The 45,962-nt window shown below is 56.0% G+C and carries 41 protein-coding genes, 5 tRNA genes and 3 pseudogenes; 28 read left to right on the top strand and 21 right to left on the bottom strand.

From position 1 onward, the window contains the following. The 6 genes and pseudogenes from AB3U87_RS20800 to AB3U87_RS20775 all read right to left on the bottom strand — a co-directional run. On the bottom strand, positions 1-2,345 hold a 2,345-nt coding region (locus AB3U87_RS20800), incomplete at its 3' end, for a type VI secretion system Vgr family protein (protein WP_394150349.1). Then, a pseudogene (locus AB3U87_RS20795) lies at positions 2,342-2,543 on the bottom strand (hypothetical protein); the annotation flags it as partial. The pseudogene AB3U87_RS20795 and the gene AB3U87_RS20800, both read right to left, overlap by 4 nt. A gap of 525 nt (positions 2,544-3,068) precedes the next feature. Continuing rightward, positions 3,069-3,560: a type VI secretion system effector Hcp gene (gene hcp / locus AB3U87_RS20790; protein ID WP_301253299.1), complete on the bottom strand. Its 492-nt coding sequence runs from the start codon at positions 3,558-3,560 to the stop codon at positions 3,069-3,071. Positions 3,561-3,564: 4 nt separating this feature from the next. Then, a pseudogene (locus tag AB3U87_RS20785) lies at positions 3,565-3,792 on the bottom strand (OmpA family protein); the annotation flags it as partial. A gap of 59 nt (positions 3,793-3,851) precedes the next feature. Beyond that, positions 3,852-4,130 (bottom strand): annotated as a pseudogene (locus AB3U87_RS20780) (type VI secretion system contractile sheath small subunit); the annotation flags it as partial. Positions 4,131-4,974: 844 nt separating this feature from the next. After that, positions 4,975-5,202: a putative hemolysin gene (locus AB3U87_RS20775; RefSeq protein WP_394150347.1), complete on the bottom strand. Its 228-nt coding sequence runs from the start codon at positions 5,200-5,202 to the stop codon at positions 4,975-4,977. Between the two features lie 183 nt (positions 5,203-5,385). On the opposite strand from AB3U87_RS20775, the gene AB3U87_RS20770 reads away from it, so the two are divergent. The 3 genes from AB3U87_RS20770 (at position 5,386) to AB3U87_RS20760 (ending at position 7,795) form a co-directional block, all read left to right on the top strand. After that, entirely contained in the window at positions 5,386-5,709 is a 324-nt protein-coding gene (locus AB3U87_RS20770; RefSeq protein WP_301730761.1) for a hypothetical protein, read from the top strand. Between the two features lie 117 nt (positions 5,710-5,826). Beyond that, positions 5,827-6,039, top strand: a complete 213-nt coding sequence (locus AB3U87_RS20765; protein WP_125290841.1) for a hypothetical protein — start codon at positions 5,827-5,829, stop codon at positions 6,037-6,039. 142 nt (positions 6,040-6,181) lie between these two features. Then, positions 6,182-7,795 carry an NAD-dependent malic enzyme gene (locus tag AB3U87_RS20760; RefSeq protein ID WP_301253301.1) on the top strand — a complete coding sequence of 538 codons (1,614 nt, stop codon included), beginning with the start codon at positions 6,182-6,184 and terminating at the stop codon, positions 7,793-7,795. A 106-nt stretch (positions 7,796-7,901) separates the two neighbouring features. Here the strand turns inward: AB3U87_RS20760 and AB3U87_RS20755 are convergent, their stop codons facing one another. Beyond that, complete coding sequence (locus AB3U87_RS20755; protein WP_253459572.1) at positions 7,902-9,821, bottom strand: methyl-accepting chemotaxis protein; 1,920 nt, start codon at positions 9,819-9,821, stop codon at positions 7,902-7,904. 283 nt (positions 9,822-10,104) lie between these two features. Here AB3U87_RS20755 and AB3U87_RS20750 point away from each other — a divergent pair, with 283 nt between their 5' ends. Further along, entirely contained in the window at positions 10,105-11,349 is a 1,245-nt protein-coding gene (locus tag AB3U87_RS20750; RefSeq protein WP_253459568.1) for a mechanosensitive ion channel family protein, read from the top strand. A gap of 421 nt (positions 11,350-11,770) precedes the next feature. Beyond that, a complete protein-coding gene (locus AB3U87_RS20745) occupies positions 11,771-12,994 on the top strand; it encodes an L-lactate MFS transporter (RefSeq protein ID WP_301730762.1) in 1,224 nt (407 codons plus the stop codon). Positions 12,995-13,013: 19 nt separating this feature from the next. Here the strand turns inward: AB3U87_RS20745 and AB3U87_RS20740 are convergent, their stop codons facing one another. Then, on the bottom strand, positions 13,014-13,895 hold the full coding sequence (locus AB3U87_RS20740) for an SMP-30/gluconolactonase/LRE family protein (protein WP_253459563.1): 882 nt from the start codon (positions 13,893-13,895) through the stop codon (positions 13,014-13,016). Between the two features lie 290 nt (positions 13,896-14,185). Here AB3U87_RS20740 and AB3U87_RS20735 point away from each other — a divergent pair, with 290 nt between their 5' ends. Further along, positions 14,186-14,329, top strand: a complete 144-nt coding sequence (locus tag AB3U87_RS20735; protein WP_253461313.1) for a hypothetical protein — start codon at positions 14,186-14,188, stop codon at positions 14,327-14,329. 111 nt (positions 14,330-14,440) lie between these two features. Here the strand turns inward: AB3U87_RS20735 and AB3U87_RS20730 are convergent, their stop codons facing one another. From AB3U87_RS20730 to AB3U87_RS20720, 3 genes are all read right to left on the bottom strand, one after another. After that, positions 14,441-14,725, bottom strand: coding sequence for a hypothetical protein (locus AB3U87_RS20730; RefSeq protein ID WP_253459560.1), 285 nt, complete (start codon positions 14,723-14,725; stop codon positions 14,441-14,443). 333 nt (positions 14,726-15,058) lie between these two features. Then, the gene (locus AB3U87_RS20725; protein WP_301253307.1) at positions 15,059-15,511 is read right to left on the bottom strand and encodes a universal stress protein; all 453 of its coding nucleotides are present in this window, start codon (positions 15,509-15,511) and stop codon (positions 15,059-15,061) included. 12 nt (positions 15,512-15,523) lie between these two features. Continuing rightward, positions 15,524-16,306 (bottom strand): IclR family transcriptional regulator, encoded by a 783-nt coding sequence (locus AB3U87_RS20720; protein ID WP_253459558.1) that lies wholly within the window; start codon positions 16,304-16,306, stop codon positions 15,524-15,526. A 162-nt stretch (positions 16,307-16,468) separates the two neighbouring features. Between AB3U87_RS20720 and AB3U87_RS20715 the strand changes: the two genes are divergently transcribed. The 3 genes from AB3U87_RS20715 (at position 16,469) to ypdK (ending at position 19,363) form a co-directional block, all read left to right on the top strand. After that, positions 16,469-18,067 (top strand): MFS transporter, encoded by a 1,599-nt coding sequence (locus AB3U87_RS20715; RefSeq protein ID WP_394150342.1) that lies wholly within the window; start codon positions 16,469-16,471, stop codon positions 18,065-18,067. A gap of 5 nt (positions 18,068-18,072) precedes the next feature. Next, complete coding sequence (locus AB3U87_RS20710; RefSeq protein WP_301253310.1) at positions 18,073-19,095, top strand: HlyD family secretion protein; 1,023 nt, start codon at positions 18,073-18,075, stop codon at positions 19,093-19,095. Between the two features lie 196 nt (positions 19,096-19,291). Further along, a complete protein-coding gene (ypdK, locus tag AB3U87_RS20705) occupies positions 19,292-19,363 on the top strand; it encodes a membrane protein YpdK (RefSeq protein WP_125290871.1) in 72 nt (23 codons plus the stop codon). A 313-nt stretch (positions 19,364-19,676) separates the two neighbouring features. Here ypdK and AB3U87_RS20700 read toward each other — a convergent pair whose 3' ends face one another. From AB3U87_RS20700 to AB3U87_RS20685, 4 genes are all read right to left on the bottom strand, one after another. Beyond that, a complete protein-coding gene (locus AB3U87_RS20700) occupies positions 19,677-19,925 on the bottom strand; it encodes a hypothetical protein (protein ID WP_394150340.1) in 249 nt (82 codons plus the stop codon). Between the two features lie 23 nt (positions 19,926-19,948). After that, the gene (gene mchS3, locus AB3U87_RS20695; RefSeq protein WP_394150338.1) at positions 19,949-20,362 is read right to left on the bottom strand and encodes an MchS3 family protein; all 414 of its coding nucleotides are present in this window, start codon (positions 20,360-20,362) and stop codon (positions 19,949-19,951) included. An 807-nt stretch (positions 20,363-21,169) separates the two neighbouring features. Then, the gene (gene alaC / locus AB3U87_RS20690; RefSeq protein ID WP_394150336.1) at positions 21,170-22,426 is read right to left on the bottom strand and encodes an alanine transaminase; all 1,257 of its coding nucleotides are present in this window, start codon (positions 22,424-22,426) and stop codon (positions 21,170-21,172) included. Between the two features lie 105 nt (positions 22,427-22,531). Continuing rightward, on the bottom strand, positions 22,532-23,056 hold the full coding sequence (locus tag AB3U87_RS20685; RefSeq protein ID WP_253459546.1) for a GNAT family N-acetyltransferase: 525 nt from the start codon (positions 23,054-23,056) through the stop codon (positions 22,532-22,534). Between the two features lie 218 nt (positions 23,057-23,274). Between AB3U87_RS20685 and AB3U87_RS20680 the strand changes: the two genes are divergently transcribed. Together AB3U87_RS20680 and AB3U87_RS20675 are read left to right on the top strand one after the other, a co-directional pair. Then, positions 23,275-24,954 (top strand): sensor histidine kinase, encoded by a 1,680-nt coding sequence (locus tag AB3U87_RS20680; RefSeq protein WP_301289833.1) that lies wholly within the window; start codon positions 23,275-23,277, stop codon positions 24,952-24,954. Positions 24,955-24,978: 24 nt separating this feature from the next. Beyond that, on the top strand, positions 24,979-25,707 hold the full coding sequence (locus AB3U87_RS20675) for a LytR/AlgR family response regulator transcription factor (RefSeq protein WP_253459540.1): 729 nt from the start codon (positions 24,979-24,981) through the stop codon (positions 25,705-25,707). 28 nt (positions 25,708-25,735) lie between these two features. Here AB3U87_RS20675 and glk read toward each other — a convergent pair whose 3' ends face one another. Continuing rightward, the gene (glk, locus tag AB3U87_RS20670; RefSeq protein WP_125290855.1) at positions 25,736-26,701 is read right to left on the bottom strand and encodes a glucokinase; all 966 of its coding nucleotides are present in this window, start codon (positions 26,699-26,701) and stop codon (positions 25,736-25,738) included. A 181-nt stretch (positions 26,702-26,882) separates the two neighbouring features. Then, positions 26,883-28,529 carry an alpha-keto acid decarboxylase family protein gene (locus AB3U87_RS20665; RefSeq protein ID WP_253459537.1) on the bottom strand — a complete coding sequence of 549 codons (1,647 nt, stop codon included), beginning with the start codon at positions 28,527-28,529 and terminating at the stop codon, positions 26,883-26,885. Positions 28,530-28,729: 200 nt separating this feature from the next. Here AB3U87_RS20665 and mgrA point away from each other — a divergent pair, with 200 nt between their 5' ends. Both mgrA and AB3U87_RS20655 read left to right on the top strand, forming a co-directional pair. Beyond that, positions 28,730-29,719, top strand: a complete 990-nt coding sequence (gene mgrA, locus AB3U87_RS20660; protein WP_301730768.1) for an L-glyceraldehyde 3-phosphate reductase — start codon at positions 28,730-28,732, stop codon at positions 29,717-29,719. 155 nt (positions 29,720-29,874) lie between these two features. Beyond that, entirely contained in the window at positions 29,875-30,207 is a 333-nt protein-coding gene (locus tag AB3U87_RS20655; protein WP_394150332.1) for a DUF2502 domain-containing protein, read from the top strand. 62 nt (positions 30,208-30,269) lie between these two features. Here the strand turns inward: AB3U87_RS20655 and AB3U87_RS20650 are convergent, their stop codons facing one another. Next, the gene (locus tag AB3U87_RS20650; protein WP_301253319.1) at positions 30,270-31,508 is read right to left on the bottom strand and encodes an Nramp family divalent metal transporter; all 1,239 of its coding nucleotides are present in this window, start codon (positions 31,506-31,508) and stop codon (positions 30,270-30,272) included. Positions 31,509-31,871: 363 nt separating this feature from the next. Between AB3U87_RS20650 and AB3U87_RS20645 the strand changes: the two genes are divergently transcribed. The 10 genes from AB3U87_RS20645 (at position 31,872) to AB3U87_RS20600 (ending at position 41,648) form a co-directional block, all read left to right on the top strand. Further along, a complete protein-coding gene (locus AB3U87_RS20645) occupies positions 31,872-33,059 on the top strand; it encodes a NupC/NupG family nucleoside CNT transporter (RefSeq protein ID WP_253459524.1) in 1,188 nt (395 codons plus the stop codon). 270 nt (positions 33,060-33,329) lie between these two features. Continuing rightward, entirely contained in the window at positions 33,330-33,716 is a 387-nt protein-coding gene (locus AB3U87_RS20640) for a hypothetical protein (protein ID WP_394150330.1), read from the top strand. Continuing rightward, the gene (locus tag AB3U87_RS20635) at positions 33,694-33,852 is read left to right on the top strand and encodes a hypothetical protein (protein ID WP_253459520.1); all 159 of its coding nucleotides are present in this window, start codon (positions 33,694-33,696) and stop codon (positions 33,850-33,852) included. The genes AB3U87_RS20640 and AB3U87_RS20635 overlap by 23 nt, the downstream gene beginning before the upstream one ends. Positions 33,853-34,344: 492 nt before the next feature. Next, positions 34,345-35,427 (top strand): LLM class flavin-dependent oxidoreductase, encoded by a 1,083-nt coding sequence (locus AB3U87_RS20630; RefSeq protein ID WP_370734350.1) that lies wholly within the window; start codon positions 34,345-34,347, stop codon positions 35,425-35,427. Beyond that, positions 35,427-36,413 (top strand): ABC transporter substrate-binding protein, encoded by a 987-nt coding sequence (locus AB3U87_RS20625; RefSeq protein WP_394150327.1) that lies wholly within the window; start codon positions 35,427-35,429, stop codon positions 36,411-36,413. The genes AB3U87_RS20630 and AB3U87_RS20625 overlap by 1 nt, the downstream gene beginning before the upstream one ends. After that, positions 36,406-36,999 carry a cysteine dioxygenase family protein gene (locus tag AB3U87_RS20620; protein ID WP_301730772.1) on the top strand — a complete coding sequence of 198 codons (594 nt, stop codon included), beginning with the start codon at positions 36,406-36,408 and terminating at the stop codon, positions 36,997-36,999. The genes AB3U87_RS20625 and AB3U87_RS20620 overlap by 8 nt, the downstream gene beginning before the upstream one ends. After that, positions 36,992-38,596 carry a rhodanese homology domain-containing protein gene (locus AB3U87_RS20615; RefSeq protein ID WP_369895773.1) on the top strand — a complete coding sequence of 535 codons (1,605 nt, stop codon included), beginning with the start codon at positions 36,992-36,994 and terminating at the stop codon, positions 38,594-38,596. Before AB3U87_RS20620 ends, AB3U87_RS20615 begins: the two co-directional genes overlap by 8 nt. A 236-nt stretch (positions 38,597-38,832) precedes the next feature. After that, positions 38,833-39,696 carry a glucose 1-dehydrogenase gene (locus AB3U87_RS20610; RefSeq protein ID WP_125290865.1) on the top strand — a complete coding sequence of 288 codons (864 nt, stop codon included), beginning with the start codon at positions 38,833-38,835 and terminating at the stop codon, positions 39,694-39,696. 119 nt (positions 39,697-39,815) lie between these two features. Continuing rightward, the gene (locus AB3U87_RS20605) at positions 39,816-40,883 is read left to right on the top strand and encodes a class I mannose-6-phosphate isomerase (RefSeq protein WP_394150324.1); all 1,068 of its coding nucleotides are present in this window, start codon (positions 39,816-39,818) and stop codon (positions 40,881-40,883) included. Positions 40,884-40,892: 9 nt separating this feature from the next. Further along, the gene (locus AB3U87_RS20600; protein ID WP_394150323.1) at positions 40,893-41,648 is read left to right on the top strand and encodes an alpha/beta fold hydrolase; all 756 of its coding nucleotides are present in this window, start codon (positions 40,893-40,895) and stop codon (positions 41,646-41,648) included. Between the two features lie 344 nt (positions 41,649-41,992). Here AB3U87_RS20600 and AB3U87_RS20595 read toward each other — a convergent pair. Together AB3U87_RS20595 and AB3U87_RS20590 are read right to left on the bottom strand one after the other, a co-directional pair. Further along, a tRNA-Ala gene (locus tag AB3U87_RS20595) sits at positions 41,993-42,068 on the bottom strand. Between the two features lie 45 nt (positions 42,069-42,113). Continuing rightward, positions 42,114-42,189, bottom strand: a tRNA-Ala gene (locus tag AB3U87_RS20590). Positions 42,190-42,603: 414 nt separating this feature from the next. Between AB3U87_RS20590 and AB3U87_RS20585 the strand changes: the two genes are divergently transcribed. Both AB3U87_RS20585 and AB3U87_RS20580 read left to right on the top strand, forming a co-directional pair. After that, complete coding sequence (locus AB3U87_RS20585; protein WP_125290868.1) at positions 42,604-43,392, top strand: formate/nitrite transporter family protein; 789 nt, start codon at positions 42,604-42,606, stop codon at positions 43,390-43,392. Positions 43,393-43,544: 152 nt separating this feature from the next. Next, positions 43,545-43,904 carry a YfeC-like transcriptional regulator gene (locus AB3U87_RS20580; RefSeq protein WP_253459506.1) on the top strand — a complete coding sequence of 120 codons (360 nt, stop codon included), beginning with the start codon at positions 43,545-43,547 and terminating at the stop codon, positions 43,902-43,904. Positions 43,905-43,976: 72 nt separating this feature from the next. Here the strand turns inward: AB3U87_RS20580 and gltX are convergent, their stop codons facing one another. Continuing rightward, positions 43,977-45,392 carry a glutamate--tRNA ligase gene (gene gltX, locus AB3U87_RS20575; protein WP_253459503.1) on the bottom strand — a complete coding sequence of 472 codons (1,416 nt, stop codon included), beginning with the start codon at positions 45,390-45,392 and terminating at the stop codon, positions 43,977-43,979. A 262-nt stretch (positions 45,393-45,654) separates the two neighbouring features. Between gltX and AB3U87_RS20570 the strand changes: the two genes are divergently transcribed. The 3 genes from AB3U87_RS20570 (at position 45,655) to AB3U87_RS20560 (ending at position 45,962) form a co-directional block, all read left to right on the top strand. Further along, positions 45,655-45,730 (top strand) — tRNA-Val (locus AB3U87_RS20570). Positions 45,731-45,778: 48 nt separating this feature from the next. Then, positions 45,779-45,854 (top strand) — tRNA-Val (locus tag AB3U87_RS20565). 32 nt (positions 45,855-45,886) lie between these two features. Beyond that, positions 45,887-45,962 (top strand) — tRNA-Val (locus tag AB3U87_RS20560).

Raw genomic sequence — 45,962 nt, 5'->3', positions numbered from 1 at the left:
AAGCTGAATTTGCGGGAAGGCCCGGTGGTTTCCAGGGCAATGCTCGGGAATTGTTCGGGGTTATTAGCCTTTTCTTTTCGTCCGTAGAACCCGGCTTTTGTCCGGTACTCACCCAACGTGGCAGATTCGATGCCGTTGGCATCCAGGTTGATATAACTTCCGCCGCCATTGATCACCACACGCTTATTTGCCGTAATGTGGATCTCATCCTCAGTGCTGGTAATACTGAGTTCCCCACGCGCCACCAGTTCCATCAAATCATTCTGCGCCTGTATTTTTACCGGCCCCTGGTTCGCGATGAGCTTGATCCCCAGCTTCCGAACAAACACGCTCAGGGCATTACCCACGCCGATGAACAGATTTTTCACCGCGCTGACGTCTGCATTTTTACCGGCAGTGGCTATCAGGTTCTGGCCAGCAGACACCTGCAGATGTTGTCCGCTGGTCAGCGCCATACCCTCCGGCGCGCTGAGCAGCAGCACCGATTTTTTGAGGTCCGTCAACTGCTGTTCCAGCAGCGTGACCTGCGCCTGGAGATCGGCCGGGTTCGCGGTCGCCTTCTGCGCGTCATCGGAGATGGATGTCATCTGCTCCCGGGCGTTACCCAGATTGCTGACCGCCGGCTGCATCTCCAGCACCTGGCCCTGCGCTTTCGTCTGGCCATCAGCGCTGATGAACATCCCTTTCTGTGCCCGGATGGCTCCCCAGCTGTCGGTTCTGAGCTCAAAACCCTCACCGCGCTTCTGCTTCTCAGCATCCACTAAATGTCCCAGATTCAGCTGACTCTTGCCGCCGTACTCGGTGGAGACCTTGATATGCTCCTGATCACGGCTGTCATCGAGGCGGATTTTGTTGTTCGCCGGGGTGCGCAGGACGTTACGTTTGTAGTTTCGGATAGTGACATGGTCGCCGTGGGCCGAGTCGTGCAGCACGCCGGAGATGTACGGCCGGTCCGGGTTACCGTCTTCAAAGCCAATCGCCACTTCGGTGCCCGCCAGCAGTGGCAGGTGCAGGCCGTAAGTATCGCCGGCATAGGGACGTGACTGCCGGACCCACAGGCTCTCGAACCCGGTCTCCCGGTTATCACGGTCAAACAGCATGTTGACGCGATAGCGGCCGTCTTTATCGATATGGCCGTAGGTGTCATTTTCGATGGTGCTGGTGACGCGGGCCGGTAATGTGCCGGCCATCACCGGGCGTGAACCGGGCTCAGGACGATAACAAAAGTCGGTGCTGTCCGGGATACCGTCAAACCTGACGCCGAAGTCCTCATCACGCCGCGCATGGCTGTGCATCGCCGTGATGACCACGCCATGAGCAAACACGTCGGCCACTTCGTACCCGCCGGTGACTTTCAGAACCTGACCCGGAGAGAGCGTCGGGCAGCTGGTGATGGCATGGGTCTGCGTCTGGCCATTCAGGTAGCGCTCATGACGAATGCGGGCATAAAACACCCCGGACTCCGGTGCCGGATGGTGGTCATGGGTATCACCCGCCGTCAGATAGTTATCCGCATAGTGATAGGCCTCACCGTAGGTGGTGGCATCCCCGCGGGTGGCATCGACCCGGGTGTCCATGTCATCCGTGGCCTGACGGTAGTTGTAATCACGGGTGCAGACCTGCTTCTGTACCACGTTATGGTGGCTCTCCATGCCCCAGACCGGGTCCACGCCCTCCGAATGCTGTCCTGATGGCGGAACCGATGGCAGCGTCAGGCCTTTTTCATACCCCTGCTGACCGTCGTAAAACTCCACGACGTCGATGTTCAGACGCGTATCAGTGGTAAAGCGGAACCAGATACCCACCTCACCCAACAGGCGGGTGATGAAGTGCAGGTCGTCTTCACCGTACTGCATCACCTGTTCACGCTGCGGGTATTCACGACTTAGCGAGAACAGAAAATCCTGACCGCGCATGTTGTGACGCTCGCGCAGGACTTTTTCCACGATTTGTGGCACCGACATGTCCTGGTAAATGGCGTTCTGGTGTGAACGGTCAAGCAGGGCCAGGCGTGGCCGGAGCGTCAGGGCATAATGCGTCTCATCTTTTGAGGTACTGAGACGTTCAAAGCCCGTAACCACGCCCTGAATTACCCGCACTGGCTGCTGCACTTTAATACCGTAACCCCGGTCAACCGGGGCCTGCAGCGTCAGGGAGGAGGCTTTCATCAGCATCATTTCTTTGCTGATGGCATGGTTACCGCTGGTAAATTCAATACGGTAGCTGAACGGCGTGCTCAGGGCTTCATCACCTTCAAACGCCAGCACATCAAGCTCCGAACTGCACTCTTTTACCGCCAGCTGATGGTGGTTATGGCTGAATCTTATCGGCAAGTTGATGCTCATACGTTCACTCCTTGTGTACGGCCAAACTCCAGTCCGATACCCTCTTTCTCACTCGAGCTAAGGCGTACGACCGGGTTTCTGTTTTGCAGCCATGTGGGTCAGCAACTGCTGACTCAGCACCGGCAGAATTTGTTGATTGAGCAGACTGTTGACGTTGCGTGCGCCGGTATCCGGCAGCAGGCAGGCGGCGGTCAGCGCGGTTTTACCCACGCCAGGCTCGCCAACCAGGTTCGGGTTGTTCTTACGACGAAGGGAAAGAATGTCCACCCTCTGATGGTCTTCCCCCTGTTCGGGCAGCGTCAGCAGCCAGTGCTCAGGCAGGATTTCTGCATGGGTGCGGGTCTGACACAGGGAGGCAGCCCCTTCCATCGCACGGGCGCAGTAGGGATTAAGACGTCGAAGAAGGCTTGCCGGATTCTCCATGAGATTCTCTCTTTATCGGTTCCTGGTCACGCTACCGCCCCTCGCTGTTTCCCTTTGTTCAGGGGACCAAAGCGCACAAGGTCAGGCTGGCAGACAGTTTGTCGGTTTCTTTGCTGAAAGCCCGCGTACTGCAGACGTTCAGCAAAACAGCAGAAAGGTTATCCCCTCCGCTTAAAAACGAGGATTACGCTAAAGAGTTCGTGTCGCAGGAAGGCGGCAAGTTCGTAAGTCTCCGGGAACATAGATAACTGTATGACCGGAGCGAGCCAACGCACCTGCGGCGCGAAATATGACGCGTAATCAGGCGGTGGCGCGTTCGTTCCAGGAGTCGGAATGAATGATGTTGCCGTCTTTGTAGGTCCAGGTGATTTTTTCGTAACGCAGCTCGATCTGCTCAAGGTGGTTATGCTTCTCGTAAGCAGGATCCTTGATGTCGTGCATCACCGGGTTTACTTTCACCACTTTCACGTTTTCCAGTTTGGTGTTGAAGTACTCCACTTCCTGGCCCGAGTTGTTGATTTTGTACCACTTGAATTCCGCAGATTTCAGGGTCTGACCAGTGGTCACCGCCTTATACAGATACGGGCTGGACGAGTCGATTTCCTTGGTGAACAGGAACGGGGTGTGGATACGGGTACCGGTCAGCTTGCCGGTGTTATTGTTGGTCGGGATGTACAGGTTATGCTCCTGCGCCACCACTTCGATGCTGCCGCCACGCTCCTGAACGTCCACAGCCCCTTTGATGTCCGCGCCGCCGTCGTCTTTCAGCCAAAGATAAACAGGAATTGCCATGTAATTACTCTCCATTGTGTTGTGATGCGTCATCATCCTGCGATGACGCCAGGGTTTTGCCCGATATCTGACAGGCGTTGGCCTGCGGTACCAGACTGATTTCGACACGGCGGTTGAGTGCACGGCCCTTCGGGGCGTCATTGGTTGCGATCGGACGGCTTGCGCTATAGCCCTGCACCGCAAAACAGCTTTCCGGCACATCGCCGGTGTCATGCATCCAGTCGCGTACCGCTGCGGGATTTGTCGGGAAACCTGCTCCGGGGAGAATTCATTTATGCTCCGGAATGTCAGACTGACGTTGTCTTCGCAACCGTCACCGGCAAGCATATTTTTAACGGTCAGATTTATTTTTGAGGAATATTCAGAAAGAACTGAGTCAAAGTTATTTTTTTTCAGATTAACTTTTTTGCGCTCAGATAGTGGTGCAGACTCCCGGCCGTTGCTGAAATCGCCCGCAACCAGTAATTTCAGGGGAAGCTCGGTTTTCTTGCTCGCTCCACCCGTATGCAAATCAATTTTTAAATTAATACGTGCCTTGGGTATTTCGCACTGAGAGGAAGAGTCAGACATGGCTGTCCCTGTTCTATGAAATTATAGAAACGGTCAATACCAGTGAGAAATTAACAAAAAAGGCAAACCCTGCCAGAACAACATCCCGGTTCTCGTCATCCGACAAGAATCAACACCCCGGAATTAAAAGCGAGCGCATTCCATTCACCAGCATATCGACACTATATTTTTTGGGCTTTTATCTGAAATCGAAGATTTTCGGACAAGACCTTATAGCCGGAGTGTAAGAATGTTTGCGCATGACTAAAAACAAAATAATGTAACTAAATATTACATCGAAAAGGTTTAACAAAATTAGATCATCTTTATGATTTGTATGAACTTTATTGCATAACCCCTTCAGACCCTATGGAATAAGGGTGTGCAACAAAAGATCAATTTAACTTAGGGATAAAACCGTATAAAACCTCCTTCAATCACGTGAATTTTTGATTTTGTATTTTTATCAAAAATGAGAGCCAGGACGTGACTGAGCATGTACAAAACTGATGAAATATACAGAATTTCATACCTTTTTATTATTCACTTGAACGAGGCTTATTTATTTTCATCAAAACAATAACGTCAGCCAGCCGGTACAAATCCAACTGTGTAGACCCACGGCCAGCATAAGATTGTCGGTGGCGAAGGATGACGAGCCTGCAGGCGTTGACGCGAATACTCACTCATACGCAACCAGACTTCAAAAATACATTGCAGCTTTGCCTTAAAATACTCAATCAGCTACGGCATAGCAAAAAATGTACCTTTATAAGTTTACAAGACAGATAAACCGCGTTGTACAGCAATGCCGGCACATAAAGTTATTCCCTTTACTACCGGCATTTCTTTGTTGAGCACGCCTTTATTTATGATCCCGCCGATAAAGCTGCCACTCGTCGATGCGCTCGCCGCCAGGCAGCGTGCAGTAGCCTCTCTGGCCCTGCGCCGTTTTCACGATCTCTGATGTACCGCCCTGCTCAATGCACCAGGCCGCCGCCGGGTTTTTCATGTTCAACGAGGTTGGTTTACTGGCATTCTGCGCACAGCCGGTTGCCAATAAGGCACAGATAAACAATAAATTCTTTCTCATTATCACCTCTGTTCAGATGGATCCCATTGCGTCTCATTATCAGTCAGATAACAATAGTAAGCGCTATAGTTTAAGGTGTTGTACGTCAATCACCGCTCACTGAGTTAACGATTAACGCCAAAGGATTGGGATTGATACTCGCCTCAGCGCCTGCAACGGCCGACTAACGACAAGGAATGCTCTATGCGAACCGCCACTTTTACCCTGCGTCTTACCCGGGACGTCAGCCAGTTTCTGCTGCCGGATCTGCGCGCGCTGCTGCCGCCGGAAAGCGTACAGTTTTTTTCCAACGAGCTGGATGAGGAGTGGCATTACACGCTGCTCTGTCTGCAAAGCGACCATACCTGCTCGCTGACGGTTTCCGCTATCCTGGTCTGGCATCAGCTGAAGAAAATCCATGTGATGCTCTACCGTTCACCGCAGCTACAGCAGGAGCTTGCTAACCCTTCCTCTGCGGAGCTTTACACCCTGCTACAGGTGCCGGGCGCGGTGCTTTATCTTTCCTGACGCCTGCACCGCCGGGATTTGACGCCGTTATTCTGCGGTATTCCACTGATTGGTTTTTACGCGCCCGCCGTAAAATCACCATAAAGTCACTGGAAAACCGTACCGGAGTCCCCCCTGATGCCAGATAAAGATCCTGTTGTTGAACGTCTTACCGTCGAGCTGCTTGCGCTCAGGCAGATCGTGCAGATGCTGATTGCCTATGGCAACGTGCCGACCGGCGGCAAGCTGAATAAATACCTGCAAAAAGTGGCCGATGATACGGAACAGCGCGAGGATCACCGCGGTCCGAACAAAGCCATTGCTGAGGCTATCCGCAGCTATATTAAGTAGGTTCCTGACCTCGCCAAGGCGAGGTTTTTTTTTGCCCTTACCGTTTATCCTCTTTGATTTTGTTACATTTTCCCTCCAGCAACGTTAAGCGCTTTCAGCCAGGCTTACCGAATTGATGTATTGCGACCAGTAAGGGAATGTGATGACCAGACCAGACTACCGCCTGTTGGCTTCCGCCACGCAGAATAAAGATACCGCTTTCAGCCAGCAGGAAAGAGCGGACGCGCATCTTGAAGGGCTGCTGCCGCCTGCGGTGGATTCGCTGGCAACGCAAATGCAGCGTGTGCTGGAACATCTGGACAACAAACCCGACGATATTGAGAAGTATATCTATTTGCAGGAGCTGGCTGACCGCAACGAAACGCTGTTTTACGCCACGCTGATGTCCGATCCGGTTACTTTTATCCCGCTGGTTTACGATCCGACTATCGCCGACGCCTGCCGAAAATATGGCCATATCTATCGACGTCCCAAAGGCATGTATCTGACCCGGCAAATGAAAGGCCGACTGAAAGAAGTTTTGCGTAACTGGCCGCAAAAAGAGGTGCGCTTTATCTGCGTGACCTCTGGTGGCCGCATCTTAGGGCTGGGCGATATTGGCGCCAACGGCGCGCCCATTCCGGTGGGCAAGCTGCAGCTTTATACCGCCTGCGCCGCCGTGCCGCCTCAGGGGCTGCTGCCGGTGCATCTGGATATCGGCACCGGCAACGAACAGCTTCGGGACGATCCGCTTTATACCGGCCTGCGGGAAGCAAAGCTTGACCAGCAGGCGCTGGACGAGCTGCTGGATGAATTTGTCGCCGCCGTCAACGACGTATTTCCCGGCTGCTGCATCCATTTTGAGGACTGGCAGGGCGACGACGCCATCCGCTATCTCCAGCGCTACCAGCAGCAGGCGCTGGTGTATAACGATGATATTCAGGGCACTGCCAGCGTGGTGCTTGCGGGCCTGCTGACCGCGCTGGAGACAACCGGCGGCAGGCTGGCGGAACAGCGCGTGCTGTTTGCCGGTGCAGGTTCGGCAGGCACCGGTATCGCCAATATGCTGGTTGACGCTATGGTGCAGGAAGGTGCCGATCGGAAACAAGCGCAACAGGCAATTACGCTGTTTGATAAACAAGGACTGATTACCGCTGAGCGCGACGACCTGAATACATCGCAAAAAGCCTATGCGCACGACATGCCCGCAGAAAGCGATCTGCAAAAAGTGGTTGAGCGCGTTAAGCCCACCATGCTGATTGGCGTCAGCACTCAGGGCGGGCTGTTCAGCGAAGGCGTGGTAAAAGCGATGAGTAAGCTGAACGACCGGCCAATCATTTTTGCACTCTCCAATCCCACCGAAAATGCGGAATGTACCGCAAAACAGGCCTATGAATGGAGCGACGGCAAGGCGCTGTTTGCGGCGGGCGTGCAGTTCGGAGAAGAAAAAATTAACGGTGAAACGCGCTATCCCGGCCAGGCGAATAATTTTTATATTTTCCCGGCGGTCAGCCTGGCGATTTACGCCGCCAGACCGGCGCGCGTGGACGACAAGCTGTTTATCGAAGCGGCCCGCCTGTGCGCACAGCAGGTCAGCAAGGCGGAGCGGGAAAAAGGCAAGCTCTATCCTTCCCAGGCCGATATCGTTAAAACGGAAATCGCCATAGCCAGCGGCCTGATACGCTACCTGTTTAAGCACGGTTTGGCCGGTGTGGAAGAGCCGCAGGAGATTGACAACTGGCTGCAAACGCTGATCTACAGGCCGGATTACGCCTGATAAAGATCGCGTAACCCTTTATCCTGAAGCCATCGCCCTTCTCCATAAAGCGATGCAGGAACGAAAATAAAAACCCGGCACGATGCCGGGTTTTTATTAGTTAGCGTCAGGCCACTCTGAACGCGGAGATATCCTGCGCCAGCTGGGCGGCTTCCGTGCGCAGCGCTTCGGTGTTTTCCGCCGTCTGCGTCACCAGCAGCAGGTTCTGCTGAATGCCGCGCTCCATCTGCGACACCGCCAGGGTGACCTCGCTGATGCCTTTGCTCTGTTCGTCGCCCGCTACGCGGATTTCACCCACTACCTCTTTGACTTTCAGCACGTCGTTCACCAGGCCCGCCAGCTTTTCGCCCGCGCCTTCCACCAGCCGACTGCCGGCCAGCACCGTGGTGTCGGACTCGCTAATCAATGCTTTGATCTCCTGCGCCGCAGCGGCGCTGCGCTGCGCCAGAGCACGCACTTCCGCCGCGACCACGGCGAAGCCACGCCCCTGTTCGCCCGCCCTGGCCGCTTCCACCGCCGCGTTCAGCGCCAGTATATTGGTCTGGAAGGCGATCCCATCAATCACGCTGAGGATTTCGCCCACGCGGCTGGAGGACGTTTTGATCGAAGCCATAGTAGCAATCACCTGATTCATTACCTCGCTGCTGCTGCGGGCGATCTGCGCCGTCTGCTCCGTAAAGGAGTCCGCCAGACGGGTATTTTCCGCATTCAGCTGTACCGTGGCGTTGAGCTGCTCCATTGCCGCCGCGCTCTGCTCCAGCGCCGCCGCCTGATCGCTGATTTTCGCCGAGAACGCCTGGTTGCCTTCCGCCAGCGAACTGGCGCTGGCGGCCACGTTGACGCCGCTGGCCTGTACGCTGGTGATCACGCCTGCGATTTTATCGACGAACTGGTTAAACGACACCGCGATTTCGGCGATCTCATCTTTACCGACCGTGGCCAGACGACGGGTCAGGTCGCCGTCGCCGTTGGCGATTTCATCCAGCGCCGCGCGGGTTGACTCCAGCCTTGCCGCCAGACGACGGGCAAACAGCCAGACCAGCACCAGCAGAACCACCAGCGCCGGGATCAGCACGATAAAGATATCCTGCAGGATATTATCCGCCAGCGCGGTGACTTTCGCCTGCGGCGTTACCAGGCCGATAATCCAGCCTGTGTCGGGCATCCTGAACAGCGTAACCTGCGCCTGCTTATTCAGTACGCCATCCTGAATGTGATTCAGGGTAGTCATGGTTTTATTTTCCGCGATGCCCTTCAGCACCGGCGCCAGCCAGGGTTTTTCCGCCGCCAGCGCGCTGAACTTCTTCAGCGCCTTATCTTTGCCGCCGGGGAAATAGAGCACGTTGCCCGCGCCATCCAGCGCAAAGGCGTAGCCGCCGGTCAGATTGCCGTGGCTCTGCATAAAACCGGAAAGGTTATCCAGCAGCACGTCAAAAGTCGCCACGCCGGCAAACTTTTCGCCCTGCACGTAAGGCACGCTACAGGTGACCATATTCACCTGGGAAATCGGATCCTGATAAACTTCCGACCAGCTGCATTTGCTGCGCGACGCTTCCCGGGCAGAGGTATACCAGCTCTCGTTATGGTAGCCCGCGCTGCCCGGCTCGTTGTAGCCGTCTGACCAGACCAGCGCGCCGCCTGCGCCACGAGACCAGAAGAAGCTACGGCGAGCAACGCCTTCGGTAAAGGCGTTGGGTTCCGGCCAGATACCGCCGCCCGCAATGCTTTTATCGCCCTTGCTGTCGATAATCTGCGGCAGCACGCTTTTCACCAGCGTCTCCTGGTGCGGCAGCACTTCCGCCAGGCGCGCCATGCTCACCACTTCACCTTCAATGCGCAGCAGTTGCTGATTCAGCTGGCCCACGATGTTTTCACCGGTTTGCTGGATCAGGCTGTTGCTGGCCTCGACCACGCGCGGCTGTCCGCGCAGGGTAATAGCGAACCAAACCAGCAGCATGGTTAACAGCAGCATCGAAATGCCGCCAAAGATCAATTTCCCTGACAGACGAACTGGTATCCCCGGCATAATGTATTCCTCAAAACAGAACAGTGGCAAAACGGCGCCTGAATAGTTGAATTGCGCGATATTTCGTCAGCGCTTACGCGGATTATCGGCAAAGCTGGCTAAAACCTGAACGCGCCTGCCGGGTGATAACGCCCGTAGCGCAGCATAAAACCCTGAGGAAAATCCGATTTGATTTTGCCACAGCGGCCAGGCTACCCTGACGCCGCGCAGAACGTCTGCTTCTGCGTCATAACGCGCTGTTTTCGCGCGTTCTGGACTGACCTGATTAGAGGGAACTAACCATATGCACCATTTTATTCTTGCGCAGCTCAACGCGTTCGCTGTGCCCTGGGCGCCGCTGATTGCGCTCGTGGCCGTTCTGGCCGTCATTCTGCTGATTTCCCTGATAGCGCACGGCCTGTTACACCGCGTGCTGCTGCCTCTGCTGCGGCGTATGGCGGAAAAATCGAGCCGTCAGTGGCCAAAATCGCTGATAGATAACAAGCTTTTCAGCCGCTTTGCGCTGCTGATGCAGGGCGTTTTTCTGCAAATCCAGCTGGAGCTGTTTCTCTCCGGCCTGGAACCGGCTTACAGCGCGCTGATGATCCTTAGCGAGGTCTGGATCATGGTATTCGGCCTGCTGATGTTCTTCTCGCTGCTGGATATTTTTCTGGAGCTGTCGGAGAAAAGCGCAATGGCCAGCCAGATGCCGCTGCGCGGGATTTTCCAGAGCCTGAAGCTGATTGCCGCGCTGCTGGTGGCGCTGATGATTATCTCAGTGCTTATCGGTAAATCGCCGCTGGTGCTGCTGACCGGTCTGGGCGCGATGACCGCCGTGCTGATGCTGGTCTTTAAGGATCCCATTCTGGGGCTGGTGGCCGGGATCCAGCTCTCCGCCAACAATATGCTGAAGCTGGGCGACTGGCTGGATATGCCGAAATATGGCGCGGACGGCTCGGTGGTGGATATCGCGCTGACCACGGTAAAAGTGCGCAACTGGGATAACACTATTACCACTATTCCTACCTACGCGTTGATTTCCGACTCCTTTAAAAACTGGCGAGCAATGTCGGAGTCGGGCGGCCGCCGCATCAAACGCAGCATTAATATTGATACCACCAGCATTCACTTTCTGAGCGAAGATGAGGTAGCCAGACTGAAGCGCGCTCAGCTGCTAACGCCCTACCTGGAAAGCAAAATGCAGGAGGTTTCGGCCTATAACGCCGGTCTGGATACCAGCACGCCGCTGAACGGTCGCCGCATGACCAATATCGGCACGTTTCGCGCCTGGCTGGAAGCCTGGCTCAGGGCGCATCCGCACACGCATAAAGGCATGACGCTGATGGTACGTCAGCTGGCGCCGGGCGCGGACGGCCTGCCGCTGGAGATCTACGTTTTTACCAACACCACTGTCTGGCTGGAATATGAAAGGATCCAGTCCGATATCTTTGACCATATTTTTGCCGTTCTGCCGGAGTTCGGTTTGCGCGTGCATCAGACGCCGACCGGCAACGATCTGCGTAACCTGCGCATCCAGTCGGCGGAGTAACGCCTCGGACGGGCGCAGCCTTGCGCCCGTCGCTTAGCCTGTTTTTGTTCGCCTGCACCCGTCGTTTCGCCGCTGCTCTTGTCTGCCTGCCCCCGTCGTTTCGCCGCTGCTCCTGTCCGCTTGCCTCCGTCGCTTCGCCGCTGCTCCTGTCCGCCTGCACTCGCCGTTTCGCCGCTGCTCCTGTCTGCCTGCACTCGTCGTTTCGCCGCTGCTCCTGTCTGCCTGCACTCGTCGTTTCGCCGCTGCTCCTGTCTGCTTGCGCCCGTCGTTTCCCTGCTTTCGCTGCATTTTACGCCGCCGTTCATTCCGCCTCAGCGGCATTTCATTCCTGAATGACGGCAGTTCATGCCCTCTTCGCCCCGCATTGCTAAAACCCGCCGTATTCTGTGCTTAATTTATTACTCTTTCCGGGAGCATCCCCATGAGCACACCAACCGTCAGTTCTCGCGTTCGCTGGCTAACCCTGGCCGGCACCATTATTACGCAGTTTGCGCTGGGTTCGGTTTATACCTGGAGCCTGTTCAACGGCCAGCTCTCCCACAAGCTGGAGGCGTCGGTTAGCCAGGTCGCCTTCTCTTTCGGCCTGCTGAGCCTGGGGCTGGCCATCTCCTCCTCGCTGGCCGGAAAGCTTCAGGAACGCTTTGGCGTGCGCAACGTAACGATCGGCGCGGGCGTGCTGATGGCTTTCGGCTTCTGGCTGACTTCGCAGGCCGACAGCCTGTTTATGCTCTATCTGAGCGCGGGCGTACTGGTTGGTCTGGCCGACGGCGCGGGCTACCTGATGACGCTTTCCAACTGCGTGAAGTGGTTTCCCGAACGCAAAGGCGTGATTTCGGCCTGTGCGATTGGCGCTTATGGGCTGGGCAGCCTGGGCTTTAAATTTATTTGCAGCTATTTGCTGAGCGTAAACAGCCTGGAGCACACTTTCCTGATCTGGGGCGGTATAGCGATGGCGATGATTATCGCCGGCGCGCTGCTGATGAAAGACGCGCCGAAACAGCAGGCGGTAGCAGGCGACGCCGCCAGCGTTCGCGACTTTTCGCTGACCCAGGCGGCGCGTCTGCCGCAGTACTGGATGTTAGCGGTAATGTTTCTGACCGCCTGTATGAGCGGGCTGTACGTCATTGGCGTGGCGAAGGATATTGGCGAAGGCATGGTTAATCTTTCCATGCAAACCGCAGCCAGTGCCGTTACGGTTATTGCTATTGCCAACCTGAGCGGTCGTCTGGTGCTGGGGATCCTTTCCGACAGGATGGCGCGCATTCGCGTGATTACGCTGGCGCAAATCGTTTCGCTGGCGGGCATGGGCATTTTACTGTTCAGCCATATGACCGAAACCACCTTCTTTATTTCCGTAGCCTGCGTGGCCTTCAGCTTCGGCGGCACCATCACCGTTTATCCTTCGCTGGTCAGCGACTTTTTCGGCCTGAACAACCTGACCAAAAATTACGGCCTGATCTATCTGGGCTTCGGCATTGGCAGCGTGCTGGGCTCGCTAATTGCTTCGCTGTTTGGCGGCTTTATGGTGACCTTTAGCCTGATTATGGCGCTGCTGGTGCTGTCGCTGATTATGTCGCTGACTATCCGTCTGCCGCACTGTCCGGCTAAAGCCGCAGAAGGGCTGCGCCAGGCGCAGCCGCTGTAGTTGACTCTTCTTACTTACCTTATGCCTGCCGGAAAAGCGGTTCCGGCAGGCCCGCAACGGCGACCTCCACGGCAAACACATCGCCAGACTGCGGATAAGCCGCCAGCTCCTCTGCGCTTCGATCTTCGCGTGAACTCGTAATATAAAGCGTTTTCAGATCCGGCCCGCCAAAAGCGACCATCGTCGGCCAGCGCACCGGCAGCGGGATCTCGTCCACGATTTCGCCGGTGACCGGATTAAGACGAATGACCCGCGAGCCGTCAAACATTGCCGACCAGTAGAATCCTTCGCTGTCTACCGCTGCGCCATCGGGCAGGCCGCCTTGTTCCTGCACAAAATGCCGGATGACTTCACGCGGGCCGATATCGCCCTTGTCATCGACCGGATAGCGATAAAGCACACCGTTGGGCGTGTCGGTGTGGTACATCCATTTATCATCAGGCGAAAAGGCCAGCCCGTTGGAAATTTTGATGTCTTCCGCCTCGACGGTCAGGCGCAGATGCTCGTCCAGGCGACAGAGCTTGCCGCCGTTGCGATCCTGCGGCTCCCACAGGCTGCCGCACCAGAAGCGCCCGTGTCGGTCAACGCGGCCGTCGTTAAAACGGCTGAAGGCAGCTTCACCAGGATTGGCCGCCACGCGCCGGGTGATGATGCCTTCTTCATCCAGCAGGCAAACGCCGCTGCGCAGCGCCGCCACGAAGCCGCCCTGCTCGTTCAGGCCAAAACAGCCGATATGTTCCGGCACCGGCATGATTTTATGCTCGCCGCTTTGCGGATCGAAGCGATGCAGCGCAGGCGCCAGAATATCGACAAAGTAAAGCGCCTGTTCGCGCACTGACCAGACCGGGCACTCGCCCAGCTCTGCCTGGGCCGCCAGCACATTTTTAACCTGATAACGCATAGCATGTCCTTGTCTTGAAAAATTGCCTTAAGTCTATCGCATAAATCCTTTTCTGCCGTTATTAACGCAAATTTTTCATTCGACCGGATAAAGAAGTCTATTTAAGAACATTCTGTGTTAAAAGTGGGTCTTTTAAGCCTTCTCTTATTTCTTTCTGGTGGAATAGATCGCAAAATTTCCATACTGAATTATTTGGAAATATTTACTCTAATAACTCTACAAAAGCGGCATTATTCCTCCACTTTTGTTTTGTAGAGTGTTAGCTATTGGAAAGCGAGAGAGTAAGAATAATGAAACTAATTAGATCGATTGCGCTTCTGGGCGTAATAAGTATGCTGAGCGGCTGTATTATTCATGACGGCTATCGCGGCCACCACCACGGCGGGCCGGGCTATCATCACGGCGGACACCATGGCCAGCACAGGGGCTGGTAAAGAATTATAAATGGGTGAAGTTCTTTCATCCTGAAAGCGGGCAAAGCCTGCACACGGCAATATAAAAATAAAATGCAGTCTTCAAGGCGGGTAATTACCCGCCTTCTTTTATTAGCTTTTAATGCTGTAATTACACTGATACCAGGCTTTCATTAACCCTGGCAGTCGACTTTCCTGCGGCTTTATCGGCTCGACTTTATCAAAGCCGCGCTCTGCGCAATAATGCTCAACGTCCTGCTCCATGGCCGTTTTGTTTACCGTATCGGGATCGAAACGATAAAGCACGCTATTTACCGCAGGGTCTTCTGCTACCTTTTCAAAAGCGCCGGGCTTGTGGGAAGTACAGCCAGCGGACAGCAAAACAGCAAGCGCCAGCGCGCCAATTATTTTTTTCATCTTAACTCCTTTCTTTGCCGACGCATCTTACTTAAGCGGCACGGCGATACCATCGGAAAAAACCGCTTTTGCACTTCTTTAACCTTGATGCAATATTTTACCGATTGAATCGATTCAGGCTGCCGTGTAGCGCGAGGCGAAAATGAATGCCAATATACATCCAGACACAGCGACATGTCTGCGCAACACCAGGAATTTTATTTATAATTACAAAGATTTATGCCCGCGGCGAGCGGGCTTTTTTTTGCGCTAAATTCGGGAAGCGGACGCTATTATATTCGCTGCGCCCGCGGAGAAATTAACCTGAAGTGCCGTTATTAAAACGCGAGGTTCTTAGTCGGCGCGCACGTCGACCAGTACCGGGCAGCTGGCACGCTCTATAACGGCAGCGCTGACCGATCCTTTCAGCAGGCGATTAAAGGAAGAGAGATGGCGGCGGCCCATAATAATCATTGCGGCGCCAATCTGATTGGCGTGGGCCACGATGGTTTCGGCGGACTCGCCCGCCAGCACCCGCCCCGTGGCGCGAACGCCGCGGCCTTGCAGCTCCGCCAGCGCCTGGCGAACGGCGGCTTCCGCCGTGTTTTGTTCGTCCAGCGCGCTGCCGAAGTCGCCGGGATCTTCCCCCGCCTCAATAACGTAATCCGCCGTCGTGCTGGCATAGCTGGCGTCGACACAGCACAACACCACCACGTCCGCATCAAGCGCGCGCGCCTGCTCTGTCGCCAGGGAAACCACCTTGCGCGCCAGCGCCGAATTATCCACCGCCACTAAAAGCTTTTTCATTTGCCGCTCCTGTCAGTCACGTAAAGTCGCTTTGCCAATTTCATCCACCAGAGCCTCTTTGCACTTCAGGATCTCTTCGCGGAAGAGCGCTTCGTGCTTTTGAAAACGGGCAGAAGGCACCAGCAGGCTGATGGAAAAGCGTCCCAGTATGGTATCTATCGCTACCGCCATGGTGGAGATCCCTTCCAGCGTCTCGCCACGATCGTAAGAGAGACCGGTGCGGCGGATTTCCTGCAGTCTTTCCATCAAATCGGGATACGCTTTGACGGTCAGTTCGGTAATCGCTTCGTAGGCATCACCTACCCACGCCCTGGCCTCTTCGTCGCTGTCCAGCGCCAGCAGCGCACGGCCGCCGGAAGTGCTGTAAAGCGGCAGGTTCAGCCCGATGCGCGGCACCACGCGCAGCTCGCGATCGGCGACCACGTAATGCACGATAGCCAGCTGTAATCCGCTGGCGCGGGCCAGCGACACTGTTTCGCCCGTGGCGTCGCTCAACGCCTGTAGCCACGGCTGCACAATCGCCACCACATCGGTGTGCACGCTGGCGATCAGCCGCAGCAGCGCCGGGCCAAGACGTACGCCGCCCGCGCCGTGACTGCGCACCAGCTGCACCGAATCCAGCGCGCCAACGATACGCTGCACGGTTGAGCGAGGCAGATCGACGGCCTGAGCGATTTCGCCCAGGCTCATGCCGTTGGGGCTGTCGCCCAACGCGTCCAGAATTTTTGCCGCGCGTGAGATAACCTGGATACCGCCGGTACGCTCCTCGTCGCGTAAAGCTGCAGGTTCAGACATGAGATCTCCTTCCTTGTTGATGGCGATACTGTAGCACTCTTTTCCCCTCTCCGGCAGGCTGTATCGCATTGCAATACAGTCAATCACCATGTAATATCTGCCGCCAATGTATCACAATGCAATACAGTGCATCACTTCATCTTTTCTTGCGGAGCACCGGCTATGAACGCTCAACCCGCAGCCCCGGCCACCCACCCTTTTACCCTGCGTCTGGCGCTGGGTCTGGTGGGCGTGCTGATTGCTGCGCTGACCTCAGGACTTAACGATCGCGTCACCGACTTAGCGCTGGCCGACGTTCGCGCCGCTATCGGTTTTAGCTACGATCGGGCGACCTGGATTACCTCGGCCTATCAGGCTGCCGAAGTGGCGGCGATGATGGTCGCGCCCTGGTTTGCGGTGACCTTCTCGCTGCGCCGCTTTGCGCTGGCCGTCGCGTTTGGTTTTGCGCTGGCCGGCATACTGCAGCCCTTTGCCGCGACGCCAGGGCTGTTTATCGGCCTGCGTGTTATCCAGGGCCTGTTCGGCGGCGCGCTGCCGCCGCTGCTGATGACGGTAGCGCTGCGTTTTTTGCCGCCGGGCATCAAGCTTTACGGGCTGTCCGCCTATGCCTTAACCGCCACTTTCGGCCCCAACGTGGCCGCCTCGCTGGCGGCTTTCTGGACCGATGCCGTCGGCTGGCAGTTTGTGTTCTGGCAGATTGTGCCGCCGCTGCTGCTTGCCGGCGTGCTGATTGGCTGGGGATTGCCGCAGGATCCGCTGCGCCTGGAGCGTTTTAAGCAGATGGATCTGTTTGGGATGCTGACCGGCTGTAGCGGCGTTGCGCTGATGGTGCTGACGCTGTCGCAGGGCGAGCGGCTCGACTGGCTGCAATCGCCGTTGATTACCGGCATGCTGTGCGCGTCCGTCGCGCTGCTGGTAGCGTTTTTAATCAACGAGTGGTCGCATCCGCTGCCACTGTTTAAATTGCAGCTGCTACAGCGTAAAAATTTAACGCACGGGCTGCTGGTGCTGGCTGGCGTGCTGCTGGTGGCGCTTTCCGGCTCCGCCCTGCCTTCGGCTTATTTCGCTCAGGTGGAAGGGTTCCGCACCGTGCAGTTTGCGCCGCTGGCGCTGGCTATCGGCCTGCCGCAGCTGCTGATTGCGCCTTTTATGGCTTTCCTGCTGAACCTGCGCTGGATCGACTGCCGCTGGATGCTGACCTGCGGCGCGGCGCTGCTCAGCGTGTCGTGCCTGATGGGCGCGCAGCTGACCGACGACTGGGCCAGGCAAAACTTCTGGCTGATCCAGTTGCTACAGGCTTTTGGGCAGCCAATGTTGATTCTGCCGGTGTTGATGAGCGCTACCAGCGTGATCCTGCCGCCTGAAGGGCCGTACGCCTCGGCGATGTTTAATACCGTGCGCGGCTTTTCCAGCGTGGCGGCCGGCAGCCTGGTAGAGAATTTTCTGACCCATCGGGAAAAGTTTCATTCACACACCCTGGTCGATCAGCTGGGCAATCGTCCGTGGCTGATGACGGCGGCGAACAGCGCTGATGCCTCGGCGATGAAGCCGCTGCTGCCGGACGGTTCAGCCAGCTCGGCCGAAAATTTAGGTCATTTCGCCACGCTGCTTAAGCACCAGGCGGTGATCCTCAGCATCAGCGACGCCTACCTGCTGCTGATCGGCTTCGCGCTGCTGCTGGTGCTGCTGACCGCCTGGCTGCCTAAACGTGTCTGGCCGCCGCAAACCCTTATTCAAACTCAAACTAAAGCCGTGAGATAATAACAATGTTCACACCTGCAAAAAGAACCTTAACGCTGGCCGCGCTGCTGCTGGTACTGCTGGGGATCGCCTTTTTCGTCTGGTCGGCCATGAGCCGCCATCAGGCCCGTACCGATGATGCCGTAGTGACCGCCGACTACACGGCCATCGCGCCGAAAGTTTCCGGCTATATTCGCACCGTTAACGTCGGCGATAACCAGCAGGTAAAAGCGGGCGACGTGCTGGCGACGATTGACGATCGTGACTACCGCGTCGCGCTGGAAACTGCCGAAGCGAACCTGGCGGTCAGCCAGGCGAAGCTGGCCAGCGTTCAGGCCCAGCTTGAGCAGCAGCAGGCGACCATTGCGCAAAACGACGCCGCCGTCGCGGCCAGCCAGGCGACCCTGAACTATGCCGGGCAAAATGCCGAACGCTATCGCCGCCTGCTGAAAAGCGGCACCGCCACGGCAGACGAGCAGCAGAAAACCAGCGCATCCATGCAGGAAGCGGCGGCGCAGCTGCGTCAAAGCCAGGCCGCCGCGCTGGCCGCCCGTAAAGAAGTGGGCGTGCTGGAAGCCAGCCTGCGCCAGGCTAAAGCGGATATCGCCGCGTCAACCGCCAGCGTCGATCAGGCTCGGCTGAATCTTTCTTATACCGTTATCACCGCACCAATCGATGGCGCCGTCGGTCAGCGAGCGGCACGCCAGGGCGCCTGGGTTGCCGCCGGGACGCGTCTGATGGCCGTGGTGCCGCTACAGCAAACTTACGTGGTGGCAAACTTCCTGGAAACGCAGCTGGCTGGCGTAGAGGCCGGTGCTGGCGTTACGCTGAGCGTGGACGCGCTGCCTGGCGTCACGCTGCGTGGCCATGTGGATAGCATAGCGCCTGCCACCGGCTCGACGTTTGCCGCTATCGCCGCCGATAACGCCACGGGCAACTTCACCAAAGTGGCGCAGCGTTTGCCGGTCAAAATCCTGCTTGAACCGGGCCAGCCCGATCTGGCGCGCCTGAAGGTAGGTATGTCGGTGGTGCCGGAGCTGGCCCGCTGACCGGACGCGGGCGGTTTATTCAACGCCCGCGCCTAAGGCAGGATCCTGAAAAAAAAGATAATTCCTGGAAATGCCGGCTTTATTTTGCCGCCCGGTGCGGGTAAATTAGCGGGCGATCCTGTGACGAAAGCTGACGGCCCGAGCCGGAAAACGCGGCGACGCAGGTTCCGGCTATCATCGCTCAAAGGAGTTTTTCGTGAAATATGCATTAATGGGCATTTCGTTTCTGTTGCTGGCCTGGGCAGGCACCTTCTATCTGATGCTGTAGTCCGCCGGCTAACGAAGAAGGCAGGCGCTCCACTTTATACTTGTTGTTAAAAATAACCCGATCGCTCTGGTTTTTAATTTATAAAGGGTTTGTATTTCTGAGCGAACCCTTTATAAGCAGAGGACCTTCATCAGCTCTGACCTTACTTACTCTAAAGTTGCGAGCAGGATGTAGATCCTGAACCAATATATTTATGAAATTTTCACCCATTAAAACCTCATGGTTAAGCACCTTACATTTTTGTACCGGATACTTAGCCTGATATAAAATTTCAATATTGGATTGAGGTTTGTAAATGATAGCGTCCTGTCTTTTAAAGAGGACCACCGCCACCTTCACGATCTTTCCTCAGAAACGCCATTAAATCCATAAAGGCACTCGACGTGCCGCTCGGAAACATTATATCGCTAGTCGTACCTGGCAACCAACATGCCCCATTAGCGTCTATCCATGCTCCCATATCAACCCCTCGAAGATCGATAACATTTGATGATTCACGAAGCCCGTCAATATTCATCCCACCTGAAACGCACCTTAATTCTAATGCATTGATATTTCTCATTTCATTGTTTCTCCTTGTTATAATCAACACCCATTGTCGATTATGTTTTCATAGATTTCCTGATATGAAAATTTTCTTAGCACATCGCCTTTAAGGACAGACAGATTTACTTCTGAATTTTTATACATTATCAAAGAGCTTTTACTTACCTTCTTTTTTACCAGGCCACATAATGCATATATTTTAGCCTCTGGGGTGGATAAATCAGACTCCAGTAACCTCCTAAAAATAAGCTCACTATCAGCACCATGCAAAATCTTGTTATAAAGCACCTCACCTCTACTCATTTTTCCGACAAACCCATTGTTCCCTAAAGAAAAAACGGTGACTTCAGATAGTTCTTTAACGTCATCATTATTACTTTTGGCAGCACAGATCGGCCCACAGAAAGCCAAAAAAAATAAGATAAATAAAACGTTAATTTTGGAAACTGCCATATCTCCCCCACTAAAAAACCGATAAATCCTTAACAAAAAAAATTACAACGAATCATTCCTGGTGACCAGAAATGACACATCGAAACAAAAATCCTCTTGTTGATTATCTTTGTCAATACCATAAATGCAACTTCTTCTTTAATTTTTACTTTGACACAGCCAGACTGCTTACAATAGCAATAAAAAACCATTAATTTTTATTTTAACTTAAATTAAAACACAAATTATACATATCTTTAACTCTTGCAGTTCATTTAAAAAACAAATTTAATATATAGTTAATCTATCAGATTCCACTTCTTTAGTTCCTGATTCATTAACTCTCCATTAAGAACTCAGTCAGTATATAATTCAAAAATGGCGGATAGAAAAGAGTAGCTATTAAGATGGCGATAAGTAAGGAGGAAAATTTCAAAACCGTAGCGTATACAGGCTGATTTAATTCATTAATACCACATCACCAGGCCTGCCTAATGAATATTGCAAAACCCTTATCACACCCCTGACAAACACCCAACACCCCCATGAATAACCTGTATAATTCCCATACCTTACAATATTTTTACTATTAAATATTTAAAATGCGGTATACAGATATTTCTAATTGAAAATCTATTCAAGTGGGTAAGAAATGAATAAAACCTATTCTTACATAACACTAATAACCTTATACTTTACACTGCTACCGCCTGTGTTCATATAGCATTCTGGTAAAACTGCGTGCTTATAAAGATGTGATCAATCAATGCCATTAATTTAGCAAAATAACAGCCTGAAGGACATTCTGCCTCCAGGCTATTATTTTTATTAACCTGTATAGCCCTGGTCCGCCTGCTGTTCCGCCTCGCTTTTTACCGTTCCCGGCAGAATACCGTCGGCGCGGAACATCGCTTTAATCCCTCTTACCGCCTGGCGAATACGGTCGCTGTTTTCAATCAGCGCAAAGCGCACGTGCGTATCACCGTAGTCGCCAAAACCGATGCCTGGCGAGACGCAGACCTTCGCCTCCTGCAACATATGCTTAGCAAACTCCAGCGAACCCATATGCGCATAGTGGTCCGGGATTTTCGCCCAGACATACATCGAGGCCTTGGGCGTTTCCACCATCCAGCCCGCCTCGTGCAGCCCTTTCACCAGCACGTCGCGGCGGCGCTTGTACTGCTGCGCGATATCCCGCACGCACTGCTGATCGCCCTCCAGCGCGGCGATGGCGGCAACCTGCAGCGGCGTAAAGGTGCCGTAGTCGTGATAGCTTTTGATCCGCGCCAGCGCGGCGACCAGCTCTTTGTTGCCGACCATAAAGCCGATACGCCAGCCCGCCATATTGTAGCTTTTGGAGAGCGTGAAAAACTCTACTGCCACGTCGCGAGCGCCCGGCACTTCCATAATCGAAGGCGCTTTCCAGCCATCATAGACGATATCGGCATAGGCCAGATCGTGGATCACCAGCACGTTATATTGTTTGGCCAGCGCGATCACGCGCTCGAAAAAGTCCAGCTCGACGCACTGCGCAGTAGGATTGGACGGAAAGCCAAGGATCATCATTTTGGGTTTGGGATAGCTTTCGCGAATGGCACGCTCCAGCTCGTTAAAGAAGTCCACGCCTTCCACCAGCGGCACGGAGCGCACCTGAGCGCCCGCGATAACCGCGCCGTAAATGTGGATGGGGTAGCTGGGATTCGGCACCAGCACGGTATCGCCATGATCGAGCGTAGCCAGCATCAGGTGCGCCAGCCCCTCTTTCGAGCCGATGGTCACAATCGCTTCTGACTCCGGGTCGATATCCACCTGATAGCGATCGGCATACCAGCGTGAAATTGCCCGGCGCAAACGCGGGATGCCGCGCGAGGTCGAATAGCCGTGCGTGTCCTCTCGTTGCGCCACCGAGCAGAGTTTTTCAACGATATGGGGCGGCGTAGGGCCGTCCGGGTTGCCCATGCTGAAATCGATAATATCTTCGCCGCGACGGCGCGCCGCCATCTTCAGTTCGGCAGTGATATTAAAAACATAGGGCGGAAGGCGTTCAATACGGGAAAATCGGCGTGCGGAGCTGTTGTCAGCCATAAAGACCTCTGAGTACGTTAGCGCCCGGAACCGTCCGAGCGACGCTGACCAGAAAATGGTCGAAGAGCCAACATAGCGCAGAGTTCGCCAGGCTGTCGAGCCGAATTAATCAGATTCCAGCTTGCCGAACAGCCAGTCGTCAACCCACTCGCCGCGCAGCAGATAATTTTCCCGCAGCGTGCCCTCAAGCCGGAAGCCGTTTTTTTCCAGAACGCGTCGCGAAGGCCAGTTGCCCTCCACCACCTGCGCGGTCAGCTTGTGGAAGCGACACTGGCTGAGCAGGTAAGCGGCCATCGCGCCAAGCGCCTCGCTGCCGTAGCCCTTGCCGGTATAGCGGTTCAGCAGCGAGTAGCCGACTTCGGCCTGCCGCCAGGGCGTCCATTCCGCATTCGCGCCTATCAGCCCTATCGCCTCGCCGCTTGCCCGCAGCCGCACGGTTAAACAAAGCATATGCAGGCTGGTTACCTGCCAGGGCTGTAGTCGGGTCTGAAAGCGCTGCCGGATATCCGCCAGCTGCGGGACGGCGCTGATAAACTGCATACTGACGGGATCGCTGTGCACCTCGTGGAACAGCGACCAGTCTTCCGGCTGGAGCTTTTCCAACAGCAATCTTTCGGTCGTTAATTGCATGATACATCCCCTTTTTGTTACCAGGGTTTCCCCTTTTCACCCAGGCTTTGCAGCGAGGCTACCTTGATACCTTACGCACGGCTAATCGTAACAAAATTGATCCAGACAGGGATTGACTGAAATCGGCGCGCGCTTGCCTGGCGCATCCCGCTCGCTTTCCTTATTATGTCGCTACTGTTTCTCCGCCAGCCGAGGCGCCCGTGCATTCGATGTTTGAGATGTTGCTTGCGGTATTAGATCGCGCCGCTCTTATGCTTATCTGCCTGTTTTTTATGACACGCACCCGTCATTTTCGTCAACTGTTACAGAAAGATGAGCACTCACGTCAGGAGCTGGTGGCGGTAACGGCTATCTTCTCTCTGTTCGCGCTGTTTGGCACCTGGAGCGGCATCAACGTTGACGGCTCGCTGGTGAACGTGCGCACCATCGCGATTATGGCTGGCGGTATCCTGTTTGGCCCGTGGGTCGGTATTGTGACCGGCGTGGTGGCCGGGCTGCACCGTTTTTTAATCGATGTCCACGGCGTCACCTCGGTGCCCTGCCTGATCACCAGCATTATCGCGGGCGTTGCCGCAGGCTGGATTAACCTGAAGGTCGCCAAAGCGCGGCGCTGGAGCGTCGGCATTATCGGCGGCATGCTGTGTGAGTCGTTAACGATGATCCTGATCCTGGTCTGGGCCAGACCTTACGCGCTGGGCCTGGCGATCGTCGAAGAGATCGCCGTGCCGATGATCCTGGGCGCGGTCAGCATCGGCCTGATCGTGCTGCTGATCCAGAGCGTCGAGGGCGAAAAAGAGGCGATAGCCGCCCGTCAGGCCAAGCTGGCGCTGGATATCGCCAATAAAACGCTGCCGCTGTTTCGCCAGGTCAACAGCCGTTCGCTGCGTAAAGTCTGCGAAATTATTCGCGACGATATCAGCGCGGATGCGGTTGCCATCACCAACAAAAATCAGATCCTGGCCTATGTCGGCGTTGGCGAGCAGAATTACCGCGAAGGCGACGACGGCATCAGCCCGACCACGGCCAGAGCTATCGCCAATGGCGAAATCATTATCCGCAACAACGATGAGGCGCACCGCACGCCGGAAATCCATTCAATGATTGTGATCCCGCTGCGGGAGCTGGGCGAAGTCACCGGCACGCTGAAAATTTACTATCGCCACGCGCACCGCATTACCTGGTCGCTGCGGGAAATGGCCATCGGTCTGTCGCAAATTATCTCCACGCAGCTGGAAGTTTCCCGCGCCGAACAGCTGCGTGAAATGGCGAATAAGGCCGAGCTACGCGCGCTGCAAAGCAAAATAAACCCGCACTTTCTGTTTAACGCGCTGAACGCCATCTCGTCGTCGATCCGCCTGAATCCCGATACCGCCAGGCAGCTGATCAGCAACCTTTCGCGCTATCTGCGTTACAACCTGGAGCTGAACGACGACGAAATCATTGATATCAAAAAAGAGCTTTATCAAATCAAAGATTATATCGCCATCGAACAGGCGCGTTTTGGCGATAAGCTGACGGTCATTTATGAAATTGACGAAGACATCAGCTGCTCGCTGCCCAGCCTGCTGATCCAGCCACTGGTGGAAAACGCCATCGTGCACGGCGTACATCCCTGTCGCGGCAAAGGTGTGGTCACCATCAGCGTGCAGGATGCGGGCGAGCGGATACGTATTGCGGTGCGCGATACGGGCAACGGCATCAGCGAAGAGGTGATCCAGCGCGTGGAGCGCAACGAGATGCCCGGCAACAAGATTGGCCTGCTCAACGTGCATCACCGCGTCAGGCTGCTTTACGGCGAGGGGCTGCATATTCACCGTCGCCATCCGGGCACCGAAATTGCTTTTTATATCACCAAAAAAGGGGCGACTCTGCCCGAACGTGTTTCACTGACGGCTTAGGGCCGCATTCACCGGGAAAGCGATGTGAAAGCCATTATTGTCGAAGACGAATTTCTGGCGCAGCAGGAGCTGAGCTGGCTGATCCGCCAGCACAGCCAGCTGCAAATCGAGGCCACGTTCGACGACGGGCTGGACGTGTTGAAATATCTGCAAAACCACCAGCCGGACGTCATCTTTCTGGATATTAATATTCCGTCGCTGGATGGCGTGCTGCTGGCGCAAAATATCAGTAAATTCGCCCATCGTCCGCATATCGTTTTTATCACCGCCTATAAAGAGCACGCGGTAGAGGCCTTCGAGCTGGAGGCGTTTGACTATATCCTTAAGCCCTACCATGAAATGCGTATTATCACCATGCTGCGCAAGCTGGAAAATACGCTACAGCAGGCCGCTTCCGGCGGCACAGACAGCCCGCGTAGCCAGGTGCATACCATTAACCTGACGCGGGACGAGCGCATTATCGTGACGGATATCAACGATATTTATTACGCCGAAGCCCATGAAAAAATGACGTTTGTTTATACGCGGCGGGAGGAGTACGTGATGTCGATGAATATCACCGAATTTTGCAGTCGGTTGCCCGAAGAGGCTTTTTTCCGCTGCCATCGTTCTTACTGCGTGAATCTGAGCAAAATCCGCGAAATCGAACCCTGGTTTAACAATACCTATATTCTGAAGCTGCGCGACCTGGAGTTTCAGGTGCCGGTCAGCCGCAGTAAAGTGCGGGAGTTTCGCCAGCTGATGCGGCTGTAAAAAAGGCCGGAAAACCGGCCTTTTTTGCTTACAGAATGGTGCCTAACGTCTGACGCAGATGCGCACCCGCGCCCAGCAGGCCAGGCTTTTCATGCGTAATCAGGTAGACAGGAATATTCTGCACGTAATCTTTAAAACGGCCCTTGTCTTCAAAAGCGGCACGGAAACCGGAGGCTTTAAAGAATTCCAGGAAGCGAGGCACGATGCCGCCAGCGATATAGACGCCGCCGAAGGTGCCCATGGTCAGCGCCAGGTTACCGCCGAAACGGCCCATGATCACGCAGAACATCGCCAGAGCGCGACGGCAGTCGGTGCAGCTGTCGTCCAGCGCGCGCTGAGAAACGTCCTTCGGCTTCAGGTTCTCCGGCACGCGGTTGTCGGCTTTGACAATCGCGCGGTAAAGGTTGACCAGGCCCGCGCCGGACAGCACGCGCTCGGCGGACACGTGGCCCAGCTCTTCGCGCAGCACTTCCAGGATCAGATCTTCCTCTTCGCTGTTGGCGGCGAAATCCACGTGGCCGCCCTCGCCCGGCAGGCTCACCCAGCGTTTATCCACATGAACCAGATGCGCCACGCCCAGACCGGTTCCGGCGCCGTAGACGGCGACCGGTTTGTCTTTAACCGGCGTCGTGCCGCCAAACTGCATCACGTCCTGCTCGGTCAGCATCGGGATCGCCATCGACACGGCAGTGAAGTCGTTGATGATCTCAAGATGATCAAAGCCCAGATTCGCCTTCATCTTGCTGGTGGAGAAAGCCCAGTCGTGGTTGGTCATATCCACCCAGTCATCGGTGATCGGGCAGGCGATGGCGATGCAGCCATCCGTGACATCCTGCTGCTGCTCGGCAAGATAAAAACGGATGACTGCCTCAAGGCTATCGTAGTCTGCTGTGGAGAACGTTTTGGCTTGTGAGATGGCACCGTTCTCGACTTCGCACAGTGCCAGGCGCGCATTGGTGCCGCCTACATCACCTACCAAAGCATACTTAGTCATTATTGTTTTGCTCCGCTTACGTCATTTGTACACACTATAAATTTCCCCCACTCAAACAACAACGCCCAACCCTCACGGGCGAACGTAAAATCGCGCTGCGACCGACTACCTTACCTGCACTGGCCGCAATTTCCCACGGGCATCAATCTGAATCTGGCGTCTGAATCCGTTATCAGATTTTTCAGGACGCGTTGCGCTTGTCCAGCGCCGCCGTTACCGCCTGCAAAAGGGGCGGCACATCCAGCTGCGGCAGCATAACCTCCACCAGCGAGAGACGCGAGGTCTGTTCAATCACTTTTACCACTTCCTGCAATTGAGCGCTCTCTTCTACCCGCCAGCTTTGCGCCTCGCCGCGCGTGCTCAGCGCCTGCGGCAGCTGTGTCCAGTTCCACTGAGCAATGTCATTGTAGCGCTGATGCTCGCCGTGAATAGCCCGCTCAACAGTATAGCCGTCATTATTAAGAATAAAGACGATCGGTTTCAGGCCGTCGCGCAGCATCGATCCCAGCTCCTGGATGGTCAGCTGGGCCGCTCCGTCGCCGCAGAGCAAAATCACGCGCCGCGCCGGACAGGCGAGCTGTGCGCCCCAGGCGGCGGGCAGCGTAAAGCCGATCGATCCCCACAGCGGCTGACAGATAAAGGTAACGTCTTCAGGCAGCCGCAGCGCCGCCGCGCCAAACGCGGCCGTGCCCTGATCGGCCAGCACGATATCGCCGGGACGCAAAAAGTCCTGCATGATGCGCCAGAACGCATTCTGACTCAGTGCGCCAGCGGTCAGCTCGGGCAGCGCCGGTGGCAGCGCCTGCACATCGCGCCAGCCTTCGCCATAGCGTGTTGCCAGCTGATGCAACACGGCAACGGCATCCTTCATGGCGATCTGACTGAACGTCTGTGTACCAACCCGGCAGCGATACAGGCCAATATCAATATTACGTAGCGGATCGATATGCTGGGTGAACCCGGCAGTGATGGTATCCGTCCAGAGCGTGCCGACGGTGATCACCACGTCGCGCTGTTCGATATGCCGCTGCGTATCGCCCGCGCTGGCGGCGCCTGAGTAGGTGCCGACAAAGCCCGGCTGCTGTTCCGGCAGCACGCTTTTGCCCATCAGCAAGGTTGAAAAAGGCAAAGCCGTTGCCGTTACCAGTTTATGCAGCGGCTCACGCATTGCGGCGCGATCGGCAAGAAAATCGGCCAGCAGCGAGACGCTTTCAGCTTCCGCCAGCAGGGCTTCCGCCGCCGCGCTGAAGGAATCCAGACTGCTTTGCAGCGATTCGGCCCGGTAAGTCAGCGTGCCGATGGGCGGCTGGATGGGCGCTTCCGCCACGTCCGTAGGCATAAAGAGGTAAACGGGACGATGTTCGCGCAGCGCGGTAATCAGCAGCCGGTCGATTTCCGCCGCCGCGTTTTCTCTGGTCAATACGGCCTGCGCTATGGTGACCTCACGGGCAATGCGTAGAAAATGCGCGTAGTCGCCGTCGCCCAGCGTATGGTGCAGTAACAGCTTCTCTTCCTGCGCCGCGCTGGCTGGCGCGCCGACAATATGGATAACCGGCAGATATTCGGCATAGCTGCCCGCCACGCCGTTTAAGGCGCTCAGTTCACCCACGCCGAAAGTGGTGAGCAGCGCCGCCGCGCCGCGACAGCGCGCATAGCCGTCGGCGGCATAGGCCGCGTTCAGCTCGTTGCTGCTGCCCGCCCAGGCAATCTTTTTGCTGGCGATAACGTGATCCAGAAACTGCAAATTGTAATCGCCCGGCACGCCGAACAGATGCCCGATGCCGATTTCCTGCAGACGCAGCAACAGATAGTCTCCAACGCTTTGCATGGCTTTCTCCTCTGATAGGTTGTAATGAGTATTGCGCATCCTTTGCGCGCCATGTGAAATCCGTCGTCGCCCGCGATGGCAAGCAAAGATGACGCCTGAGACTTTTCCGCAAGTTGCGATCCGCCGCGCGAACCGGTTCGGTGTAACCGTATACACTGCTATGCTCATTTTGCCTTTCCTTCTGAGCACAGGAACTTTTCATGGTTTATCAGCCTGACGAAAATCGTTATCAGACAATGAGTTATCACCGCTGCGGCCGCACCGGCCTGAAGCTGCCCGCCGTCTCGCTCGGCCTGTGGCATAACTTTGGCGACAGCACGCTGGTAGAGAACAGCCGCGCGCTGCTGCGCCACGCTTTCGACCAGGGCATTACCCATTTTGACCTTGCCAATAATTACGGCCCGCCGCCCGGCTCGGCAGAAGAAAACTTCGGTCGCATTCTGCGTCAGGATTTCGCTTCGCTGCGCGACGAGCTGATTATCTCTTCCAAAGCAGGCTATACCATGTGGGACGGGCCTTACGGCGACTGGGGCTCACGTAAATATCTGATCGCCAGCCTCGATCAGAGCCTGAAGCGTATGGGCCTGGACTATGTCGATATTTTTTATCACCACCGTCCCGATCCGGAAACGCCGCTGGAAGAAACCATGACCGCGCTGGATCACCTGGTGCGCCAGGGGAAAGCGCTTTACATCGCGCTTTCTAACTATCCGGCGCAGCTGGCGGCGGAGGCCATTGCCATCCTGAAGCAGCTGGGTACGCCTTGTTTGATCCACCAGCCGAAATACTCCATGTTTGAACGCGCGCCGGAAGACGGCCTGCTGGACGTGCTGCAACAGCAGGGCGTCGGCTGTATTGCTTTCTCACCGCTGGCGGGCGGCGTGCTGACCGATCGTTATTTGCAGGGCATTCCGGAAGATTCACGCGCCGCCAGCGGCAGCCGTTTCCTCAGCAGCGAGCAGCTGACGCCGGAGAAGATGGAGAAAGTGCGGCAGCTGAACGAGCTGGCGCAGCAGCGCGGCCAGAAACTGTCGCAAATGGCGCTGGCCTGGGTACTGCGCGGCGGTCGCGTCACGTCAGTGCTGATCGGCGCCAGCAAAACCAGTCAGATAGACGATGCCATAACGATGCTGAACCAGCGCGAATTCAGTCAAAGCGAGCTGGATCGCATCGACGCGATCCTCGCCTGATCCCTTTGCCGCCGCGTCCTGCGGCGGCCTGACTTACTGACATTTCCTTTAACACTTTTTCGACACTTTTAGGAATTAGCCAGGTGAAACCCCTGCGCTCTCCTTATAATACTGGCATCAGGGCGGAGCAGTTGTGCCGCTGATAAGGAGAGAAAATGAAACATCTATTGCTTATTGCCGCTTTGCTGGCAGGTTCAGCCTTACACACAGCACAGGCTGATAGCGCCCGGATTATGTTAGCGCCGGGCGTTTCGCTTCATCTGGGCGATCGCGATCGTCACGGGCGTTACTGGGACGGCGGCCGCTGGCGCGAAGGCCACTGGTGGCGCAACAACTATCGCTATGGCGAAGGCCGCTGGTGGCGCCATGAACAGTGGCGCCGTCAACAGGAGATGCGTCAACGGCATGAATGGCGACGCGACCAGCGCTGGCGCGACCACGAAAGGCAGCGCGAATGGCGTCACGAGCGGGATCGTCACCACGACTGACGCTGGTAAAAAAAAGGGTGCTCACAGGAGCACCCTTTTTCACTTGTTGCTTAGCGTCTCGCCTAAAGCTCCATCGCCATAGATATCAGCAGATAGAAGTTCAGCGCCACCACCACCACCACGATAACCTTGCCTGCCGCCTGCATCAGGCGCGAGTTCACAAGTTCGCCCATCAGTTCGCGATTGCCGGTAAAAGAGAGCAGCGGGATAAGCGCCAGCGCGATACCGAAGCTGAGCAGCACCTGGCTCATCACCAGAATGCGCGTCGGCTCCCAGCCAGCCAGGATCACGATAAACGAGGGCAGCATCGTCACAACGCGCCGCACCAGGAGCGGAATACGTATATGGATAAAGCCCTGCATTACCACCTGCCCCGCCATCGTTCCCACTACGGTGGAAGAGAGTCCGGCCGCCAGCAGGCTCAGACCGAAGACTATGGCCGCCGCACGGCCCAGCAGCGGATCGAGCGTCAGATAGGCCTGATCCAGATCCGCGATGCCGGTATGGCCGCTGAAGTGAAAAGCCGCCGCCGCCGTCGCCATCATCGCCAGATTCACAAATCCCGCGATGGTCATGGCGACCGCCACATCCAGTTTTGTCGAGGAGTAGCGCTCTGCGCGGCTGCCGCCGTCAGGGCTTTGCGTTAAGGAAGAGTGCAGATAAATCACGTGCGGCATAATCGTTGCGCCCAGCACGCCCGCCGCCAGCAGCACCGCATCGGCGGTCGGCAGCGTCGGCACGGCAAGGCCCTGCATCAGATCCATCACTTTTGGCTGAGAGAAAAACAGCTCGATCACATAGGCCGCCGCCACAAACAGCAGCAGGCCGCCGATGACCAGTTCCAGCGGCTTCTGGCCCCGGCTTTGCAGCATCAAAATCAGGAACGTCACCACGCCCGTCAGCACCGCACCCTGCAGTAAACTGACGCCAAAGAGCAGCTTAAAGCCGATAGCCGCGCCGATAAACTCGGCCAGGTCGGTGGCCATGGCGATAATTTCCGCCTGGATCCAGTAGAACCATACGGCAGGACGCGGAAAGCGATCGCGGATATGCTCCGCCAGGTTTTTGCCGGTGGCGATGCCCAGCTTAGCGGACATTAACTGGATCACCATCGCCATGATATTGGCCCAGACCACCACCCACAGCAGCTTATAGCCATAGGAAGCGCCAGCCTGGATATTGGTCGCGAAGTTGCCGGGATCGATATAGCCAATCGCCGCAATAAAAGCGGGCCCCATCAGCGCGAATTTGATTTTACGGGAACTACGGACCGTCTGCTCCGCGGTGCGGCCTTCAAACATCGTCTTACCCCTTAATACACCCGAGGAAGGTATTGTCATTCAAATGATAATGATTATCAACATCATTTACACTGGTTAAACTTATCGCTGTAATAGCCTACGCTAAAAAGTATAGCCTTTGCTATACCCAAAGGTAGCGTTTCGTGTGGCCGATTTGTAAGCGATAAACTTACTTTAGGTTAAAAAGTATTCCCCCACAAGTTGACGGGTGGTTTTTTAAACAGTATCAGGATGTGACAGGAAAGCAGAATGTCGATTTAAGCCGATAGGAATTTATTATATTGAGGCTTTAGTCTCGTTTTTCTGCAACTTGTTACATAGAATGTGCAGCGAAATATAACAGCCTTCAAATTTGGAGCACTCATGTCCCGCATTCTGCATTTTGCTTTGGCGCTGGTGGTGGTGACGTTACTGGCCTTACTGGTCAGCAGCGATCGGAAAAATATCCGCGTCCGTTTTATTATTCAGCTTCTGGTGATCGAGGTGCTGCTGGCCTGGTTCTTCCTGAACTCCGAAATCGGCTTAGGGTTTGTCAAAGGCTTTGCCGGCTTCTTCGACAAGCTGCTGGGCTTTGCCGCTCAGGGCACCAGCTTTGTCTTTGGTGGCATGAACGATAAAGGCCTGGCGTTCTTCTGGCTTAACGTACTCTGCCCTATCGTCTTTATCTCCGCCCTTATTGGTATTCTGCAACACTTCCGTATTCTGCCCGTGGTTATCCGGGCAATCGGCACCGTGCTGTCAAAAGTCAACGGCATGGGTAAGCTGGAATCTTTTAACGCGGTAAGCTCGCTGATTTTGGGACAGTCAGAAAACTTTATCGCCTATAAAGATATTCTGGGCAAAATGTCGCAGCGCCGCATGTACACCATGGCCGCTACGGCGATGTCGACCGTATCGATGTCCATCGTCGGCGCCTATATGACCATGCTCCAGCCGAAATATGTGGTGGCCGCGCTGATCCTGAATATGTTCAGCACCTTTATCGTGCTGTCGTTGATCAACCCGTACCGCATCGAAAACGAAGAAGACCTGAAGCTGAACGATCTGCATCAGGGACAGAGCTTCTTTGAAATGCTGGGCGAATATATCCTTGCCGGTTTCAAAGTGGCGGTCATCGTCGCCGCGATGCTGATTGGCTTTATCGCGCTGATCTCCGCCGTCAATACGCTGTTTGATACGATTTTTGGTATCAGCTTCCAGGGCGTGCTGGGCTATGTGTTCTATCCTTTTGCCTGGGTAATGGGCGTGCCCGCCAGCGAAGCGTTGCAGGTCGGCAGTATCATGGCGACCAAGCTGGTTTCCAACGAATTCGTGGCGATGATCGACCTGCAAAAAATTGCCGGTACTCTGTCGCCGCGCGGCGAAGGCATCCTTTCCGTGTTCCTGGTTTCTTTTGCCAACTTCTCCTCTATCGGCATCGTGGCGGGCGCTATCAAAGGCCTGAACGAAGAGCAGGGCAACGTAGTGTCGCGCTTCGGCATGAAGCTGCTGTACGGTTCGACGCTGGTTAGCGTGCTCTCCGCTTCCATTGCAGGCCTGGTGCTGGGCTGATAGCGGTCTGGCTCGACAAGAAAGGCGAATCTCCGGGTTCGCCTTTTTTTTGCGTATCGTCTCGCAGTAAAACATTTTATGTCGCGCATCCGGGAAGATCGCCTTTAACCCATAATAAAAGTAATGCTATAAAGCAGCCCATGAGACTCAGGATGAGGATTTGTTATGGCGGGCTGCCACTATGAAATCTTACATAGCGAGCTGCAGGGATTTGATGTCTACAGGACGATGGATATCAGATTTATGTTTGCTGCCCAGGTAAATCGGCAGATGACTTTCCGATTGGCCTTTTTTGCGAAAGCGGCAGCCGAAATACCGCTACTCATAAAGCTGTTCGGTGATGAAGTAGCTGACGCCAACCAGGCCGTCGTCAGCTTTTACAACCTTGAAGCACAGGATAATCCCGACTGCGATATGTTCGACAGGCCGCCAGCCGCCGCCGCGCTTACGCTGCATGAAACGCTGTTTTTTTACGCGTCTCTGATCGACATCATTCTGCAGGTTGCCAGGCGAGAAAACATACAACTCCTGGCCTTCCAGGCGTATACTCCTCAACTGATTAAAGTTTACGATCGGCTGGTCAGACAGCAGGCTGGCCCGCGCAACCTCAGGGTATTTAAAGAAGGAGCGAACTATGTGCTACAAACGGACAATTGAAACCCCAACCCAACATATTGATTTCGACGCTATCCGCATGCAAAAAAAGGCAATGATTAGGCAGCTCCTGCAGGCGAAGAAAAAAGCGGAACAGGCAGGCGAGATAGTCAGCAAGCCTTTTAAGATGGGTGACTGAAAGCTTTTGCCTTTCCTGACCCGCCTTTCGCGGGTCGGTTCGATAAGCCTTCCAGGCTTCCGGCGCGCTGCTTGCTTCGCGTTATCTTCTTAGCCAGCACGCCTTCTCTTTTAATCAGCACGCCGCAGCATTCAGCCAACATACCTCAGCGTTAAATCAGTGCACCTCAGCGTTTAGCCAGCATCTCGCCCGTTTAGCCAATACACTTCAGCGTTTAGCCAGCACCTCGCCCGTTTAGCCAATACACTTCAGCGTTTAGCCAGCGGCTCGCCCGTTTAGCCAACACACAGCAGCGTTTAGCCAGCATCTCGCCCGTTTAGCCAATACACTTCAGCGTTTAGCCAGCGGCTCGCTCGTTATGCGCCAAAAGCCGCCTTCGCCATAGCTGTTTTTTAACTTTCCTCAGCATATATAAGAATTTCACAGCTTACGTCTCTGAAAGTAGGGTTCCTTCTACGCCCTTTTCTGCCCGCCCACTTCGGAGAATTCAGGATGAGCATTCAGTTTCTTGGCATGATCGGCCATCGCCTGGCCTCGGAAATCATTCCGCCCAGCGGCCCCATTTTTAACAAACAGTATATCGCCGACTTCGCCCGCGCCCATGAACAGGCCGGCTTCGATCGCGTTCTGGTCGGTTATTGGTCAGATCAGCCCGACGGCTTTCTGGTCACCGCCCACGCGGCGGCACATACCTCAAAAGTGAAGTTCCTGCTGGCGCACCGTCCCGGCTTTGTCTCCCCTACCCTTGCCGCCCGCAAGCTGGCGACGCTGGATCAGCTGACCGATGGCCGCCTGGCGGTGCATATCATCAGCGGCGGCAACGATGCCGAACAGCGTCGCGACGGTGATTACCTTAACAAAGCCGAACGCTATGCGCGCACCGATGAGTTTTTGCAGGTGCTGAAAAACAGCCTCACGGCCGAAGCGCCTTTCGACCATCAGGGCGAGCTTTATCAGGCTGAACAGGCTTTTTCCGCCGTCAAGCCGCTACAGCCGCAGCTGCCGGTCTATTTTGGCGGTTCCTCGCCGGAAGCGATTAGCGTGGCGGCGAAACATGCCGACGTTTTTGCACTGTGGGGCGAACCGCTGGCGGGCGCGGCCGAAACCGTGCGTGCGGTACGTGCCGCCGCCGCTCGCCATGGTCGACAGATCGGTTTTAATATCTCTTTCCGTCCGATTATCGCCGCGACCGAAAAAGAAGCCTGGGAAAAAGCGGAGTATATCCGCGAAACGGCCCGGCAGAAGCTGCTCGCTACCGGCCACGACTTCGGCCTGCCAAAACCGCAGAGCGTCGGTGCGGAACGGCTGTTCGCCGCTGCTAACGAAGGCGATCGCCTGGATAAAAATCTGTGGACCGGCATCGCCAAACTGGTCGGCGGCGGCTATAACTCCACTTCGCTGGTCGGCACGCCGGATCAGGTTTCCGACGCGCTACTGGATTACTACAACCTGGGCATCGAAAGCGTGCTGATCCGGGGTTTCGATCCGCTCAACGACGCGCTGGAGTATGGCAAAGAGCTGATCCCGCTGACGCGCGAAAAAGTTGCGGCGCGCCGTGTCGCAAGGAGCGCCTGATGCGTGTGGTCGTCGCCATCCTGCTTTCGGTTATGGCTGGCGCCGCTACGGCGGCAGAAAAAGTGACGCTGCGCCTGGGGGACGTTAAGGGCGATCGCTTTATTTCGCTACGAGAGTCCGGCGAGCTGAATAATTTACCTTATGAGCTGAAACTGACCTCATTTGACTCCGGCGCGCCGGTGCAGGAAGCGCTGAATGCCGGCGCGCTGGACGTAGGTTTTACCGGCGATCTGCCTTTCCTGTTTGTCTATGCCGCCGGCGCGCCGGTGAAGGCGGTAGGCGCATGGCAAAACAATCCCGACAGCATCGCCCTGCTGACGCGGCCAGACAGCGGTATTCACAAGCTGAGCGATCTGAAAGGCAAACAGATCGCCGTCAATCGCGGCGGCTGGGGACACTATCTGGTGCTGGGGCTGCTTGAGCGCGCCGGACTGAAGCCCGCCGACGTTAAGCTGCGTTTTCTTGGCCCGGTTGATGGCCGCGCCGCGCTGGCCAGCCATGCCGTAGATGCCTGGGCGACCTGGGAACCCTATGTCTCTTCGGCCATCGTGGTGGATAACGCGGTACTGGTGCCGCAGGGCGGCGGCAAGGGCATTCTTTCCGGCTATTCGTATGCGCTCGCCCGCGAGGAAGCGTTAAAGGATCCGGCTAAACGTCAGGCGATCGCCGATCTTCAGGGCCGACTGGCCAAAGCGCAGATCTGGGCGATACAGCATCCGGCAGCCTTTGCCGACGCGCTGAGCAAATCGCTGGGGATGCCGCCCGCCATTACGCAGCGCTGGATCGCCAACGCGCAGATCCGTCCGGTCAATTTCACGCCCACGCTGGCGGATTCGCTCCAGCATTCCGCCGACTTTTTCTTACGTTACCGCGTGCTGCCGAAAGCGGTGAATGTCCGCCAGGCTTTCGATTATCAGCTGGCGGGCCAGGCTAATCAGGCGGCCGCCGGATTAACACAGCCTGCCGGGGAGAACAGGCATGAGTAACCTTCAGCACCATCGTTTGCGCGCCTTTGTCGGCGATCTGGCTACGCTGCTGGACACAAAGCCTCCAGAACAGCGCGTGCTGCAAGAAGGCAGCGAGCTGCTAAAACAGCTTATCCGCCACGATGACTGGCTGGCTGAGCCTTTTGCGCAGACCGATCCGCAGCGCTATCAACAATATCTGCTGTATGCCGACGCGCAGCAGCGCTTTTCTGTTGTCAGTTTCGTCTGGGGAGCGGGCCAGTCAACGCCGGTGCACGACCACCGGGTCTGGGGGTTAATTGGCATGCTGCGCGGCGCGGAAGTTGCGCAGCACTTTCGTCGTGATGAGCAAGGCGCACTCTGGCCCGAAGGCGAGCCCGTTCGCCTGAATGCTGGCGACGTAGAGGCCGTTTCGCCTGAGGTGGGTGATATCCACCGCGTCAGCAACGCTTTTGCCGATCGCCCCTCCATCAGCATTCACGTTTACGGCGGCAATATCGGCGCGGTGAAACGGGCCGTTTATGACGAGGACGGCAGCGAAAAACCGTTCATCTCCGGCTATAACAACGCTTTTTTACCAAATATTTGGGATCTCTCACATGGCTAAGCAATCACTGCCTTTACGTCACTACAGCGATATTCGCTACGCCCTGCTCCAGCGCCAGGAAACTGCGCTGCTGGACGTGCGGGAAGAGGCTTATTACGCCGAAGGCCACCCGCTGTTTGCCGCTAATATTCCCTTGTCGAAGCTGGAACTGGAGATAATTAACCGCGTCCCACGCCTGGCGACGCCCGTCACGCTGTATGACAACGGCGAAGGCCTGGCGCAGGCCGCCGCCGAAAGGTTAATCGCGCTGGGCTACAGCAACGTGGCGCTGCTGGCGGGCGGCCTGCAGGGCTGGATCGAAGCGGGCGGCGAAATCTTTATCGACGTCAATTCGCCGAGCAAGGCGTTTGGCGAACTGGTCGAAAGCCGTGCCCACACGCCTTCGCTGCCCGCGCAGGAGGTCCATGCCCTGCTGCAAAGCGGTGAGCCGGTAGTGGTGCTGGACAGCCGCCGCTTTGACGAATATCAGACCATGAGCATTCCGGGCGGCATCAGCGTGCCGGGCGCCGAGCTGGTGCTGCGGGTCAGGGATCTGGCCCCGTCGCCGGAAACAAAAATTATCGTCAACTGCGCCGGACGCACTCGCAGCATTATCGGTACGCAGTCGCTGGTCAATGCGGGCGTGCGTAATCCGATTTATGCGCTGCGCAATGGCACCATTGGCTGGACGCTGGCCGGGCTGGCGCTGGATCATCAGCAGAACCGCCGTTACGGCGAGGTGAGCGAGACCGCGCAGCTTCAGGCCGCACGCAGCGCCCGGAAGGTTGCCGATCGCGCTGGCGTCAGGCAGATTACGCTCGCTGATTTGACCGCTTTGCGGCAGCAAACCCAGCGCACGGTTTATCTGTTTGACGTGCGCGACGCCGAAGAATACGCAGCGGGTCATTTACCCGGCGCTCGCCACGTGCCGGGCGGCCAGCTGGTGCAGGAAACGGATCACTATGCCAGCGTGCGCGGTGCAAAAATCGTGCTGGTTGACGACAAAAAAGCGCGCGCCGATATGAGTGCCTCCTGGCTGACGCAGATGGGCTGGGACGTTGCGGTTGTGGATAATATCAGCCGACAAGATTTTATCGAGCACGGCGACTGGAAACCCACGGTGCCACCCCTGCCCGCCCTGCCGGAAGTGGAGCCAGCCGGGCTGGCCGCATGGCTGGAAGCGGGCGACACGCAGGTGCTGGATTTCACCACCAGCGCGAACTATGTGGCGGGCCATATCCCCGGCGCGTCCTGGCTGCAACGCTCGCTGCTGACGCGGACGGGCAGCGCTGCGCTGCCGCCGGCAGAGCGTTACGTGGTGACCTGCGGCAGCAGTCTGCTGGCTCGCTACGCCGTAGAAGAGCTGTCCGCGCTGACGCAAAAACCGGTAACGGTTCTTAAAGGCGGCAACGCAGCCTGGCGAGCTGCCGGTTTACCCATACAGCAGGGTGAAACAAGACTTCTGCAACCGCGGGACGATCGCTACCGTCGCCCTTATGAAGGCACTGACAACGCCGCCTCTGCGATGCAGGCCTACCTGGACTGGGAATATGGCCTGATTTCGCAGCTGGATCGCGACGGCACGCACGGTTTTAACGTCCTTACGCCCTCCGCCTGACTTTGCCAGGCCGTGTTGAAGCGGCCTGGTTTCCCGTCCGCCGCTTTTCTGCCCCGTTGGTCGAATCGGTTTAGCACTTTCGTTTTTTTTGACTATGCTTATTCCTTAACGGTCAGAAATCACCGAATCCGTTGTAAAAATCATTGTTATTCATTCTGTTGCCGAGCGAACTCCGGTTCCTGCGGCAGCATAATTCATTTATCACCGGCATTCTTGCTGGTTCAAGAGGAGAGCCTATGTCGACGACAAATCGCCCCCAACCTCCACTCCCAGAACAACAGCAAACATGGCCGGGAGCGACTAACGAAATGCAGCCCGTTCCCGATCACGGCGAAGCCAGCTATCAAGGCTCCGGCCGTCTGAAAGGTAAAAAAGCCATTATTACCGGTGGCGACTCCGGTATCGGCCGCGCCGTGGCTATCGCCTATGCTCGTGAAGGCGCGGACGTGCTGATTTCCTATCTGGACGAGCACGAAGATGCGAAAGAAACCGCGCGCCTGATTGAAGAAGCGGGACAGAAAGCAGTACTGGTGGCTGGCGACGTGACCGAAGCGGAACACTGCAAGGCTATCGTCAGCAAGGCCGTGGAAGCCTTCGGCGAAATCAATATCGTGGTCAATAACGCCGCCTTCCAGATGACCCGTGAGTCGCTGGATGAGATCAGCGATGACGAGTTTGACCGCACGATGAAAACCAATATCTATGCCATGTTCCGCATCTGTAAAGCGGCGGTGCCGCATATGCCTGCGGGCGGCTCTATTATCAATACCGCCTCGGTTAATGCCGATCAGCCCAAGCCGAAACTGATTGCCTATTCCGCCACCAAAGCGGCGATTATCAACTTTTCCGGCAGCCTGGCTGCTCTGCTGGCGGATAAAGGTATTCGCTCCAACGCCGTGGCCCCTGGCCCGATCTGGACGCCGCTGATCCCTGCCACGATGCCGACCGAACAGGTTAAAAACTTCGGCAGCGAAGTGCCAATGCAGCGCGCCGGGCAGCCTGCCGAGCTGGCACCTGCCTATGTGATGCTGGCCAGCGACGAAGCCAGCTATATCTCCGGCGCGACCATCGCCGTCACCGGCGGCGTTGCCGTCATCTGATCGTCTGGCTATGGGGCTGCGGCTCCATAGCCTTCTCGCCCGTTCTCTTCCCGCTTTCCTTCCCGGATGGCTTTGTCACGCCTTAAGGACAGAGAACGGACGTCTTTTAAGGAGCGAAGATGAAAGCCTATCCCTTACGGCTGACGCTGCCGATTGCCACCCATATCTTCGGTGGCGAACTGATTAAAACCCGCCTCGCCAAAACGGGCTTGCCTGACGGACGCATAGCGGAAACCTGGGAAGTCAGCGATGTGGAAGGCATGCGCGCCACCGTTAAAAACGGCAACTATGCCGGCATGAGCCTGCACGAGCTGACCGAACGCTATCCCGACGAGCTGGTTGCGCCCGGCTGGCGCGGCCCGCATTTCCCGCTGCTGAGCAAATTTATTGACGGCACCGGGATGCTGCCGGTGCATCTGCACGCCAACGATGAGGCAGCGCAGCGCCTTGAGCAGCAGCCCAACGGCAAAAGCGAGGCCTGGCATATTTTATGGGCCGCGCCCGGTGCCAGCTGCCTGGCAGGCATCAAGCCCGGCGTCAGCCAGCCACGCCTGCGCGCTGCTCTGCTGGCTGAAGAATACGACGAGGTAATGGAACGCTATCCGGTTAAAACCGGCGACACTTTTTATGTGCCGGGCGGCATGCTGCACTCTTTCGGCCCGGATACGCTGATTTATGAAATTGAGCAAACGTCCAATATCCAGCAGCACGCCATGCCGTGGCAGATGGAGGACGGCAGCAAAATATCGCCGCAGGAGCGGGAGAAGAACATCGACGCGCTGCTGGCGGAGCTGCGTCCGGAGCTGACCACGCGGCCGCATCAGGGCCTGACCGTGGAAGAAAACGATCGGGTCACGCGGCTGTTTTGCTGTGCCGGGCCCTATTTCGCGCTGGAACGCTGGCTGGTTTCCGCCGCCTGTGACTACAGCTTCACGCGCGCGCGCATTATTTCCAACCTGGGCGAGCCGCTGCAAATTGAGGCGGCGGGCGAAAGCTGGACGTTGGAACGCGCGGAAACGCTGCTGCTGCCCGCCGCGCTGGGCAAAGTCACTTTCAGCACACCCGGCGAGTTCCTGGTGGGCTATGTGCCGGATCTGGAAGCCGAAGTGAACCAGCCTTTGCGGGCGCGCGGTTATGATGAGCAGGCTATCGCCATGCTCGGTGACGTCAAAGATCAATTACGTTAGGAGTGTTTTATGCTGCCCTGTTCTCTGCACGGCAAGGCGAACGATGCGCCGGTTTTCGTCCTGCTGCACTATTTAGGCGGCTCTGGACATACCTGGTATCCGACCATCAGCTGGCTGGACGAGCACCACCGCTGCGTCACGCTGGATACGCCAGGCTTTGGCGCAGCGACCAATATTCCCGGTTATGACGTAGCGTCGATGGTAGCGCAGTTCGACGAAAGCATTCGCGCACTGCAGCTCAACAACTGTATCCTGGTCGGTCATTCGATGACCGGAAAAGTCGCCCTGGCGCTGGCGGCGCGTCGGCCAGACTATCTGAAAGGACTGATTCTGGTCGCGCCTTCGCCGCCCGGCCCGCAGCCGATGAGCGAGGAAGATCGCCGTAGCCAGATTAACTATGGCGGCAGCCGGGAAGAAGCGGAACAGTTTGTGGATACGGCAGCCAGCGAGCGTTTGCCCGATGTGGTGCGCGAGATAGCTATCCGCGACGCCCGCCGCGCGAATCTTAACGCCTGGCGTGCCTGGCCTGAAGCAGGGAGTCGGGAAGACTGGTCGACGCGTATCGGTACCGTCGACTGTCCGGCCTTGTTGATCGCCGGCTCGGCCGACGATCAGGTGCCTTCTGCTGAAGATCAGCAGAAAATGACGCTCTCGCACCTTCCCGCCGGGCGGCTGGAAGTGATTGCGGGCGCGGGCCACCTGATGCCGCTACAAACGCCACAAGAGCTGGCTGAAAGAATGCTGACCTTCGCCGCCATGCTTTAACCTGCCCCAGCGGAGACGGACGTCTCCGCTCTTTCTCAATCACTGGCGCGCGTTTTGTAAACGGGATTAGCGTAATCTTCCATATTAATGCCGTCGTTGCGGCGTTCTCAGGAGAAATCCGTGGAGCTGGTCTTACGGAAGATCTAACCCAGATTTTAGCTGCGGCCCCTTGTTCAGCTATTCAGCTGGAGGATTTAACGCATTTACAGGATTAAGGCCCGATTTATCAGGTAACAGGCAAAACAGGATCGGGAGCTGATAAGCAGAACGGATAAACAGAAGAAAACAACAGGGATGCGGCTGCGCAAGCGCTGCCAGAAACAGAGAAGGACGAAAGAAGTGATTGGTGGAGATAAGCGGGATCGAACCGCTGACCTCTTGCATGCCATGCAAGCGCTCTCCCAGCTGAGCTATACCCCCACAACAAAATACCGGTTTTTCGCGCCAAATCGTCTGGTGAAGATTTGGTGGAGATAAGCGGGATCGAACCGCTGACCTCTTGCATGCCATGCAAGCGCTCTCCCAGCTGAGCTATACCCCCGAGCCGAAAAACCTTTGTCGTCTTGACGGCGGGCATAATATGAAACGGGGCCGAACGTGTCAACGGCAAAATGCCAATCTGTGTTCGATCGCTGAAAAAGCGGCCAAATCGATGCAAAAGGCCGCATCCGCACCTTTTGCCACACAGCATAATCCGCCTTAATCGCCGTTATGTCAGCGATCAAATGGTGTCGTGAATGCAATCCGGCAACGTTCCCGCTGCAATCACAGCGCGTCGGGTTTAATCCTGTAAACAGAGCGTTAATTGTGCGCTTAATTGCGCTTGTTTTTGTTAAAATCTCGTGCAAAACTTCCCGCGTTTTCGAATGCCGAACCCTTCTCAGCGCTGGATGCGCGCGTATAACGCGACGGATTCGGCCATTCTTTCTTTCACTACACCAGAATCAGAGCCACTATGTCCTTGTACTCACCTAAAGAAATTGCGGCGGTCGCTATTCAGGCTGGTATCGCCAAAAGCCGTTCGTCTGTCCCTACCCTGTTGATCCTCGGCTTTATTGCAGGGGCTTTTATCGCCACCGGCTTCCTGCTGGATCTGCACGTTATTAATCAACTGCCCGCTAACTGGGGCTCCTTTGGCGGCCTGCTTGGCGCAGCGGTGTTTCCGGTGGGGATTATTCTGACCGTGCTGGCTGGCGGTGAGCTGCTGACCGGCAATATGATGACCATGCCGATCGCCTGGTTCGCCCGTCAGGTCAGCGGCTTTAGCGTAGTGCGTAACTGGTTCTGGGTAACCATTGCCAACTTTATCGGCAGCATAGCCGTAGCATGGTTCTTTGGCCATGTGCTTGGCATGACCGAAGGCGACTACCTTAAAAAGACCGTGGCTATCGCCTCGGCCAAAGTCCACGCCGACTTTATGCACTCTTTCATTTCCGGTATCGGCTGTAACTGGCTGGTGTGTCTGGCGACCTGGATGGCGTTCGCCAGTAAAGACATGGTCGGCAAGATTTTTGGCATGTGGTTCCCGGTGATGGCGTTCGTGGCTATCGGCTTCCAGCACGTGGTGGCGAACATGTTTATTATCCCGGCCGCTATTTTTGCCGGCCAGCTGAGCTGGGCCGACTACCTGCCTAATTTTGCTGCCGTTTTCCTGGGCAATACGGTCGGTGGCGCGGTATTTGTCGGTCTGGCTTACTACATCGCCTATCGTCCGCAAAATCAGTCTGCTGCTACCCCACAGTAAGGCTTTCTTCCCTCTGCCGCCCGGCAGGGGGAAATATCATTTCTCCCCGCTGCTAATTATCTGCTCAGATTAGTCTTGCCTGTTAGTTGTTCGAACAATAAATTCCTGTAATATATGTCCGTTACATATCAACGCAAAAAGGATATTGCATAATGAAAAAGGAATGGTTAACGCCGGAAGAACTGGCACAGGAAACAGGTTTCAGCCGTCAGACTATCAATAAATGGGTTAAAAAAGAGCAATGGACGACCGTACCCAAGCCCGGCGTACAGGGCGGCAAGGCCCGTATGATCCATATTGATGAGAATGTAAGAAATTTCCTGAAATCCACCCGCCACGTCGCCGAGCCGACCGCCACCTATCGCGTCACGCAAAACTCTCTTCCCGCTCTGCTAATGACCTCTATTCAGCAAATGAACAGCGATGAACAAGAGAAGCTTTATGCATTACTGTTACGTGAAGGCATTCAGGGTATGCTGCAACGGCTGGATATTTCTCAGGTTGAGAAGTAGGTTTCCACGCCTGCCGAGCAGGTTGCACGTTGAAAAAAGAACCGGCTGATGCCGGTTCTTTTATTTAGAGGATTAAGCCTGCGCTTCGCGAGCCGCAATCCAGCTCAGCGCTTTTTCGATACGCGCAACGCTGCGCGACTGACCAATTGCTTCTACCGTCACGTCCAGCGCAGGTGACTGGCCTGCACCGGTAACGGCAACGCGCAGCGGCATGCCGACTTTGCCCATGCCTACTTCCAGCTCGTCCGCAGCGGACTGAATAGCCTGATGCACGTTTTCCGCGTTCCAGACGCTGATGGCGGCCAGCTTGTCACGAACCACTTCCAGCGGCTGACGGGCTACGGGACGCAGATGTTTTTTCGCCGCATCCGCATCAAACTCTGCAAAGTCTTCGTAGAAGTAACGGCAAGAAGCGGCCATTTCTTTCAGCGTCTTGCAGCGCTCGCCAAGCAGACGAACCAGCTGAGCCAGCTCAGGGCCGGTGCGGGTATCGATATTTTCCTGCTCAATATGCCATTGCAGATGCGTCGCCACGTACTCCGGCGCCAGCGTGGTGATGTAGTGATGGTTCAGCCACTGCAGTTTTTCGGTGTTGAAGGCGCTGGCGGATTTGCTGACCGCATCCAGATCGAACAGCTGCTTCATCTCTTCAATGCTGAAGATCTCCTGGTCGCCATGCGACCAGCCCAGACGCACCAGATAGTTCAGCAGCGCTTCCGGCAGATAGCCGTCGTCGCGATACTGCATCACGCCTACGGCGCCGTGACGTTTGGAAAGCTTTTTGCCGTCGTCGCCCAGGATCATGGAGACGTGCGCGTAAACCGGCACCTGTGCGCCGATCGCTTTCAGGATGTTGATCTGGCGAGGCGTGTTATTGATATGATCTTCACCGCGGATAACGTGGGTAATTTCCATATCCCAGTCGTCGATCACGACACAGAAGTTGTAGGTTGGCGAACCATCGGTACGGCGGATGATCAGATCGTCCAGCTCTTGGTTGCTGAATTCGATGGGGCCACGGATCTGGTCGTCAAAAATGACCGAACCTTCCTGCGGATTGCGGAAACGCACTACGCAAGGCTCATCATCGGCATGGTGTTCGTGGCTGTCGCGGCAGCGACCGTCATAGCGTGGCTTTTCATTGTTCGCCATCTGCGTTTCGCGCAGCGCTTCCAGACGCTCTTTGGAGCAGTAGCATTTGTAGGCCGTGCCCGCTTCCAGCATCTGATCGATCACTGCATTGTAGCGATCGAAACGTTTGGTCTGATAGTACGGGCCTTCATCCCAGTCCAGGTTCAGCCAGTTCATGCCGTCCATGATCGCGTCGATAGCCTGCTGGGTGGAGCGCTCCAGATCGGTATCTTCTATACGCAGCACGAATTCGCCGCCCTGGTTACGGGCAAACAGCCAGGAATAAAGCGCGGTACGAGCGCCGCCAACGTGCAGGTAGCCCGTCGGGCTGGGTGCGAAACGGGTTTTGATTTTCATTAACAGCTGCCTTTTTACGCTATCAGAAGCGGGGAGCTCTGATAAATCCAGAATAAAGTGGGCAACATTCTATCATCACAAGATGAATCCTCAACGGCAATCCCCTGCTTTCGCGCCGCCTTTGCTGCAAAAGCCGACGGCGCCGTGACGCTTTTGCCTGAAATCGCAACATCTTGTTTAATTTTAAGACGAACGCAATTTTTCCTTCTAAAAATCGTTGACTCATTTTGCGCGATCCCTATAATGCGACTCCACACAGCGGGGGTGATTAGCTCAGTTGGTAGAGCATCTCCTTTACACGGAGGGGGTCGGCGGTTCGAGCCCGTCATCACCCACCACTCTAAACGGTGGCTTCGCAGTGTAGCAGTTCCCAGAGTGTAAGAAATGGGTGATTAGCTCAGTTGGTAGAGCATCTCCTTTACACGGAGGGGGTCGGCGGTTCGAGCCCGTCATCACCCACCATCTCTTGCAGGCCTGGTTTGAAGTACCGAAGTGGGTGATTAGCTCAGTTGGTAGAGCATCTCCTTTACACGGAGGGGGTCGGCGGTTCGAGCCCGTCATCACCCACCA

Source organism: Erwinia plantamica (assembly GCF_043420595.1).
Taxonomy (GTDB): Bacteria; Pseudomonadota; Gammaproteobacteria; order Enterobacterales; family Enterobacteriaceae; genus Erwinia; species Erwinia aeris.
Note: the sequence above shows the minus strand (reverse complement) of the source record. Positions and strands in the feature narration are given on the sequence as shown.

Excerpts from the sequence above, each read along its gene's own strand:
- glk (WP_125290855.1), bottom strand. The coding sequence starts at position 26,701 with ATGACTAAGTATGCTTTGGTAGGTGATGTAGGCGGCACCAATGCGCGC.
- AB3U87_RS20735 (WP_253461313.1), top strand. The coding sequence starts at position 14,186 with ATGAAACTAATTAGATCGATTGCGCTTCTGGGCGTAATAAGTATGCTG.
- mgrA (WP_301730768.1), top strand. The coding sequence starts at position 28,730 with ATGGTTTATCAGCCTGACGAAAATCGTTATCAGACAATGAGTTATCAC.
- AB3U87_RS20770 (WP_301730761.1), top strand. The coding sequence starts at position 5,386 with ATGCGAACCGCCACTTTTACCCTGCGTCTTACCCGGGACGTCAGCCAG.
- alaC (WP_394150336.1), bottom strand. The coding sequence starts at position 22,426 with ATGGCTGACAACAGCTCCGCACGCCGATTTTCCCGTATTGAACGCCTT.
- AB3U87_RS20635 (WP_253459520.1), top strand. The coding sequence starts at position 33,694 with ATGTGCTACAAACGGACAATTGAAACCCCAACCCAACATATTGATTTC.
- AB3U87_RS20615 (WP_369895773.1), top strand. The coding sequence starts at position 36,992 with ATGGCTAAGCAATCACTGCCTTTACGTCACTACAGCGATATTCGCTAC.
- AB3U87_RS20625 (WP_394150327.1), top strand. The coding sequence starts at position 35,427 with ATGCGTGTGGTCGTCGCCATCCTGCTTTCGGTTATGGCTGGCGCCGCT.
- AB3U87_RS20740 (WP_253459563.1), bottom strand. The coding sequence starts at position 13,895 with ATGCGTTATCAGGTTAAAAATGTGCTGGCGGCCCAGGCAGAGCTGGGC.
- gltX (WP_253459503.1), bottom strand. The coding sequence starts at position 45,392 with ATGAAAATCAAAACCCGTTTCGCACCCAGCCCGACGGGCTACCTGCAC.
- AB3U87_RS20605 (WP_394150324.1), top strand. The coding sequence starts at position 39,816 with ATGAAAGCCTATCCCTTACGGCTGACGCTGCCGATTGCCACCCATATC.
- AB3U87_RS20640 (WP_394150330.1), top strand. The coding sequence starts at position 33,330 with ATGACTTTCCGATTGGCCTTTTTTGCGAAAGCGGCAGCCGAAATACCG.
- AB3U87_RS20620 (WP_301730772.1), top strand. The coding sequence starts at position 36,406 with ATGAGTAACCTTCAGCACCATCGTTTGCGCGCCTTTGTCGGCGATCTG.
- AB3U87_RS20745 (WP_301730762.1), top strand. The coding sequence starts at position 11,771 with ATGAGCACACCAACCGTCAGTTCTCGCGTTCGCTGGCTAACCCTGGCC.
- AB3U87_RS20630 (WP_370734350.1), top strand. The coding sequence starts at position 34,345 with ATGAGCATTCAGTTTCTTGGCATGATCGGCCATCGCCTGGCCTCGGAA.
- AB3U87_RS20715 (WP_394150342.1), top strand. The coding sequence starts at position 16,469 with ATGAACGCTCAACCCGCAGCCCCGGCCACCCACCCTTTTACCCTGCGT.
- hcp (WP_301253299.1), bottom strand. The coding sequence starts at position 3,560 with ATGGCAATTCCTGTTTATCTTTGGCTGAAAGACGACGGCGGCGCGGAC.
- AB3U87_RS20685 (WP_253459546.1), bottom strand. The coding sequence starts at position 23,056 with ATGCAATTAACGACCGAAAGATTGCTGTTGGAAAAGCTCCAGCCGGAA.
- AB3U87_RS20680 (WP_301289833.1), top strand. The coding sequence starts at position 23,275 with ATGTTGCTTGCGGTATTAGATCGCGCCGCTCTTATGCTTATCTGCCTG.
- AB3U87_RS20750 (WP_253459568.1), top strand. The coding sequence starts at position 10,105 with ATGCACCATTTTATTCTTGCGCAGCTCAACGCGTTCGCTGTGCCCTGG.
- AB3U87_RS20600 (WP_394150323.1), top strand. The coding sequence starts at position 40,893 with ATGCTGCCCTGTTCTCTGCACGGCAAGGCGAACGATGCGCCGGTTTTC.
- AB3U87_RS20610 (WP_125290865.1), top strand. The coding sequence starts at position 38,833 with ATGTCGACGACAAATCGCCCCCAACCTCCACTCCCAGAACAACAGCAA.
- AB3U87_RS20755 (WP_253459572.1), bottom strand. The coding sequence starts at position 9,821 with ATGCCGGGGATACCAGTTCGTCTGTCAGGGAAATTGATCTTTGGCGGC.
- AB3U87_RS20725 (WP_301253307.1), bottom strand. The coding sequence starts at position 15,511 with ATGAAAAAGCTTTTAGTGGCGGTGGATAATTCGGCGCTGGCGCGCAAG.
- AB3U87_RS20645 (WP_253459524.1), top strand. The coding sequence starts at position 31,872 with ATGTCCCGCATTCTGCATTTTGCTTTGGCGCTGGTGGTGGTGACGTTA.
- AB3U87_RS20710 (WP_301253310.1), top strand. The coding sequence starts at position 18,073 with ATGTTCACACCTGCAAAAAGAACCTTAACGCTGGCCGCGCTGCTGCTG.
- AB3U87_RS20775 (WP_394150347.1), bottom strand. The coding sequence starts at position 5,202 with ATGAGAAAGAATTTATTGTTTATCTGTGCCTTATTGGCAACCGGCTGT.
- AB3U87_RS20585 (WP_125290868.1), top strand. The coding sequence starts at position 42,604 with ATGTCCTTGTACTCACCTAAAGAAATTGCGGCGGTCGCTATTCAGGCT.
- AB3U87_RS20650 (WP_301253319.1), bottom strand. The coding sequence starts at position 31,508 with ATGTTTGAAGGCCGCACCGCGGAGCAGACGGTCCGTAGTTCCCGTAAA.
- AB3U87_RS20720 (WP_253459558.1), bottom strand. The coding sequence starts at position 16,306 with ATGTCTGAACCTGCAGCTTTACGCGACGAGGAGCGTACCGGCGGTATC.
- AB3U87_RS20760 (WP_301253301.1), top strand. The coding sequence starts at position 6,182 with ATGACCAGACCAGACTACCGCCTGTTGGCTTCCGCCACGCAGAATAAA.
- AB3U87_RS20580 (WP_253459506.1), top strand. The coding sequence starts at position 43,545 with ATGAAAAAGGAATGGTTAACGCCGGAAGAACTGGCACAGGAAACAGGT.
- AB3U87_RS20765 (WP_125290841.1), top strand. The coding sequence starts at position 5,827 with ATGCCAGATAAAGATCCTGTTGTTGAACGTCTTACCGTCGAGCTGCTT.
- AB3U87_RS20665 (WP_253459537.1), bottom strand. The coding sequence starts at position 28,529 with ATGCAAAGCGTTGGAGACTATCTGTTGCTGCGTCTGCAGGAAATCGGC.
- AB3U87_RS20655 (WP_394150332.1), top strand. The coding sequence starts at position 29,875 with ATGAAACATCTATTGCTTATTGCCGCTTTGCTGGCAGGTTCAGCCTTA.
- AB3U87_RS20730 (WP_253459560.1), bottom strand. The coding sequence starts at position 14,725 with ATGAAAAAAATAATTGGCGCGCTGGCGCTTGCTGTTTTGCTGTCCGCT.
- AB3U87_RS20700 (WP_394150340.1), bottom strand. The coding sequence starts at position 19,925 with ATGAGAAATATCAATGCATTAGAATTAAGGTGCGTTTCAGGTGGGATG.
- mchS3 (WP_394150338.1), bottom strand. The coding sequence starts at position 20,362 with ATGGCAGTTTCCAAAATTAACGTTTTATTTATCTTATTTTTTTTGGCT.